Here is a 57671-nt window from a genome sequence, read left to right on the forward strand (position 1 = left end):
GCCACCGTCGCCGGATCTTCCAGGATGAGCCGGGCGACGGTCTGCGCGGCCGGAGTCAGGGACGGAAGCACACCGCGGACCGTCGCCACCAGAGTGTCTGCCCGCAGGCCGTTCGCGCTGTCGTCCACGGTCTCGATTATGACGCTCCTCCAGCGTTTTCCCTATTGCGCGGCCCACCCGGCCCGATCACCACGACTCGCCCCGCCCGCTCAGCACGTTCAGCGGAGCATGCCGTTCGTCATCCCCGCGGGCTCCTCGGGAACGGCGATGAGGCCGAGCTCGGCGCGGGAGGCCGCCAGCGGGTGGTGCGGGACCGCCCGGACCGTGTAGCCGAACGCGCCGGTACGGTCCAGCGGCACCTCACCCACGTAGTGGGCCCGGCCGTCGTCGTCGGCGCCCTCGGTCCGCAGCTCGACGTAGGCCGGGTGGATCAGCTCGTCGTGCGGCCCGACCCGCCCGTAGGCGGCTTCGACCAGGATGTCGCCCGGCTCCAGGTCGCCGAGCGCGACCGTGGCGCGTATTTCGAGCGCCGCGCCGACCTCGGGCGCGTCTCCGACGCCCGACGACTCCACGTGCTCGACCCGGACGCCCGGCCAGGCTCGCGTGACGCGTACGCGCCAGGCCGCGAACGCCTTGGCCCCGGCGGAGGAGTCGGCCTCCAGCGCGCGAGCGGCCCGCGCGGCGGGCAGGTAGAGGCCGACCACGTAGTCGCGCAGCATCCGGCCCGCGAGCACCTTGGGGCCGAGCGAGGTGAGCGTGTGCTTGACCATCTCCAGCCAGCGGCGCGGCAGCCCGTCACCGGCCCGGTCGTAGAAGCGATCGGCCACCTCGTTCTCGATCAGGTCGTAGAGGGCGACGGCCTCCAGTTCGTCGCGCCGGTCGGGATCGGTCACCCCGTCGGCCGTGGGGATGGCCCAGCCGTTGGTGCCGTCGTACCACTCGTCCCACCAGCCGTCACGGATCGACAGGTTGAGCCCGCCGTTGAGCGCCGACTTCATGCCCGAGGTGCCGGAGGCCTCCAGCGGCCGCAGCGGGTTGTTCAGCCACACGTCGCAGCCCTGGACGAGCAGCTGGCCGAGCGCCATGTCGTAGTCGGGCAGGAACACGATGCGGTGCCGCACGTCGGGCCGGTCGGCGAACTTGACGATCTGCTGGATCAGCTTCTTGCCGCCCTCGTCGGCGGGGTGGGCCTTGCCGGCGATCACGATCTGGACCGGCTTGTCGGCGTCGAGCAGCAGGTCCGACAGGCGCTTGGCGTCGCGCAGCATGAGCGTGAGCCGCTTGTAGGACGGCACGCGCCGGGCGAACCCGATCGTCAGCACGTCGGGGTCGAGCACGTCGTCGATCCAGCCGAGCTCGGCGTCGGAGGCGCCGCGGTCGCGCCACGCCTTGCGCAGCCTGACCCTGGCCCCCTCGACGAGCCTCCGCCGGAGCGTGCCCCTGATGTCCCAGAGGTCCGAGTCGGGGACCTTCTGGACGCCCTCCCAGCCGCGCGCCCGCTCGATCAGCGAGGGCAGCTCGCGGCCGGCCAGCTCCATGAGCTCGCGGCCGACCCAGGTGGGCGCGTGGACGCCGTTGGTGATCGAGCCGATCGGCACCTCGTCGACGTCGAAGCCGGGCCACAGGCTCTTGAACATCTCGCGGCTGACCGCGCCGTGCAGCACGGAGACGCCGTTGACGCGCTGGGCCAGCCGCATGCCCATGATCGCCATGTTGAACCGGCCGGGCTGGTCCTCGGCGCCGAGCGCCAGGATGCGTTCGACGGGCACGGTCGGCCAAGCGTTGTCGCCGCCGAACTGGCGCTCGATCATGTCGACGGGGAACCTGTCGATGCCCGCGGGCACCGGCGTGTGCGTGGTGAAGACCGTGCCCGCGCGTACGGCCTCCAGCGCCTCGTCGAAGGACAGGCGGGACTCGGTCAGCTCGCGGATGCGTTCGAGGCCGAGGAAGCCGGCGTGGCCCTCGTTGGTGTGGAACACCTCGGGCTCGGCGTGCCCGGTGATGCGGCAGTAGGCGCGGATCGCCCGTACGCCGCCGACGCCCAGGAGCAACTCCTGCAGCAGCCGGTGGTCGGTGCCGCCGCCGTAGAGGCGGTCGGTGACGTCGCGAGCCGCGGCGTCGTTGTCGGCCACATCGGAGTCGAGCAGCAGCAGCGGCACCCGGCCCACCTGCGCCACCCAGATCTGCGCGTGCAGCACCCGCTCACCGGGCAGGGAGATGCGGATCTTGACGGGGGTGCCGTCCTCCTCCTTCAGGAGGGTCAGCGGCAGACCGCCCGCGTCGAGTGACGGGTAGTGCTCCAGTTGCCAGCCCTCTGGCGAGAGCGACTGGGTGAAGTAGCCGTGGCGATACAGCAGGCCGACCGCGAGGATCGGCACCCCGAGGTCGCTGGCGGTCTTGAGGTGGTCGCCGGCCAGGATGCCCAGGCCGCCGGAGTATTGCGGGAGTGCGGCGGCGATGCCGTACTCGGGGGAGAAGTAGGCGATGGCGCGCGCGGCGTCGGGCAGCGTCTGGTACCAACGCGGCGCGGTGATGTATTCGCGCAGATCGTCGGCGGCATCGGCGAGACGGCGCAGGAATCGGCGGTCGGCGGCCAGCTCGGCCAGCCTGGCGTGGTCGACGGCGCCCAGGAGGGCGACGGGGTCGTGCCCTACCTGCTCCCAGAGACGGGGATCGACCTCGGCGAAGAGGTCGGTCGTCTCCGGGTGCCATGACCAGCGCAAGTTGTGCACGAGCTCGCCGAGGGCGGCCAACTCCGCGGGCAGGACAGTGCGGACGGTGAACCGGCGGATTGCTCTCACGTTTTCGAACCCTATGGGCTAGGAGGGACCTCTCAGTCCCTCACCTTCGGCAAGGCCGTTCAAACCCCTTCCGAGAAGAAGCATGAAGAGGAAATATTGGGGCAACTTCCACCAATGTTGGTTCTCCTGGGGACACTCGGGAGGTCCTCCACTGCTGCCCACAATTTACATGCAAGGATCGTTCCTACCACGGAAGCCTCCGGCGGTACCGAGCGTGCCGTCGCAACCTTGAAATGCGATGATCGGACGAATTCCCATCACGGACATCTCCCCCGTCGTCGACTGCGGGCAGTGGCCCGCCAAGGCGGTCGCCGGCGAGACCTTTCAGGTCTCGGCGACCGTGTTCAGAGAGGGCCACGACGCCGTGGCCGCGGGCGTTGTGCTCACCGCGCCCGATGGGCAGCGAGGCCGCCTGAGACCGATGCGCGAGCTCGCGCCGGGCACCGACAGGTGGGGCCTGGACGTGTGCCTGCCGGCCGAAGGTGACTGGCTGTTCAGGGTGGAGGCGTGGAGCGACCCCATCGCTACCTGGCTGCACGACGCGGAGATCAAGATCCCGCGGGGCATGGACAGCGACCTCATGTGCGAGGAGGGCGCCCGGCTGTTCGAGCGCGCCGCCAAGGCCGTACGGCAGGCGGACTGTCCCGCCCCCGGCAACGGGAACGGGCATCCCGCGGCCCACACCAGGACCGGCCGGACCACCGGCACCAAGCCATCCACCAAGGTCAACGGCAACGGCGACAGCACCTGCGGCCACCGCGCCGCGCTGCTGGCCGTCGCCGCCACGCTCCGCGACGAGCACCTGGACCCCCGGGCTCGGCTGTCCATCGCGCAGCTGCCGGAGACGGCGGCGCTGCTGGCGGCGCACCCGCTGCGCGCCCTGGTGACCAGGGCCCGGCCGCGGACGATCAGGGTGGACCGGCGCCGGGCCCTGTACGGCTCGTGGTATGAGTTCTTCCCCAGGTCAGAGGGCGCGGTCGTCAACGAGTCCGGCGTCTCCAAGTCCGGAAATTTCCAGACTGCGGCCAAGCGTCTGCCCGCGATCGCCAAGATGGGCTTCGACGTCGTCTACTTGCCGCCGATCCATCCCATCGGCCTCACGTTCCGCAAGGGGCGCAACAACACCCTGAGCCCCGAGCCCGACGAGCCGGGATCGCCCTGGGCGATCGGCTCCGACGACGGCGGCCACGACGCGCTCCATCCCGACCTGGGGACGATCGAGGACTTCGCCGAGTTCGTCAACCGCACCCGCGAGCTGGGCATGGAGGTCGCGCTCGACTTCGCGCTGCAGTGCTCCCCCGACCATCCGTGGGTCAAGGAGCACCCGGAGTGGTTCACGATCAGGGCCGACGGCACGATCGCCTACGCCGAGAACCCGCCGAAGAAGTACCAGGACATCTACCCGATCAACTTCGACAAGGATCCCGAGGGCATCTACGTCGAGGTGAGGCGGGTCCTGCGGCACTGGATGGACCACGGCGTACGGATCTTCCGGGTGGACAACCCGCACACCAAGCCGGTGGGGTTCTGGGAGCGGCTGATGGCCGACATCCACGCGACCGACCCGGACGTGATCTTCCTGGCCGAGGCGTTCACCCGGCCGGCGATGCTGCAGACGCTGGCCAAGGTGGGCTTCCACCAGTCCTACACGTACTTCACGTGGAAGAACTCCAAGCACGACGTGGAGACCTACCTCGCCGAGCTGGCCCGGGAGACGTCGTACTTCCTGCGACCGAATGTGTTCGTTAACACACCGGATATTCTTCACGAATACCTGCAACACGGCGGAAATCCTGCTTTCCGGATCCGTGCCGTGCTCGCCGCGCTCGCCTCACCCACCTGGGGCGTCTATTCCGGGTACGAGCTTGGGGAAAATGTCCCTGTCCGCCCGGGTAGTGAGGAATATCTAGATAGTGAGAAATATCAGTACAAACCGCGGGACTGGGTGGAGGCAGAGCGGGCAGGGTGGAGCCTGGCGCCGTTCATCACCCACCTGAATTTGTTCCGAAGAGCACATCCAGCGCTGCAGGAGTTGCGTAATCTACGGTTCCACCGGGTTGACCAACCGGACATGGTGTGCTTCTCCAAGCGCCTGCCGGGCGCCTATGACCCCGCCACACGACGGCACGGGCTGGGCGATGTCGTCCTGGCGGTTGTCAATCTCGACCCACACCACACCCACGAGGCGGCGGTCGAGCTGGACATGCCGGCCCTCGGTCTCGACTGGAATGCCGAGTTCGTCGTCGATGACGAACTGTCAGGCGAGTCGTACCGTTGGCGGCAGAACAACTACGTTCGCCTCGACCCCCACATCCAGCCAGCCCACATCTTCACCGTACGAGCCGCGCCACGGTAGAACACAGAATTCAGCGGGGAGTCTTCAACGTGTGTGAAAGCGCCTCCTTCATGAGCCCAAGGGAGTGCTCATGAGCTCCACACCCATTCCCAACCCCTTCGACGAGGAGAAGCCGCGCGACCCCTACTGGTACAAGCGCGCGGTCTTCTACGAGGTCCTGATCAGGGGCTTCGCCGATTCCAACGGCGACGGCACCGGTGACATCAAGGGCCTGATAAGCAAGCTCGACTATCTCCAGTGGCTCGGCGTGGACTGCCTGTGGCTGCTGCCGCTGTACGAGTCACCGCTGCGCGACGGCGGCTACGACATCGCCGACTTCATGAAGATCCTGCCGGAGTTCGGCGATCTCGGAGACTTCGTGAAGCTCGTCGACGAGGCCCACAAACGCGGCATGCGCGTCATCGCCGACCTGGTGATGAACCACACCAGTGACGCCCACCCCTGGTTCCAGGCCGCGCGCCATGATCCGGAGGGGCCGTTCGGCGACTTCTACGTCTGGTCGGACAACGACAGCAGCTATCCCGACGCCCGGATCATCTTCATCGACACCGAGACGTCCAACTGGACCTATGACCAGGTCCGCGGCCAGTACTACTGGCATCGCTTCTTCCACCACCAGCCGGACCTCAACTACGAGAACCCGGCCGTCCAGGACGCCATGCTGGAAGTGCTGCGCTTCTGGCTCGACCTGGGCATCGACGGGTTCCGCCTCGACGCCGTGCCGTACCTCTTCGAGGAGGAGGGCACCAACTGCGAGAACCTGCCGCGCACGCACGACTACCTCAAGCGGATCCGCAAGGAGGTCGACCGGCTCTACAACGACCGGGTGCTGCTCGCCGAGGCCAACCAGTGGCCCTCCGACGTGGTCGAGTACTTCGGCGACCCGGTGGGCGGGGGCGACGAGTGCCATATGGCGTTCCACTTCCCGCTGATGCCGCGCATCTTCATGGCCGTACGCAGGGAGTCGCGCTACCCCATTTCCGAAATCTTGGCCCAAACCCCGAAGATTCCGGAACATTGCCAGTGGGGGATCTTCCTCCGTAACCACGATGAGCTGACGCTCGAGATGGTCACGGACGAGGAACGCGACTACATGTACACCGAGTACGCCAAGGACCCGCGCATGCGGGCCAACGTCGGCATCCGGCGGCGCCTGGCGCCCCTGCTGGAGAACGACCGCAACCAGATCGAGCTGTTCACCGCGCTGCTCCTGTCGCTGCCCGGCTCGCCGGTGCTCTACTACGGCGACGAGATCGGCATGGGCGACAACATCTGGCTCGGCGACCGCGACGGCGTACGCACGCCCATGCAGTGGGACCCCGACCGCAACGCCGGGTTCTCCGACTGCGACCCGGGGCGGCTCTACCTGCCGGTCATCATGGACCCGATCTACGGCTACCAGGGGCTCAACGTCGAGGCGCACCAGAAGAACGGCGGCTCGCTGCTCCACTGGACCAAGCGCATGATCGAGATCCGCAAGCGGCACCCCGTGTTCGGCCTGGGTGAGTTCACCGAGCTCAACTCCTCCAACCCGAGCGTGCTGGCGTTCGTCCGCGAGCTGGGCGACGACCGGATGTTGTGCGTCAACAACCTCTCGCGCTTCCCCCAGCCGGTCGAGCTTGACCTGCGCAGATTCGTCGGCGTCTCGCCCGTTGAGACGATGGGTGGAGTTCCATTCCCGGCAATTGGCGAACTTCCGTATCTTTTGACGCTTCCCGGGCATGGGTTCTATTGGTTCACACTCCCACCGGCCATCACCCAGGAGGAGTAAGACGTGCTTGACGAGCTCCTTGCCGCATGGATCAGTCGCCAACGATGGTTCGGCGGCAAGGGGCGCGCGATCGACTCCCTGTCGATCGAGTCGGACGTCGTGATCGACGCCGACGACCCCGGCCTCCGCCACCTGATCGTGTCCGTCTGGCAGGGAGCGTCGAGAGACCGCTACCAGATCCTGCTCGGGATGCGGACCGAGCTGCCCGACCGGCTGAAACACGCGCTGATCGGCACGCACGGCCCCTACGCCTTCGAAAACGGCCCCGACCATCCCGAATGGTACGTCTACGACGCCGTCCACGACCAAGCCCTGACCCACTGGGTCCTGGAGTGCATGGCCGAGGGCTGCGGCTGGGACACCGTCCGCTTCCGCCACCTGCCCGGCGTCACCATCGACACCTCACCGCGCAGCCTGGTGCTCGGCGCCGAGCAGTCCAACACCTCCCTGGTGTACGGGGACGCCTACATCTGCAAGTTCTTCCGCCGCCTGATCCCCGGTGTGAACCCGGAGCTGGAGATCGTCACCGCGCTGGACGCCCTGGAGTCCGCGCACATCGCCAAGCCGTACGGCTGGATCGAGACCGACCTCGACGGCACCGCCACGACGCTGGCCATCATGCAGGAATACCTGTCCACCGCCAACGACGGCTGGGACCTGGCCCTGGCCAGCGTGCGGGACCTGTACGGCTCGATGCCCGAGCTGTCGGCGGGCGAGGTCGGGGGCGACTTCGCCGCCGAGGCGCACCGGCTCGGCGTGGCCACCGCGCATGTCCATCACGAGCTGGCCACCGCCTTCCCCACCGACCTGATCGAGGTGCACGAGGTCAAGCGGATGGCCGAGGGCTTCCGACGGCGGCTGGGCCGGGCCGTGGGCGAGGTGCCGGAGCTGCGCGAGCACGTCGACGCGCTGGAGGCCGCCTACCACGCGGTGGAGGACCTGACCGTCGAGGTGCCCGTACAGCGGGTGCACGGCGACTACCACCTGGGCCAGGTGATGCGCATCGCGACCGGCTGGGTGGTGCTCGACTTCGAGGGCGAGCCGGGCCAGCCCCTGGCCGAGCGCCGCGCCCTGTCGTCACCGCTGCGCGACGTGGCCGGGATGCTCCGCTCGTTCGACTACGCGGCCAGGCACCTGCTGGCCGACCACTCGCAGCCCGAGTCCCTGGAGGAGCGGGCCGCCGAGTGGGCCGATCGCAACAGGACCGCCTTCCTGGAGGGCTACACCGAGGGCGGCGGCGTGATCACCCCGGCGGACGCGGCGCTGCTGCGCGCGTTCGAGCTGTCGAAGGCGGTGTACGAGGTGGTCTACGAGGCCCGTAACCGGCCCTCATGGATCGGCATCCCGCTGGCCGCCTTCCGCCGCTGACCTCTCGCTAACGCAGCTCTTCGATCAGGCTCGCCAGGCCCTCGGCGCCATGGCCGGCCGCCACCCGCCGGTCGAGGACGTCCCCCATGGGTAGCAGCAGGTCCGGCTTCACCCCCTGCTCCTCGAAGGCGCGGACCAGGTTGACCATGCCCACCCGGTTGACCTCCAGGTTGGAGACGTCGGTCGCGTACTCGCCCGCCTCGATGGCCGCCGCCAACTCGGGCGTCCGACCGGCCATCGCGTTCATCCACGGCAGCAGCAGCTCCGTGGTGAACTCCGCCACCGGCCGCTTCTCCGAGGCGATCAGCGCCGCCGCCTCCAGGAATCCGGCGAACTGGCCGTACATGCCGGTGAGCATGGCCAGGTCGTACAGCGGCGCCAGCCCCGCGTCCGTCCCCAGGTAGCGGGACCCGGCCAGCGCGCTCAACGCCTCCTCGTAGCGCTCGAAGGCGGCCGGCGAGCCGCTGTAGAGGATCAGCGCGCCGGGCGTGCCGATCATCTGGGGGACGGCCATGATGCCGCCGTCCAGGTAGTCGCCGCCGCGCGCGGCCACCCAATCCGCCATGTCGCGGGCCTCCGCGGGCCTGCCGTTGGTGAGGTTCAGCAGGACCCGGTCGTCCAGCTGTACCAAGCCGAGGAGCTCCCGCACGGCCGCGTAGTCGAGCACGCAGACGATCACCAGCGGGCTGGCCGCGACCGCCTCCGCCGCGGTCGCCACGGCGGTGGCGCCCAGGCCGTCTGCCTTGCCTTCCGTACGGTTCCACACGGTGACGCTATGACCGGCCCCGACGAGGGTCCGGGCCAGAGCCTGGCCCATGAGGCCCAGGCCGAGGATAGAGATACGCATGCTGAGCAGTCCTTTCCGTTGACGGCCTCCACATTGCTGGCCGGGGGTTATGGTCGGGTTTGGAGTTTGTTATGGGGGGCTGATGAGATTCGGGGTGTTGGGCCCCCTGTCGGTGTGGACGCCGGACGGGCAGCCGGTCCAGGTGCCCGAGGCCAAGGTCCGCGCGTTGCTCGCCGATCTGCTGGCGCACCGGGGCCGGCCGGTCTCTACCGACCGGCTCATCGAGGACCTGTGGGGCGACCGCCCGCCCGCCGACGCGCCCGCCGCGCTCCGCGTCAAGGTCTCCCAACTGCGCCGTGCGCTCGGCGACCGCGCGCTGGTGGCCTTCCGGCCGCCGGGGTACCTGCTCGCGGTGGCCGCGGAGGAAGTGGACGCGGGCCTGTTCGAGTCCCTGCTCGCCCGTGCCGGGCGGAGTGACGACGCGCGGGTACGGCAGGCGCTGCTCACCGAGGCACTCGGCCTGTGGCGGGGGGCTCCGTACGCCGAGTTCGGCGACTTCGCCAGGGCGGCCGTCGACCGACTGGAGGAGCAACGGCTGGTGGCGCTGGAGGAGCTGGCCGAGACGCGCCTGGAGCTTGGGGACCACGGGGCGCTGGCGGCCGAACTGGCCGAGCTGGTGACCGCGCACCCGCTGCGGGAGCGGCTGCGGGCCGCACACCTGCGGGCGCTGTACAGGGCGGGGCGGCAGAGCGAGGCGCTGGCCGGTTATGCGCGGCTGCGCGAGCTGCTGGCGGAGGAGCTGGGCATCGACCCGGCGCCCGAGCTGACGGCACTGCACGCCGCGATCCTCCGCCAGGACCCGACCCTCGACCCACCCGCGCGGCCCGTGAACCCCACTCACGCCCATCCGCCCGCACCACCTGTGGACCCGCCACACCCCCATACGCCCGCACCACCACCCCGCTCCGGCTCGCCCGCGTCCCTTGGCGGGCCGCAGGATGCCGGTAGGCCCGGAGCGCTCACCGGGCCGCAGGACTCCGGTCCGGCCGGAGCGCCCACCGGGCCGCCCGCGACGAATCTGCCCGCGCCCCTGACCGAGCTGATCGGCCGGGACGCGGAGGTGGCCGAGGTGCGGGCGCTGCTGCGGGCCGGGCGGCTCGTCACGCTGACCGGGCCGGGCGGGGTCGGTAAGACCCGGCTCGCCCTGGAGGCGGCGGCCGAGCCCGGCAGACCGTTTCCCGGCGGGGTTTGGCTGGTCGAGCTGGCCTCGGCCGCATCCTCCGCATCGCCGACATCGCCCACCTCACCCACCCAGGGCGTGGTGGCCGAGGTGGTGGCGACGGTGCTGGGGGTCAGGGATGATGCGCCCGGGTCCGTGGTCGACCGGCTCGCCGCCGCGCTGCGTACCAGCGCGACCCTGCTCGTCCTCGACAACTGCGAGCACGTGGTCGAACAGGTCGCCGAGCTGGCCGAGCGGCTGCTGCGGGCCGCGCCCGAGCTGCGCGTGCTGGCGACCAGCCAGGAGTCGCTGCGCGTACCCGGCGAGGTCCTGTGGAGCGTGCCGCCACTCGGGCCGGAGGCCGCCGCGCGGCTGCTCGCCGCCAGGGCGGGCATCGGGCCGGACGACGACGGTGTGGCGGAGATCTGCGCGCGGCTCGACGGGATCCCGCTGGCGCTGGAGCTGGCCGCCACCCGGCTGCGGGCGCTCACTCCGCGCCAGCTCACCGCCCGACTCGACGACCGGTTCCGGGTGCTCGCCACGGGGCAGCGGGGCGCTCCCGCTCGGCAGCGGACGCTGCGGGCGATGATCGACTGGAGCTGGGAGCTGCTGACCGACGCCGAGCGGGTCGTGCTGCGCCGCCTGGCCGTACACGCCGACGGCTGCACGCTCGAAGCCGCCGAGGCGATCTGCGCCGAACCGGGCCTGGACGTGCTCGACCTGCTGGCCAGGCTGGTGGACAGGTCGCTGGTCGTACGGACTTCCGGCGGCAGGTACCGGCTGCTGGAGTCGGTGGCCGCGTACTGCCTGGAACGGCTGTCCGAAGCGGGCGAGACGGAGGCGGTCCGGCTGCGGCACGCCCACCACCACGCCGACCTCGCCGAACGCGCCGAGCCGGGCCTGCGCGGACCCGAGCAGCGGCACTGGCTGGCGCTGCTCGACGCCGACGCGGCCAACCTGCGCGCCGCGATCGATACCTCGCTCCGGCGCGGCTCAACGGACATGGCGGTCCGGCTGGTGAACGCGCTGGCCTGGTACTGGGTGCTGCGCGGCAGGCTCGGCGAAGGGCAGCGAACCCTGGAGGCGGTGCTGGCCGTCGCCGACGACGGGCAGGCCCGTGTCTGGCTGGCCGGGCTGCGGATGCTGTCCGGGCAGGGGCGGCCCTCCGGCGTGGAGCGGTTGCCCGCCGGAATCGCGGATCCGGTGCGCCGGGCCAGGGGGCGGTGGTTCCTGGCGTTCACGCTGTACGGCTATGACGACCCGGTGGCCACCGACGCGTTGCTGGACGACGCGCTGGAGTCCTTCCTCGCCCTGGACGACCGATGGGGCACGGCGGCGGCGCTGAGCCTGCGGGCCAGGCGAGCGCTGCTGCACGGCGATCTGGCGGCGCTGCGGAAGGACGGGGAGCGAGGGCTGGAGCTGTTCCGGGAGGTGGGCGACCGGTGGGGTGAGCTGCGGGCCGCCGAGAACCTTGGCACGCTGGCCGAGATCACCGGCGACTACGTGCGGGCCGCCGACCTGCGGCGCGACGGGCTGCGCGGCGCCGAGGAGCTCGGGCTGCAGAGCGAGATGTCCGGCGCGCTGTCCAGGCTGGGCCGGGTGGCGCTGCTGACCGGGGACCTCGACGGGGCGCGGGAGCTGCACGAGCGGGCCCGGCGGCTGGCCGTCGCGCGATCGGATGTGCCGTTGGAGGAGTTCGCCGAGGTCGGGCTGGCGTTGGTCGCCCGGCGGCAGGGGCGGCTCGATGAGGCCGAACGGCTGCTGCGCCGCTGGTTGCGCTGGGTACGTGAGGTGGCCGGCGAGCCGGGAGCGGCGCTGATCCTGGCCGAGCTGGGGTTCGTCGCCGAGCAGCGCGGGGACGCGGTGGCCGCGCTGGAGTGGCAGCGGGAAGGGCTGGCGGTGGCGCGGCGGGTGGGCGATCCGCGCGCGATCGCGCTCGCCCTGGAGGGCCTGGCGGGCGCTCGCGCGCTCGGTGGCCATCACGAAGAGGCGGCCGAGCTGCTGGACACGGCCGGCACGCTCAGGGCGTCGGTGGGCGCCCCGCTGCCCGAGGCGGAACGCGGCGATGTCGACCGAATCGCGGCCTCGGTGCGGATGGCGCTTGACGGGCGGCGGGCCGGCGTGACCGACCGCGCCTGACACCAGCGACGGATCACCGTGCCGACCGCGCCCAACACCGGCGGCCGGTCACCGTGCCGACCGCGCCCAACACCGGCGGCCGGTCACCGCGCCGACCCCTCCTGGCGTCGGCGCCGGTCGGAGATACCACCCCCGCAGATCACCCAGAACCCATCCCAAAGCGGGCATTTGCTCCCGTCGCTGGCTCGCGATAAACCCAAGATTTCGCACTTTCGGTGATTGTCTGCGTGAATGCGGGCAGTGCCTGGGTTGTAGGTCTGACGTAGGGCAGGGTGGGAGCATGCCGATGAGGACAGAGCTCGACCGACTCGCGGGCGGAGCACACCACGATCCGCATTCCGTGCTGGGAGCACATCCCGTCGAGGGCGGTGTCACCTTCCGTACGCTGCGCCCGCTGGCCGAACGGGTCCGCGTGGTGCTGGACGACGGGACGGCCCACGATCTCAAGCACCAGGCCCACGGGGTCTTCGAGGCCACGGTCAAGGGGCTCGACAAGGTGCCCTCCTACTCCTTCAGCGTCCAGTACGCGGGCGCCGAGCCGTACCAGGCCCGTGATCCCTACCGCCACTGGCCCACGCTGGGCGAGGTGGACCTGCACCTCATCGGCGAGGGACGCCACGAGCGGCTCTGGGAGGTGCTCGGCGCGCGGGTGATGCGGCACGAGGACGTCGACGGCACCGCGTTCGCCGTCTGGGCGCCGAACGCGCGTGGCGTCCGGGTCGTCGGCGACTTCAACCACTGGGACGGCACCGCCTACCCGATGCGCTCGCTGGGCCGCTCGGGCGTGTGGGAGCTGTTCATCCCCGAACTCGGGCGGGGCGAGCGGTACAAGTTCCACATTCTGGGCGCCGACGGCGTGTGGCGGGACAAGGCCGACCCGATGGCCAGGCGGACCGAGGTGCCGCCGCAGACCGCCTCCGTGGTCGAGCAGTCCGCCTACACCTGGGAAGACGACTCCTGGATGACCGAGCGCGCCGAGAAGAACGCGCAGCGGGGCCCGGCGAGCGTCTACGAGGTGCACCTGGGGTCGTGGCGGCCCGGTCTGTCCTATCTGGAGCTGGCCGAGCAGCTCGTCGACTACGTCCAGGACATGGGTTTCACGCATGTGGAGCTGCTGCCGGTGGCCGAGCACCCCTTCGGCGGGTCGTGGGGCTACCAGGTGACCTCCTACTACGCGCCGACGGCCCGGTTCGGGACGCCCGACGAGTTCAGGCACGTCGTGGACCGGATGCACCAGGCCGGGATCGGGGTGCTGCTCGACTGGGTGCCCGCGCACTTCCCGATGGACGACTGGGCGCTGGCGCGCTTCGACGGCACGCCGCTGTACGAGCACGCCGACCCCGCCCGTGGCGAGCACCCTGACTGGGGGACCTACGTCTTCGACTTCGGCCGCCGGGAGGTGCGCAACTTCCTGGTCGCCAACGCGCTCTACTGGATGAAGGAGTTCCACATCGACGGGCTCCGGGTCGACGCGGTCGCCTCGATGCTCTATCTCGACTACTCGCGGCGCGAGGGTGAGTGGACGCCGAACATCTACGGCGGCCGGGAGAACCTCGACGCGGTGGAGTTCCTCAAGGAGATGAACTCCGTCTGCTACCGGGAGGCCCCGGGCATCACGACCGTGGCGGAGGAATCGACGGCGTGGCCGGGTGTGTCGCGGCCGGTGCACCTGGGCGGGCTCGGGTTCGGCTTCAAGTGGAACATGGGCTGGATGCACGACACGCTCAGCTATCTACGACATGAGCCGATATTTCGGCAGTACCACCACCATCAGATGACTTTTTCGCTCATGTACGCCTACTCCGAGAACTTCGTGCTGCCGCTCTCCCACGACGAGGTCGTGCACGGGAAGGGCTCGTTGCTGGGGAAGATGCCGGGCGACGAATGGCAGCGGTTCGCCCAGCTCAGGGCCCTGCTGGCGTTCATGTGGGCGCATCCGGGCAAGCAGCTGCTGTTCATGGGCGGCGAGTTCGGCCAGGGCTCGGAGTGGTCGGAGGAGCGCGGGCTCGACTGGTGGGTGCTGGAGTTCGACGGGCACGCCGGCGTACAACGGCTGGTGCGCGACCTCAACCGGCTCTACCGCGAGACCCCGGCCCTGTGGGAGCAGGACGCGACGCCCGAGGGCTTCCGCTGGATCGACGCCGACGACGCCCGGGGTAACACCTTCTCGTTCGTCCGCTACGCGGCCGACGGGTCGGCGGTGGCGTGCGTGGCCAACTTCAGCGGCGGGCCGTACGAGAACTACCGGCTCGGCCTGCCGTACGGCGGGCAGTGGACGGAGATCGTCAACACCGACGCCTATGACTACTGGGGCAGCGGGGTCGGCAACATGGGCGAGGTCCAGGCCGTCGAGGAGCCCTGGCATGGCCTGCCGCACTCCGCCACGCTGCGGGTTCCGCCGCTGGGCGCCGTGTGGCTGCGTCACGACGCGCTGGGAAGTGAGTGAGAGTTCGCTGAGAGGGGCCCTCCACCCCTGTGCGCGCCGGATAAATCCCCTTAAACTCCGGGATCGTGCGACTTCGCTCCTTGATCGTGTGCGCGATCCTGCTGGCCTTAGTGCCGGCCGCTCCGGCCTTCGCCGACGACCCCACGTCTACCCCGACACCCTCGCCGAGCGCGACCCAGGAGAAGCTCGAAGACGGCCTGGCGCTCACCGGCGGTACCGTACGCGCCATCGTCGAGCTGATCGACCCGGCGCAGAACGCGCCCGTGGCCAAGCAGGCGGCGGCCGACAGCGTGGACGTCGTGCTGCGGCCGGAGAGCCAGCCGTTCATGGTGGTCCAGGGCACCGCCGAGGAGCTGGCCGCGCTCGCCGCGGACTCGCGCGTCACCTCGATCCACCGCGATCGCGCCTATCCCCCGACGGCGGCGAACAACCTCACCCAGATCGGCGCCGACCAGGCGCACGCCCAGGGCTTCGTCGGCACCGGCCAGGCGGTGGCCGTGCTCGACACCGGCATCGACGAGGACCACCCGAACTTCGGCAACCGGATCGTGGACGAGGCGTGCTTCTCCGCGGTGGACGAGGGCGTGGAGTCACTGTGCCCGAACGGCCAGACCACGCAGACCGGCAAGGGCGCGGCCAACGCCATGACGGCCAGGTGCCTGGCCGACAACGGAGAGAACCTGTGTGACCACGGCTCCCACGTCGCGGGCATCGCGGCCGGCAACGGCGGCGTCGCGCCCGGCGCGGGGATCGTCGCGGTGCAGGTGTTCAGCCGGGTCAACGACGAGTCGGTATGCGGCGAGGCATCGTGCCTGCTGGCGTACGAGTCGTCGCTGCGGCTGGCCCTGGACTACGTGCTCGCCTCGACGCAGCCGATCGCCGCGGTGAACCTGAGCCTGGGCGGCATGCCGTCCGAGGGCTCCTGCGACGACAGCGAGGAGGGCACGGTCTTCAAGCCGAAGATCGACGCCCTGCTGGCCAAGGGCGTCGCGACCGTGGTCGCCGCCGGTAACGAGTACTTCGAGGGGACCTCGTTCCCCGCCTGCATCACCTCCACGGTGGCCGTGGGCGCCAACGACGACAGCGACGCGATCGCCGACTTCTCCAACCGGGGCGCCGGGGTGGACCTGTTCGCGCCGGGTGTGGACATCGACTCGTCGGTGCCCGACAACCAGAGCGCCGTCTACAGCGGCACCTCGATGGCGACTCCGCACGTGGCGGGCGCGCTGGCGCTGCTGAAGGCGCAGTCCCCGCAGTCCCCGATGACCGAGCTGATCGACAAGCTCAAGTCGACCGGCCGCCCGTACGTCTATCAGGTCACCGACGGCACCCAGGTCACCACGCCGCGCCTGGACGTGCTCGCCGCGCTGACCGGCAGCGCGCCGCAGCCGCCCATCACCCAGACCCCGGCGCCGGCCCCCGACGACCCCGACCCGTCCGACCCGGACCCCGAGCCCGACCCGTCGGACAGCAGCGGCCCCACGCCGACGCCCGAGCCGTCGGAGTCGAGCTCGACGCCGGTCCCGCTGCCGACTCTCACCGTGACCGTGACCGTGACGGTCACCCCCAAGGCCCCCGCCACGGTGTGTACGCGCGGTACGACCGGCACCCGCCTGACGGCCAAGAAATGGGCCGTGGAGCTGCACCGGAGCACCGGCAAGCTGCCCGACGCCACGCTCACCTGCTACCTGAGCCTGGTGCAGAAGGCCAGCACGGTCTTCCCCGAGCTGACCAAGGCGTCATCCCTGGGCACCGCGTACCGCGTACTGAAGGCGAAGAAGACCAACCTGGAGAAACTGGACGCCGCCCTGCTGACGGGCTGGCTGAACTGGGCCCACGGAACCAACGGGACAACAACCTTGAAGTCCGCCGAAAAGGTGCGACTCACCACTAAGGCCACAAATGCCGCGCTGAAGAAGGCGGCGAAGAGCGTACTGCCGAAGTAGCGGCAAAGGTTTCTCTGGCATAGATGCGTCACTTGGGAAACAGCGACATCACCCTTCTCGCGGGTGGGGACTGTGCAGGCAATATGCCTTTCCCCACCACGGAGGAACCAGTGAAGCTACGACCGCTGCTGACCGGCATGGTCGCGCTCGCCACGGTCTCGGCCGCGCTCGTCGCGGCCCCGGCCGGCAGCGCGGACAGCCGCGCCGGCGGCCCGCTCATCAGCCCGGCGCTCATCGCTGAGATGCAGCGGACGCAGCGCGTCCGCTCGATCGTCGAGCTCCATCCGGGCCAGGACGGCGAAGCCGTCGCCAGGGACATCATGGCGGCCTCCTCGGCCGCGCGGATCGTCGAGACGGCGAAGTCGCCGAACTTCTTCGTGGCCGAACTCGACGACGCGTGCCTGGACGCGCTCAGGGACGACCTCCGCGTCAAGTCCGTCTATCAGGACGAGCTGAGCTCGGCCTTCATGGACGACAACTCCAAACTCCTGGACGTGAGCACCAAGGTGATCGGCTCCGATCGGGCCAACGCGGCGGGCTGGACCGGCAAGGGCGCCACGGTCGCCATCCTCGACACCGGCATCGACGAGGACCATCCGTTCTTCGCCGGCCGGATAACGGACGAAGCCTGCTTCTCCTCCGCGTACCCGAGCGTCGAGGCCGTCTCGCTCTGCCCGAACGGGCAGCCCAGCCAGACCGGCCTCGGCGCGGCGAACGCCAAGACCCCGCTGTGCATCGCGAACGGTGTCAACCAATGCCGCCACGGCTCGCACGTGGCGGGCATAGCGGCGGGCGCGATGGTGCGGGGCGCTCCGTCCAACGGCGTGGCCCCGGCCGCGGCCATCCTGCCCATCCAGGTCTTCACCCGCATCAACAGCGCCACGGCCTGCGGCGCGGCGGGAGCCCCGGCGACCCCGTGCTTCCTGAGCTACACCTCCGACCAGAAGCTCGCGCTGGAGTACGTCGCGAAGGCGGCGAAGGCCCGGCACATCGCCGCGGTGAACATGAGCCTCGGCGGCGGCCGCATGTGGACCGAGCCGTGCGACAACGACCCGCGGGCCGGCGCGCACAAGGCGCAGTTCGACGCCCTGCGGTCGCTCGGCGTGGCGCCCGTGGTCGCGGCGGGCAACTCCGGCAACGACGGCGTCGCCTCTCCGGCCTGCGTCTCCAGTGCCATCGCGGTGGGCGCCACGGACGACAGTGACCAGATCGCCTCGTTCTCCAACCGCGGCGCGATGCTGGACGTGTTCGCGCCCGGCGTCAAGATCAACTCGTCGGTGCCCGGTGGCACCTTCGCGGAGCTGAGCGGCACCTCGATGGCCGCGCCGCACGTGACCGGCGGGTTCGCGGTGATGAGGCAGGCCTTTCCCGGCCTGAGCGTCGCCCAGGTCATGGCGAAGCTGCAGAACACCGGCATGGACATCTCCTACAGCAGCGAGTTCACCGAGGTGAGCACCGAACGGATCAACCTCGCCAGGGCGATCCTGCCGAGCCAGTCCGCCCTCTAAACCCTCGCCCGGCCTGCCGTCCGACCCCCGGCAGGAGCTTGGTCAACCCATGACCGACTCCTGCCGTTTAGGGTGGCTTTTATGGACGCAGGCAAGGCGATCTTGGATACCGTTGACAGGTTTCGCCAGCGGCGCACCGCTCCGCTGGTACTCGAGCTCGATCTGACCGAAGGGCTCACCGAAGGGCCACCGGCGGACCCGCTCTCCGCTGTGCTGTCCATGCGCAAGACGCGGCTGGCCGATGTGCTCTCGGGCCTCAAGCGGGCCAGGCAGGACTCCCGGGTCAAGGCACTGATCGTGAAGATGGGCGGCAACCCGCTCGGTCTGGCGATGGTGCAGGAGCTGCGCCAGGCGGTGACCCACTTCCGGGACTCGGGCAAGCTGACGGTCGCCTTCGCCGAGACGTTCGGCGAGTTCGGCAACGCCACCGTGCCCTACTACCTGGCCACCGCGTTCGAGCGGATCTACCTGCAGCCGAGCGGCGACGTGGGGCTGACGGGCGTGGCGCTGGAGCAGCGGTTCGTCAAGGGCACGCTGGCCAAGCTGGGCGTCGACTACGAGATCGGCCAGCGGCACGAGTACAAGACCGCGGCCAACATGTTCACCCAGGACCACATGACCGAGCCGCACCGCGAGTCGATGACCCGCATCGTCGAGTCGGTCATCGAGCAGGTCGGCGCGGGCATCGCCGAGGGCCGCCGGCTCGACCCGGCCAAGGTGCGCGAGCTGATCGACCAGGGGCCCTTCATCGGCGCCGAGGCGCTGGAGGCCGGCCTGGTCGACGGGCTGGCCTATCGCGACGAGGTCTACGACGAGGTCAAGCGGGCCGCGGGCGGTGAACCGCATCTGCAGTACGTCTCCCGCTACGCCAAGGCCGCGGCCGTACGCAAGCTGCCGCACCCGACGGCCGACGGCATCGCGCTCGTCCACGGCAACGGGCAGATCAGGTCCGGCCGCAGCGGACGCAGCCCGCTCGGCGGCGGCGGCGCGATGGGCTCCGACACGGTGAGCGCCGCGCTGCGGGCCGCCCGGCGCGACGAGCACGTCAAGGCGATCGTGTTCCGGGTGGACAGCCCCGGCGGCTCGTACGTCGCCTCGGACACGGTCTGGCGTGAGGTCGTGCTGGCCCGCAAGGTCAAGCCGGTGATCGTGTCGATGGGCGACGTGGCCGCCTCCGGCGGCTACTTCGTCTCGATGGCCGCCGACGTGATCGTCGCCCAGCCCGGCACGCTGACCGGCTCCATCGGCGTGTTCGCCGGCAAGCCGGTGATGCGGGAGCTGCTGGAGAAGGTCGGCGTCAACTCCGAGCTGGTGGCCGGGGGCGCCAACGCGGGCATGTTCTCCGCGACGCGCGCCTTCTCCCCCGAGCAGTGGGAGCGGGTCAACGCCTGGCTCGACCGTATCTACGATGACTTCGTGGGCAAGGTCGCCGAGGGTCGCGGCCTGACCCGGGAGCGCGCCCACGAGCTGGCCCGCGGCCGCGTCTGGACCGGCTCCGACGCCCGATCCTGTGGCCTGGTCGACGAGCTGGGCGGCCTCGAGGACGCGCTCGGCATGGCCAGGAAGCGCGCGGGCCTGGGCACGGAGGCGCCCGTGCGGGTCTATCCGCGGCTCAACCCGCTGGAGCGGCTGCTGGGGCCGGAGTCGAGCGAGGACAAGGCCGCCGCGCTGGCCCGGGTCCGCCTGGAAGCCTGGGGGCCGCTCGCCCGGCTCTCCGCCGAGCTGGGCCTCCCTGCCGCCGGACCGCTGACCCTCCCGAGCTGGTACGCGATCCGCTGAGACCGTCGTACGTGATGTGCGGTTGGCGCTTCCGTACGTAAGCGCCTTCCGTACGTAGGCGCCTTTCGTACGCCCAGCCGTCAGGAGCCGCCCATCGGGCGGTAGCGGGCGCGGAGCCGTACCAGCGGCTGGAGCGAGGGCGTGACATACGGCACCGCGAGCACACGCGCGATGAACAGCGTGTGATCCCCGGCGGGAACCACCTGGGTGGTCTCCGCCTCCAGGGCCGCGACGCCGCCCTCGACGACGAGCGCGTCCGAGTGGGTGCCACGGTGGTGCGCGATGCCCGCGACCAGGTGGCGGGCGCTGGGCCGCCCGGCAGTGGCGAAGCGGCTGGCGATCGCGGCCTGGCCGGCCGACAGGAGCGAGGCCGCCCAGCGGTCCTGGCGCAGCAGCACCTCGCAGAGGTAGCCGCCGCTGCCCAGGCTCACCAGGATCAGCGGCGGCTCCAGCGAGACCGACATCAGCGCGGAGACCGTGGTGCCCAGGTCGTCGCGGCCGTCGCGTACGGTCACCACCGCCACGCCCGCCGCGAGCTGCGCCATCGCCTCGGTGAACTCGCTCACGACGAGAGCCCCCGGAGTGCGGGGACCCTCGCCGGGCGGGTCAGCCGAGACCGTTGGAGGTCAGCCATTCCTTGGCCACCGTGGCGGGCTCGTCCTTGTTGACGGCGATCTTCTGCATCATGTCGAGCAGCGACTGCGTGGTGAGCTTGGCCGAGATCGCGTTGAGCGTGGTCTTGACCGTGTCGTTCACGGCCGCCTTGTTGACCAGCGGCGTCACGTTCTGGGCGGCGAAGAGGTTCTTCGTGTCCTGGAGCGAGACGAGGTTGTTGGCGGCGATCTTCGGGTCGGTGCTGAACACGTTGCCGACCTGGACCGTGCCGTCCTTGATGGCGTCGGCGGTCGTCGCGCCGGTGGCCTTCCAGTCCTTGAACTCGATCCCGTAGACCGACTTGAGCTCCGCCTCCCAGCGCTTCTTGAACTCGGCCGGAGCTCCGATGACCATGGTCTTGGACACCTTGGCCAGGTCGTCCATGGTGTTGAGCGACTGCTTGGCCTGCGTGTCCTTGCTGATCGTCAGGGTGTCCTTGTCCTCGGCGGGAGAGGAGTCGAGGACTTCGAGCTCGGGCGGCAGCTTCTCTTTCAGCCCGGCGTTGACCTCGTCGGTGGTCTTCGCCTTGGTCTCCTTGTCGACGAAGGCCAGCAAGTTGCCGTTGTACTCGGGCACGACGGTCAGCCCGCCGCTCTTGACCTGGTCGTAGATGACCTCGCGGGTGCCGATGTTGGGCTTCTCCTCCACCTGCACGCCCTTGGACTGGAGCGCCTGGGCGTAGATCGAGGCCAGCAGGGTGTTCTCATCGAAGTTGGCGGAGCCGATGATGACCTTGCCACCACCACTCGCGGAGGCCGAGCCGCTGGGCGCGGCGCTCGTGGTGTCGAGCGGGTTACCTCCACCACTGCCGCCACCCCCACAAGCGGCCAACGCGAGCGATGCCGTCAGCAGCACCGCCGCGGTGCCGAACATGCGTTTCATCGTTATTTCCTTCCTTAGCGGCAGGTATTGGAGAGATTAGCGGACCTTGACCCGCTGACTCACCCCTGGGGAGACCGTCACCCTCCGGACGAGGGTGAACAGCACCTGCACGACGAGCGCGAACAACACAATCAGTACTGAACCCCCGACGACACTGGCGTAATCCTGAGTCGAGAAGCCGTCGATGACGAATCGCCCCAGCCCGCCCAATCCGGTGTAGGCCGCGATCGTGGTGGTGGCGACCACCTGAATGGCCGACAGCCGGAGCCCCAGGAGGATCAGCGGCAGCGCCACGGGCACCAGCACCCGCCCGAGCACCTGCCCGCTCCGCAGGCCCATGCCATAGGCGGCGTCACGCAACTCCGGGTCCACGCCCCTGATGCCCTCGAAGGTGTTGACCAGGATCGGCGGTATGGCCAGGAGCACGAGCGGAATGATCACCGGCAGGATGGACGCGGTGCCCAGCAGCAGCACGAACAGCACCAGCAGCCCCAGCGTCGGCAGCGCCCTGGCCAGGTTGGCCGTGACCACCACGCCGATCCCGCCCTTGCCGGTGTGCCCGATGAGCAGGCCGAGCGGGATCGCGATCAGCACGGCCAGGGCCAGCGCCATGACCGAGAACTCCAGGTGTTCGAGCAGCCGCGCGGGGATGCCCGCCGGGCCCGACCAGTTGTCGGCCTTGCCGAAGAACTCCAGCAGCCAGTTCACGCGGACCTCCTAGCCCGGACCCAGGGCGTGAGCAGCCGCTGGGCGAGCACCAGGAGGCCGTCGGCGATGAGGGCCAGCAGCACGATCAGCACGATGCCGACCAGCGCGGGCGGCACGAACGGGTTCTGGTAGGCCCTGGTGAACAGCATGCCCAGACCGCCCTGCCCGATCAGCGCGCCGACGCTCACGAGGCTGATGCTGGAGACGGCGACCACCCGGAGTCCGGCGATCACGACGGGCGTGGCGATCGGCAGCTCCACCTGCACCAGGCGGCGCAGCGGCGTGAACCCCATCGCGACGGCCGACTGCCGCACGTGCTCGGGCACCGCGCCGAGCCCGTCGACGACCGACGGGATGAGCACGGCGCAGGCGTAGAAGGTCAGCGGCACGATCACGGTCGTCTTCGACAGGCCGGTGAACTGGATGAGCAGCATGAAGACCGGCAGCGACGGCAGCGCGTAGATGATGTTGAACACGCCCGTGGTCGGCTGGTACAGCCAGCGCCAGCGCACGCTGGCCAGCCCCAGCGGCAGCGCCACGATCAGCGCGACGACGATCGGCACCAGCGACATGATCAGGTGGTCGCCGAGCAGGTTCTTGATGCTGTCGACCCGTCCGGTGTCCCAGTTGCGCGCGATCCACTCCCATATGGAGGGAGGTCCATCGGCCATCGCCCATAGGGAGGGAGGTCCGTCAGCCATCGCCCACATGGAAGGCGGTCCGTCAGCCATCGGCCGCCTCCGCCAGTGCCTCGTCGAGCGCCTCCCGGGTGGCGGCGCCGACGACCTTGCCGTCCCCGTCGACGGCCACCGCGCAGCCCGACGGCGACAGCAGCGCCGCGTCGAGGGCCGAGCGCATCGAGTCGCGGCCGAGCACGAACGTCCCGTACGGCTCCAGCTCGGCGGGCCGCTCACGCGAGATCCAGCCGACCGGCCGGTCGTCCCCGGTGACGACGAGCAGCCACGGCTCGTCCGTCGGCCCCTCGAAGCCCTCGGGCACGGTCAGGTCGTCGCGCAGGCGCAGGCCCTCCGTCGAGATGAACTGCAGGCGCCTGATGCCCCGGTCATGACCGAGGAACTCGCGGACGAAGTCATCGGCCGGCTCCGACAGCAGCGTCTTGGGGTCGGCCAGCTGCGCCAGCTTGCCGCCCACCCGCAGGACGGCCACCCGGTCGCCGAGCTTGATGGCCTCGTCGATGTCGTGGGTGACGAAGACGATGGTCTTGTTCAGCTCCGCCTGCAGCCTGAGCAGCTCTTCCTGCAGGCTGGTGCGGACGATCGGGTCGACCGCGCTGAACGGCTCGTCCATGAGCAGCACCGGCGGGTCCGCCGCGAGCGCCCTGGCCACACCGACCCGCTGCTGCTGCCCGCCGGACAGCTGGAACGGGTAACGCTCGCCCATGGCCGAGTCGAGCCCCACACGTTCGAGCAGCTCCATGGCGCGGTCACGGGCCTTCTTGCGGTCCCAGCCGAGCAAATAGGGGACGGTGGCGATGTTGTCAACGATCTTCCGGTGCGGGAAGAGCCCGGCCTGCTGGATGACATAGCCAATGCCGCGCCGCAACGTCGGCGGATCGATGCCCTGTACGGGCTCACCGTCAAGGAGGATCCGCCCCTCTGAGGCGTCGATCATCCGGTTGATCATTCGGAGGGACGTCGTCTTCCCGCAACCGGAGGGGCCGACGAACACGGTGATCTCACCTGTCGGCGCCTCAAGGCTCAGGTGATCGACTGCGACCGTGCCGTCCGGATAGCGTTTGGTGACGTCGTCAAATGTGATCACGCGCGACCTCTCGCGTTCGTGGCGGGGGCCGCAGCCCCCCTGCTACGGCCGCCGCATGATCTCTCAGGACGACCAGACTACGGCGATCCAGCGCACTCTGTCCCCTCGGGCCTCTCTGAAACGCTTCAGCTAGCTGCAAGTTTCATACGAAATGCCGTTCTGATAGTGCGCGGCACCTGGGTAAGTTGGCATGATTAACACCACGAACTCAGACGCCGCACCCCCCACCTCAAGCGTCCGTATTTCAGCAAGAGGATCCGGCCCCGTGACAGACTTGCTCACCGATCACCCCTCCCGGGCCGAACTGATCGCGGAGCTCTACGACCGTTACGCCGCCGGGCTGTTCGCGTACTGCGCTGACCAGCTCGGAGACCACGGTTCCGCCGCCGACGCCCTGGTGTCCGTCCTCGGCTCCGCCGCCGACGCCTGGGCGTCCGCCCGCGTCGGCGGGCAGGCGGCGCCGCCTGCCCGCGCCGCCCTGTTCGCGTTCGCCCGCCGCGAGATCCAGCGCCGCGACGTCGTCTACGCGCCGCCGGTGGTCGACCCGCTGATCGACCCGGCGTCCGCGCTGGTGGAGCGGGTCCTGCGGGAGTTGCGCCCGCACCAGCGCGAGGTGCTCGTGCTGTGCGAGGTGTGCGGGCTGGACCGCGCCGAGCTGGCCTGGGTGCTCGACGTGGCGCCGGACACGGCGGACGAGCTGGCCACCAGCGCCACGCACCGCTACCGGCAGGCGCTCGACACCACCCTGGCCTGCACGGAAACCCGCGTGACCAAGCCGGTGGCCGACGTCTACGGGGCGCTTGGTGTGGCGCCGTTGCGTGACGTACTGGGGCGGTTGCCCTGGCCACCGCCGCCCGCGTCTCTCCACTCGCACTTCGCTCCTCAGATCCCGCCCGGTCGTACGGCGGCGCCGATGTTCGTCAAGCCGCTCTGGCCGGGCCCGCCCACGTGGCCGCAGCCGTTGGCTGTGGCGGACGCGGCGACCAGCACCGGGATCTTCCCGACGGAACTGCTGACCCCGCCGTCGCCGTCCCGAGTGCCGGAGCACGAGGCACCCACGGCACCGATGCCCAAACTCCGCGACCCGTTCGGACCCGGCCCGGCCCTTGAGGGCCCCGCTCCCGCTGGCCTGACTTCCGAGGGTCCGGCTCCTGAGGGACAGCGGTTCTTCACGCCTCGGTCACCCAGCACGCGACCGCCCGGGGACCTGCTCTCCGACACGCGGTCATCTGGGGACGCACTCTTCGGCAAGCGGGCGCCCGACGACGCCCTCTTCGGCGCGCGACCGTCCTCCGACGCGCGGCCGGTGCGTGATGGGTTGTTCCGCTTACCGCAGCCCGCTTCCGAGAAGCCCGCGCCTGCCCAGCCGGCCGACGAGCCCTTGCCGAAGCGGCCGTTCACTCTCTCGGCGTCCATTCCGGGCGACGTGCTGGACGACGAGCCGATCACCGAGGAACTGCCCGCCATCGGCGACATCCTCGTACACAAGGGCGAGGCCAGGGAGCCGGGCGCCTTCTTCGTCCCCAGGACCGCCGCCAGGGAGCCCATCTACCGGCTGCCGGCCCCGCTGCCGTTCCCGCCGACCGTGGACGACCTGCCCATCGTGGACGACCTACCTGAGGACCTCCCGGACGTCCCGGACGTACCGCGAGCCCGGGTACGCCCCGGCAAGGACCGGCACCACGACTGGGCGTGGGAACTGGTCGGCTTCCTGGTCTGCGTCGCCATAGCGATGATCGTCTTCTTCGCGGTCCCGCTCATCATCGGCTAGCTGCCAGCACTGACCGCAGATCACTCACCGCCGGTCGCTCCCACTGCTCCACCGGCACCGCCGACAACACCATCCGCCCGGCCTGTTCGACCATCGTCGTCCGGTGGATGGCCGGCAGGCTGTCCACAACCTCAGCAGCCACCCGCAGGCCCTCGTCAACCCCGCCGTTGACCACTGTGCATTGCGCGGTCAGCAGGCGCGCGATAGCCGGGTACTGTTGACCTGCTCCCCGCTCTGAAGGGGCGGGGAGCAGGTCAAATGATGCTGCGGTCGCAGCGTCATTACCCGCCCGAGCATGAATCAACTGCCGGGTCAGGAGCGGCGGCACTATCGCATAGCGCTCGATCCACGAGCGCTCGGTCAGCTGTGCGCGGGCGCGGACCTGGCCATAGCGGCGCTGACCGGGTGCCTGTCACACACCACCACGGGGGCCGACGACACAGGCGAGTATGCCCGGGTGTGGGTCTCCGACCCGGACGATCCTCGCTCGTGGGCAGCGGCCACGTGGCGGCCGGGCGATCTCGACTACGGCGTCCAGCAGGTAGGCGACCGGCCGCTGTGGGATGAGGTCGTCCAGGCGTACGCCCAGTGGGTTGCCTTGGGCGAGCCGCACTGGGAGCGCTTCGGCGTGACGGTCACGCCGGAGGGACAGCGGGTATGGCTCGACGCTCCGGAGGTGGTGTTGAGCAGCGCCTGAGCATGCGAAAAGGCCCCCGTCAGCCGGCCGACAGGATCAGCCCGCTGGTCGGAACACCCGTGCCCGCCGTCACCAGGACGTTGCGGACGCCGCTCACCTGGTTGGCGGAGGTGCCTCTCAGCTGCCGTACGGCCTCGGCGATGCCGTTCATGCCGTGGATGTAGGCCTCCCCCAGTTGGCCGCCGTTCGGGTTGACGGGCAGGCGGCCGCCGAGCTCGATGCCACCGTCCCGGAGGTAGTCGGGGGCCTCCCCCCGGCCGCAGAAGCCCAGCTCCTCCAGCTGGGCCAGGACGAACGGGGTGAAGTGGTCGTACAGGATGGCCGTCTGGATGTCCTGCGGGGTCAAGCCGGACATTTCCCATAAACGTCGGCCGACGACTCCCATCTCCGGCAGGCCGCTCATGTCATCGCGGTAGTAGCTGGTCATCATCATCTGCCCCGCGCCCGCCCCTTGGGCGGCGGCGGTGATCACGGCCGGGGAGCGGCGTAGGTCCCGGGCCCGTTCGGTGGTCGTGACCACCAGGGCCACGGCCCCGTCGCTCTCCTGGCAGCAGTCGAGCAGGTGCAGCGGCTCCACGATCCACTTGGACTCCTGGTGCTCCGCCAGGGTGATGGGACGACCGTGGAACCAGGCGGCGGGGTTCGTGGAGGCGTGCCTGCGCATGGCGACGGCCACCCGGCCGAAGTCCTCTGAGGTGGCGCCGTAGGTGTGCATGTACCGCTGGGCGAACATGGCCACCCACCCGGCGGGCGTCATCAGCCCGAACGGTACGTGCCAGCTCATCTCCAGCCCCTGCGAGGTCGGCTGGCCGCCCAGGCGGGCGTCCGGCTGCCCGAACCTCCGGCCGGACCGCTCGTTGAACGCCCGGTAGCAGACGACGGTGGTGGCCATGCCGGTCGCGACGGCCATGGCGGCCTGCGCCACCGTGCCGCACGCCGCGCCGCCCCCGTACTCGACCCTGGAGAAGTACGTGAGCTCACCGGCGCCGATCTCGCGGGCCACGGCGATCTCCTGGTTGGTGTCCTGGGTGAAGGTCACCATCCCGTCCACGTCACCCGGCGCCACCCCGGCATCGTCGAGCGCGGCGAACACGGCCTCGGCCGCCAGCCGCAGCTCCGACCGGCCGGATCGCTTGCTGAACTCGGTGGCGCCGATGCCGGCGATGGCGGCTCGTGACTTGAGCACTGACGTGCCACTCCTTCGGGTCAGGGGGCTCTGTTCGGGCTGGGGTTGTTCGGGCCGGGGCCGTTCGGGCCGGGGCCGTTCGGGTCAGGGGCCGTTCGGGTCAGGGGCCGTTCGGGTCAGGGGCCGTTCGGGTCAGGGGGCTGGGGGGAGGGTGAGGGTGATCGTGCCGGTGGCGTGGTCGCCGAGGCTGACCTTGCCGCGTACCTCGACTGTGAGCTCCCCCGCCGCCCGCGAGACGACCGTGCCCGTGAAGCTCAGCCGGTCGCCCGCGTACGCCGGGACGCCGAGCTTGACGTTGATGCGCCTGATGATGGCCGCTGGACCCGCCCAGTCCGTGACGTACCGCTCCACCAGCCCCATCGTGGTCAGGATGTTGAGGAAGATGTCCTTGGAGCCCTGCGCGCGGGCGCGCTCGACGTCGTGGTGCACCGGGGTGAAGTCCATGGTGGCCAGGGCGGTGGAGACGACCACCGTGGGCGTGAGGTCGATCGACAGCTCGGGAAGCACCGAACCGAGCTCGACCTGGTCTTCGGTCAGCGTCCGCATCACGACTCCCCTGGCGCCCACATGGGCAGGACTAGTTCGTCGTCCAGCGCGCGGTACGTCACGCGCAACGACATGCCGATGCTGACGGCGTCGGTCGGACAGTCCACGATGTTTCCCACGATCCTCACCCCTTCTGGCAGTTCCACCACTGCCACCACGAAGGGCGTCTCGCGTCCCGGCACCGGCGGGTGGTGGTGGACGACGTAGCTGTAGACGGTTCCGTGGCCGCTCGCCACGGTGTGGGTGCGGTTGGTGGAGCGGCAGACGGGACATATCGGGCCGGGTGGGTGGCGCAGCTCACCGCAGTCGGCGCAGCGCTGGATGCGCAGCTCGCCCTGCTGGACGCCTTCCCAGAAGAAGGCCGTGTCGGCGTTGACGGCGGGGCGCAGCGGGTACGCCTCGCGGGGGCCGGTCTCCGGGGGTTTCGCGGTCTCGGATGATGTGGTGGTGGAGCTGGGGCGCTTGCCGGTGCGTGGGCGAAATTTCAGGATTCGGAACATCATCTCGGCCACTGGTTCGTCCGCCTCGTCGTACCAGGTGACGTTCCAGGTGGCGAAGTAGCCCTCGCCGAGCGCCGTCCGCTTCGGGCCCACGAGGCTCGTGAAGCGGGTCGACGGGGTCAGGCGCTCGCCGAGCCGTACGTACCGGTGATAGGTCTGCTCGCAGTTCGTCGCCACCACGCCCGTGTAGCCGTGCGCCTGCAGCGCGGTGAGCATGTCGTCGACCGGCGAGCGGTCCTTGGCGTCCTGGCGGAGGCCCTGCATGGTCCAGACCTGGATCATCGCGGGCGGGGCGACCCCTTGGTCGAGGTAGGCCGGGTTCGCGTCGCCGAGGGCGGTCAGCCAGTGCCTGATCATGGGCACGTTCACCGGATCGGCCGCGGGGGTGCCGCGCATCTCCCCGAGGGCGACCTGCTTGTCCGCCAGCTCCCGCAGCTCCCTGTCCACGCTCGCGGGGTCAGGAGCGACGGGGGCAGGCGTGGACGGGGCGGGGGTGGCGGGGCCGGGGGTCACAGACTCGGGAGTGGCGGGGTCGAGAGTCGAGGGGTCGGTCATCGGGGCGGCCTCGGGAGGCTCAGGCCGAGCATCGCGATCAGCTCGCGCTGCACCTCGTTCACCCCGCCGCCGAACGTCAGCACCACCGCGCCCTTCACCCCGTGATCGGTGCGCTCCAGGAGCTCGGCCGTCTCCGGGTCCGACGGGTCGCCGTAGCGGGCCAGGATGTCGCCGATGAGCCGGCCGACCTCCTGTACCCGCTCCGAGGCGTAGATCTTGGTGGCCGACGCGTCGGGCGCGCCCAGCCAGCCGAGGTCCATGTTCGCCGCGACCTGCCAGTTGAGCAGCTCGTTCGTCCGGAAGTATGCCCGCACCCTGCCGAGCGCCCGTCGTACGTCCGGATTCTCCACCAGCCCGGTACGCCGCGCCCAGGCCAGGAAGCGGTCGTAGGTCTGGCCGAGGTTCCCGGCGGGACCGAGCGTGACGCGTTCGTGGTTGAGCTGGTTGACGATCAGGTCCCAGCCCTTGTCCACCTCGCCGACGACCATGCTCGCCGGGACGCGGACGTCGGCGTAGTAGGTGGCGTTCGTGTGGTGACGGCCGTCCATGGTGATGATCGGGGTCCAGGAGAAGCCGGGATCGTCGGTCGAGGCGATCATCATCGTGATGCCCTTGTGCTTCTTGGCGTCGGGGTTGGTGCGGGTGGCGAGCCAGATGTACTGGGCGTAGTGGGCGCCGCTGGTGAAGATCTTCTGGCCGTTGACGACGTAGTGGTCGCCGTCGAGCACCGCCGTGGTCCGCAGCGAGGCCAGGTCCGTACCGGCCTCGGGCTCGCTGTAGCCGATCGCGAAGTGGCATTCTCCGGCCAGGATGCTCGGCAGGAACATCTCCTTCTGCTCCTGCGTGCCGTACTGCATCAGGGTGGGCCCGACCGTCTGCAGCGTGATGATCGGGTACGGCACGCCGGCGCGGGCGATCTCGTTGGCGAAGATCTGCTGTTCGAGCGGGCCGTAACCGGCGCCGCCGTACTCCTTCGGCCAGCCGAGGCCGAGCTTGCGGTCGCGGCCGAGCCTGCGGCAGTGCTCCATGTAGGCGGTGCCGAAGGGATCCTGGGAGATCTTGCGGCGGTCCTCGTCGGTGAGGCAGTTCTGGAAGTACTCGCGCAGCTCGTCGCGGAGCCTGCGCTGCTCGGGGGTCAGGTCGATCAGCATCAGACGAGCGCTCCGATCAGGTCGAGCTGGGCGTCGGCGCCGCCGAGCAGGTGCGTCAGGTGCTTGGCGTGGGCGAAGTAGCGGTGCAGCGGGTACGTCACGTCGAGGCCCAGGCCGCCGTGCAGGTGCTGGCAGGTGAAGAGCGCCTTGTACGCCTCACTGACGTGGAAGGCGGCCACGGCCAGGTCCTCCTCCGCCGGGAGGTCGTTGGCGAGCAGCCAGGCGCCCGACCACACGGCCACGTCGAGCGCCCGCGTGGCGATGTAGACGTCGGCGATCTGTACGGTGACCGCCTGGAACTCGGCCAGGGCCCGGCCGAACTGCTTCCTGTTCTTGATGTACTCGGTGGTCAATTTGAGAGCTCCGGCCAGCACGCCGCTCGCCTGGGCCGCGACGGCCGCCGTGAAGATCTGCCGCAGACCGGAGACCGCTTCCGGACCCGCCAGCCGCTCGGCCGGGGTCCGGTTGAACACGATGGTGGCCAGCGACTCGCCGTTGGCGGCGAACTCCGGGCGCGCCGTCCATCCGCCGGTGACCAGGAACACCCCCTCGGCGGCCGTGACCAGCATGTACGCCGCCTCGCTCCCGTACGGGACCCCGATCTTGCGGCCGGTCAGCACCCACTCGTCGCTATCCCTCTCAGCGGCGGTCACGGGCGGGGCCGCCGGCGCCCAGCCCGGCTCCCGCAGCGCCACCGTGCCGACGCCGTCGGCCGGCGGGCGCTGCCGCGCGGGTGTGCCGTAGCGGGCCAGCGCGAGCGTGCTCACCAGCGTCGCCAGCGCGGGCGCCGGTGCGGCCCGCGCGCCGAACTCGCGGAGCACCACGGCCAGCTCGACGGCCCCGAGCCCGGCGCCACCCGCGTCCTCCGGCACGCACACGCTCATCAACTCCGCCTGGCACAGCGCCTGCCAGAGCCGTTCGTCATACGGCCGGCCGCTCTTCTCGTGCGCCTCCAGCCGCTCCGAGGTCGCCTCCTTCGCCAGAAGGTCGGCGGTCAGGGTACGCAGGTCCTGCTGGGTCTCATCCAGGTTGAAATCCACTATTTCTCCAAAAGGTGTTGCCGGCCGTGCCGGGCGAACTCCCGCTCGATCGCCGCGACGTCCGCGCCGCCCAGTAATCGGATCTCCGCGCCCGCAGGACGCCACCAGACGGGGTCGGCCGTCCGCCAGCCCTCCTGCACCAGGACACGCTTGACGACCTTGTGCGAGGGGGTCTGGGGCAGACCATCGGAGATGCGTACGTACCGGGGGAACGACTTGGCACCCAGATCGCGGCGCCCGGCGAGGAACCCGGCGAACGCGACAGGGTCGAACGCCGCCTCCATGACCAGCGCCGCCATGACCTGGTCTCCGGCCGCCGCGTCCGGCACCGGATAGACGGCCGCCTCGATCACGCCCGGGAACTCCCGCAGGACCGCCTCGATGGGCGCCACCGCCAGGTTCTCGCCGTCCACACGGAGCCGCTCGGTGCCCCGCCCGGCGAAGAACACGTAGCCGTCGGCGTCCGCGTACGCCAGATCGCCCGACCAGAACGCGCCCTCCCGCATCCGCTCGGCGTCGGCCTCCGGGTCGTTGTAGTAGCCGTCGAACAGGCCGAGGCCACCGATGTTCACCAGCTCGCCGATCGCCTCGTCGGGGTTGAGCAGCCGCCCGTTCTCGACGCGGCCCGGCGGGCACGGCAGGCCGGTCAGCCAGCTGCGGATCTCGATGCCCGCCGGCAGCCTGCCGAGGCAGCCGGGCGGTCCCATGGGGTCCGGGGTGAGCGAGATGGCCGTCTCCGTCGACCCGAACGCGTCGATCACGTGACAGCCGAACCGCCCCCCGAACCGTCTGGTCGCCGTGGCGCTCCCCTCGTTGCCGAAGGCGAGCTTCAGGGGGTTGTCGGCGTCGTCGGGTTGTCGCGGGGTGGCCAGGACGTAGGAGAGCACTTTGCCGACGTAGTGGAGGTACGTGCAGCCGTACCGCCTGATGTCCGGCAGCAGGCCCGACGCGGAGAACCTCCGCCGCAGCACCAGCGCCGCCCCTGACGCCACGGCGGGGGCGTAGGCGGCCATGACGGCGCCGGAGTGGAAGAGCGGCATCGCGCAGTAGACGGCGTCGGCGGGGGTCAGCATCGCGGCCAGCGAGACGCCGGGGACGGCGATCTTCCGCTGCGTGATCCGCACTGCCCTCGGCCGTCCGGACGTCCCGGAAGTGAAGATCAGCATGACCAACGCGCCCGGATCAGCCGGACCCGTGCCCGGATCAGGGCTCGCGTCCGGTTCGAGGCTCGCGTCCGGCCCCGGAAGAGGCAGGTCAGGCGCGTCCCCCGAGCCCCAGTCCGGGACGGGCGTCGAGGCCGTACCCGAGGCTTCGGCGACGGACCGCGCCACCGTCCCATAAGGCGCGTCCCACAGCAGGAGGCCGACGTCGGTGGCCTGGGCGTCGCGGGTCAGCTCCGCCACTGATCGGGTCGGGTTCAGCGCCACCAGCACCCGCCCGGAGAGCGCGGCCCCGCCCAGCAGGAACACCATCTCCGGAACGTTGTCGCAGAGAACCCCCACGTGCGGCGGCCCGTCGAAGGAGCGAGAGGTCAACCAGTCGGCGGCGGTACGGCAGGCGGCCACGACCGAGCGCCACGACCACACGCGATCCTCGAACACCAGCCCCGGACGGTCATCATCGGCCCGGGCCAGCAGCAGGGCGGCGAGTGTGTCCGCGGCCATCGACCCTCCCAGCAAGCGCTCGGTCAACAGTTCCGCAAACTAGAACAGATTCTAATATCTGTCTAGCCACGACACATCCCAACAAGTCTGGATATATGCCTGTAGCGCCGCAGACATGCGTCTATGCAGGCTCTTTGTGACTCGCGAGTAACAAGCCGAGTTATCGAGAAATCAGATAACGTGTTCTCATGCGTACCCCGCAGGCGACCACCGCCGCGCCCCCCAGCGACACCGAGGGGATCATGGAGAGCCATTCCACGTCCGGCGGTCACAGCGTCCGTACGCGTAGCCAGCACCAGCGCCGCAAGCGCATCGTCCAGGCCGCCGCCGCCCTGGCCTCGCGCGGCGGCGTCGAGGCCATGCAGATGCGCACGGTCGCCGAGCGGGCGGGCGTCGCGCTCGGCACCCTCTACCGCTACTTCCCGTCGAAGATGGACCTGGTCGTGGCGGTCGTCGGCGAGGAGATCGACCTGCTGGAGAGCAGCATCCAGCGCCGTCCGCCGAGCGCCTCCACCCCGGCGGGCCGCGCGGTCGACGTCCTGATGCGCGCCACGCGCGGCCTGATGCGCGAGCCGGAGCTGGCCGACGCGCTGATCCGATCGCTGATCATGGCCGAGGTGGAGACGCCGTTCGGCGACCGGATGACGGGGCTGCTGCTGCGCGTGTCGGCCGACCTCACACGGGATCGGGCCAGCGAGGTGCAGCTCGACCTGGCGGGGTCGCTGTCCAGCGTGTGGGTGCAGGAGCTGCTGGAGATGCTGCGCGGGCGCCGCACCTATGAGCAGATCCAGCGCCGCATCGAGATCGCCGCCGCACGGCTGGTCAACGACCTCTAGTTGGCGTCAGCCGACGGCCCTGAAGGTACGGCGATACGCGTGCGGGGACACCCCCAGTGACGCGTGCAGGTGCTGCCTCATGGAGGCCGCCGTGCCGAAGCCCGACTGCTCCGCCACCCGGTCCACCGGCAGGTCCGTGCTCTCCAGAAGGTGTCTGGCCAGCTCCACGCGTTGCTGGAGCAGCCATTGGCCGGGACTCTGGCCTACCTCGTGGCGGAAGTGCCGGGTGAAGGTGCGTCTGCTCATGCCCGCGTGTTCGGCCAGGTCGGCCAGCTGGAGCGGGGTGGACAGGTGCTGGAGGGCCCACGCCCGGGTGGGGGCGGTGCCGGAGGCCGACGGTTCGGGAACGGGGCGTTCGATGTACTGGGCTTGGCCGCCGTCCCGCCACGGGGGGACGATGCAGTGGCGGGCCACCTGGTTGGCGATCTCGCTGCCGTGGTCGCGCCTCACCAGGTGCAGGCAGAGGTCCACGCCCGCCGACGCGCCCGCCGAGGTGAGCACATCGCCGTCGTCCACGAACAGCACGTCCGAGTCCATCCGCACCTCAGGGAAGAGGCGGGCGAAGCGCTCGGCGTGCCGCCAGTGGGTGGTGGCCGGGCGGCCGTCGAGGAGTCCCGCGGCCGCGAGGACGAAGGTGGCGATGCAGATCGAGACGACGCGGGTGCCCGGCCGTACCAGGGAGAGGGCGTCGAGGAGCCCGGCAGGCAGCGACTCCGGACCGGTGATGTCCGCGAAGCCGGCGGCGGCGGGGATGACGACGGTGTCGGCGCTCGCCAGCGCGCCCGCGTCGTGTTCGACGGCGATCGTGTAGTCGGCGGCCGTGGCGACGGGACCGCCGTCGAGCGTGCAGGTGATCACCTCGTAGAGCGGCTCGCCTCCCGGAGCACGTGCCGTGCAGAAGATCCTTGACGGCACGCTCAGCTCGAACGGGATGACGTTCGGCAGCGCCAGTACGACCACACGATGCATGGCCCGATCTTTACACATCTTGGCCTCCGGGCCACTCGCCGCCCGATACCCGGCGCAGCAAGCTTGACGGCATGAAGATGCGCGCGATCAGCCAGGACGCCCTGGGCGGGCCAGAAGTGCTGAAGATGATCGAGGTGGACAGGCCCACGCCGGGGCCGACCGAGGTGCTCGTGCGGGTGCACGCGGCCGGGGTCAACCCCGCTGACTGGAAGACCCGGGCCGGCGGTGGTCAGCTGGGGGCGCCGCCGTTCGTGCTCGGCTGGGACGTCTCCGGCGTCGTCGAGCAGGTGGGCCTGGGCACGACCATTTACCGGCCCGGTGACGAGGTCTTCGGCATGCTCCGCTTTCCGTACGGCCACGGCGCCTTCGCCGAGTACGTGAGCGCCCCGGCCCGCCATTTCGCCCCCAAACCCGCGAACCTCGACCACACCCACGCGGCCGCGATCCCCCTCGCCGCGCTGACCGCCTGGCAGGCGCTGGTGGACACCGCCAGGCTGGCGGAGGGTCAGCGGGTGCTCGTGCACGCGGCGGCGGGTGGTGTGGGGCACTTCGCCGTGCAGATCGCCAAGGCACGCGGCGCGTACGTCATCGGTACGGCCAGCGCCGCCAAGCACGAGTGGCTCCGCGACCTCGGCGCCGACGAGCTGATCGACTACCGGAGCGAGGACTTCGCCGAGGTCGTCCGCGACGTCGACGTGGTGATCGACACCATGGGCGGCGACTACGGCCCGCGCTCACTGCGTACCCTGCGCGAGGGCGGCACGATCGTCTCGCTGGCCCTCATGCTCCTGGACGAGAGCCTGCACGCGCGGGCCGCCGAACGCGGCATCCGGTCGGCGGCCATGCTCGTCGAGCCCGATCACGCCGCGATGAAGGCGCTGGCCGCGCTGGCGAAGGCCGGGAAACTGCGGGCCGAGCTGGCCGCCGTGCTGCCGCTGGCGGACGCGGCCAAAGCACACGAGCTGGGCGAGTCCGGCCGTACGACGGGGAAGATCGTCCTCTCTGTACGTCCCTGAGACTCGTCGATTTGTCGGTGGCGGGGACTATACAGGGAGGCATGACTGAGCGGCCGTCGAACGAGGAGTTCCTGCGGCAGACCGACCTGATGCGGCGCGAGTTGCTGGCGCACTGCTACCGCATGCTGGGGTCGGTGCACGACGCCGAGGATCTCGTCCAGGAGACCTATCTGCGCGCGTGGCGCGCCTATGACGGGTTCGAGGGGCGTTCGTCCCTGCGCACCTGGCTCTACCGCATCGCCACGACGGCCTGCCTGACGGCGCTCGACAGCCGGAGCCGGCGGCCGCTGCCGACCGGGCTCGGCGCGCCCGCGTCCGAGGCGACCGGCCCTCTGGTCGAGGGCAACGAGGTGCCGTGGCTGGAGCCCGTGCCCACCGGGATGGTCGGCGCCGGGGCCGACGACCCCGCCGCCATCGTCACCTCGCGCGACAGCATCCGGCTCGCGCTCATCGCCGCGCTGCAGCACCTGCCGCCCAAGCAGCGGGCGGTGCTGATCCTGCGCGACGTGCTCAAGTGGCGGGCCGCCGAGGTGGCCGAGGTGCTCGACACCACGACCGTCGCGGTCAACAGCGCGCTGCAGCGCGCCCGTGCCCAGCTCGACGAGGTGGCGCCGAGTCTCGACGACCCGATCGAGCCGCTGACGGCCGAGCAACGGGCGCAGCTCGACCGCTATGTGGCGGCGTTCGAGAATTACGACGTGGCGGGCATCGTGGAGTTGTTCACGAAGGACGCGGTCTGGGAGATGCCGCCGTTCACCGGCTGGTATCAGGGCGCCGAGGAGATCGGCCGGCTCATCGCGACCAACTGTCCCGCGAAGAAGGCCGGCGACCTGCGACTGGTGCCGGTCGAGGCGAACGGGCAGGCGGCGTTCGGGATGTATCTGCGGCACGGCGATGTCTATGACGCGTTCTCGCTGCCGGTGCTCACGTTCACCGGCTCGCGGGTCAGCCATGTCGCGATGTTCTTCGACCTGGGGCTCTTCGATACCTTCGGGCTTCCTCAGACGCTGAGCGGGGCTTCCACCGGAAACTAGAACGCGTTACAGTCACGTCCAGAGCATCATTCTGGAGGCTACTGTGGGCACACCGGTGATCGTCGAGGCCGTCCGCACCCCCATCGGCAAGCGTGGCGGCTGGCTGGCCGAGCTCAAACCGCAGCAGGTGCTGGCCACCGCGCTCAACGGCCTGATCGAGCGTTCCGGGATCGACCCGGCGATCGTCGGCCAGGTCTTCGCCGGGTGCGTGACCCAGGCGGGCGAGCAGGGCGGGCATGTGGGGCGATACTCCTGGCTGTACGCGGGGCTGCCGTACCAAACGGGAGTGACCACGGTCGACGCGCAGTGCGGATCGTCGCAGCAGGCCGTACACCTGGCGGCGGCGATGATCCGGGCCGGCGTGATCGACGTGGGCGTCGGGTGCGGGGTCGAGGTGATGAGCCGCGCGCCGCTCGGCAGCAACGTCCTGCCGGCCAAGCCGAAGCCCGACGACTGGAACATCGACCTGCCCGACCAGTTCACCGCGGCCGAGCGGATCGCGGAGCGGCGCGGGCTGACCCGCGAGCGGCTCGACTGGTTCGGGGCACGGTCGCAGCAGCTGGCCGCCAAGGCGTGGGCCGACGGGCGGTTCGAGCGGGAGATCGTGCCCGTCGGGCAGGTACGCAGGGACCAGGGCTTACGCGAGACCACCGTCGACGGGCTGGCCGGGCTCAAGCCGATGATGGGCGAGGGCGGCCGGCACACCGCGGGCACCTCGTCGCAGATCTCCGACGGCGCCGCCGCGGTGCTGGTGATGAGCGAGGAGACGGCCCTGCGGCACGGCCTGCGGCCCCGGGCGCGGATCCTGGCCCAGGCCCTCGTGGGCGCGGAGCCGTACTACCACCTGGACGGGCCGGTGGACGCGACGGCGAAGGTGCTCGCGATGGCCGGGATGACGATCGGCGACATCGACAGGTTCGAGGTGAACGAGGCGTTCGCGTCGGTCGTGCTGTCATGGGCGAGCGTGCATGAGCCCGACTTCGACCGCGTCAACGTCAACGGCGGCGCGATCGCGCTCGGCCACCCCGTCGGCGCCACGGGGGCGCGGCTGCTCACGACGGCGCTGCACGAGCTGGAGCGCTCCGACTCGGCGACCGCGCTGGTCACGATGTGCGCGGGCGGCGCGCTGGCGACGGCCACGATCATCGAACGCATCACGTGACGCACGTGGGACGGCCGTCCCACGATCACGTCCGACACCACACGGGCCCGCCGCGCGACCGCGTCCGGGAAAATCCCGTACCGATCTCACGTTTCCGTCCCGCACACTCGACCATGTACAAGCACGCTCAACGGGGGCCCCAGGCATGAAGACGACCCGGCGCAGGCCGTACACCGAGCAGCGCCCGCAGGACCTCGGCAGTGGGGTGTGGAGCGTGCCCGTGCCGATCCCCGGCAACCCGCTCGGCTACACGCTCGTCTACGCCGTCGACTCCCCCAAGGGCCCCGTGCTGGTGGACGCCGGCTGGAACCACCCGGATGCCTGGGCCGCCCTCAGCGGCGGCCTGCGGACGCTCGGCCTCGACGTGAGCGCGGTCAGAGGCGTGGTCGTCACCCACTTCCACCCCGACCACGCCGGGCTGGCCGGTCAGGTCAGGGCGGAGTCCGGCGCCTGGATCGCGATGCACGAATCGGACGCCGCGCTGGTCAGGCTCATGCACAGCTTCGCCGAAGGCGAGCACCGCGACTTCCAGGCCGACATGCTGCGGCGGGCGGGGGCCGGGCACGAGGACGTGGCGGTCGCGACCGCCGGCCGCCCGGACACGCCCGCGTTGCCCGACCGCGAGCTGCGCGACGGCGACCTGGTGGACCTGCCGGGCCGCAAACTGCGGGCCGTGCACACGCCGGGTCACACCCCCGGTCACATCTGCCTGCACCTGGAGGACGCCGACCGCCTGTTCACCGGCGACCACGTCCTCCCCGACATCACCCCCCACGTCGGGATTTATCCCTATGACCGGGACGATGTTGATCCGTTGGGGGATTTTCTGGAGTCGCTGGACCGCGTCGGCGAGCTGGGCCCGCTGGACGCGCTCCCCGCCCATGAATGGATATTTCCGGATGTAGCCGCGCGCGCCGCCGAGATCCGCCACCATCACGAGGAGAAGCTCCAGCGACTCGGCGCCCTCCTGGCCGAGCGCGCGCAACCGCTGACCATCTGGGAGACCGCCGCGATGATGACCTGGAACCGGCCCTGGGACGACCTGTCCCCCGTCCTGCGCGGCATGGCCGCGGGAGAGGCGGCCGCGCATCTGCGCACGCTGGAGGCGCGTGGCGTGATTCGCCGCGTCTCCGGAGTCGATATGGTGCGCTTCCAGGCCCTAGAATCCTAGACATCCGATGTCTAGGGAGAAAAGCGTGGCGGTCACCGACGCGGCCATCGACAAAATCAAGCAGATGATCCTCTCGGGCGAGCTCACGCCCGGCGACAGGCTGCCGAAGGAGGCCGACCTGGCCGAGCGCCTCGGCCTGTCGCGCAACTCGCTCCGCGAGGCCGTACGAGCACTGGCGCTGATCAACGTCCTCGACGTACGCCAGGGAGACGGCACCTACGTCACCAGTTTGGAGCCGCGCCTGCTGCTCGACACCATGTCGTTCGTGCTCGACCTGCATCGCGACGACACGGTGATCCAGTTCTTCGAGGTACGCCGCATCCTGGAGCCCGCGGCGACGGCGATGGCGACCGAGCAGATGACCGAAGGGGAGATCGACGAGCTCCGGGTGATCCTGGAGTCGCTGCCCGACTCACCCACGGTGGAGGAGTTGGTGGCCAACGACCTGGACTTCCACCACCGGATCGCGCGGGGTTCGGGCAACAGCGTGCTCTGCTCGTTCATCGAGAGCCTGTCCGGGCCGACGACCCGGGCGCGGATCTGGCGCGGGCTGACCCAGGAGGGCGCGATGGAGAAGACGCGGGAGCAGCACACCGCGATCTACGAGGCCATCGCGACCCGTCAGCCCGACGTGGCCCGCTCCTGGGCCACGGTGCACATCGCGGGAGTGGAATCCTGGCTGCGCAAGGCCCTCGACTGAGGGTAGATACCCCGGCGTGGCCGACAAACTGGAGAAATATCGCAGCAAACGCGACGCCAGCCGTACCCCCGAGCCCGTCCCCGACACGGCCCCCGAGTCGGGCGACGGCGCCGCGTTCGTGATCCAGGAGCATCACGCCCGCGCCCTGCACTGGGACCTGCGGCTGGAGCGCGACGGGGTGCTCGCCTCCTGGGCGATCCCCAAAGGCCTGCCGGCCGACCCACGCGTCAATCACCTGGCCGTACGTACCGAGGACCACCCGATGGAATACCTCGACTTCCACGGCGAGATCCCCAAGGGCGAGTACGGCGGCGGCACGATGACGGTCTGGGACCGCGGCACGTACGAGACCGAGAAGTGGTCCGACCGCGAGGTCAAGGTCGTGCTGCACGGCTCGCGAGCCGCGGGACGGTTCGTGCTGTTCCCGACGAACGGCAAGAACTGGATGATCCACCGCATGGACCCACCCTCCCGCGACCCCCTGCCCCCGCTCGACCCGATGCTTCCGGTCGAACGGACCCGGCTGCCACGTGACGTGGCCGACTACGCGTTCGAGTTCGCGTGGGGCGGGGAGCGCGTGCTGGTGGCGATCGACGGCGGGCGTACGGAGGCGGCGCGGCGCTATCCCTGGCTGCGCCCGCTCGCGGCGTCGTTCGGCAGCCGCACGGCGGTGCTGGACGGCGAGGTGGTCACGATGGCGGGCACGGAGGTTCTGGTCTGCTATGACCTCCTGTACGACGACGGCCACTCCCTGGTCGCGCTGCCGTACACGGCCCGCCGCGCGGCTTTGGAAGCGCTCATGCCGGCCTCCGCCCGCTGGCAGACCGCCCCCGCGTGGCCGGGCCAGGCCAGGCCGGTACGGCAGGCGGCCCGCGAGCAGGGGCTGCCCGGCGTGATCGCCAAGCGCCTCGACTCCCCCTATGAGCCGGGCGTGTCGAAGTCCTGGCTCTTCATCCCCGCCTAGCCCCGACCGACTCCTCGGGTATCGCGTGCAGGGCGGGCACGGCGCCCTGAGTGAAGACGTCGTCCAGGCGCCAGCGCGCGTACTGGTTCTCGCACGGCGGCCCGCTCGCGATGGACAGCACACGCTCATCAAGGTCCATCACGATCGAGTACACCGTCGTGGACAGGTCGGCCTCCGCGACGTCCGGATCGCGGTGGCGGCAGATGCCGTCAGGGAAGGAGAAGTGATCGCGCAGCGCCGCCACGATGTCCTCGACGGTCACCGCCCGTACGCGCGCCGCGTCCTCCAGCAGATGCCGCATCCGCGCGGGCCGCAGCAGCGTCAGAGCCGAGGCCGCCACCTTCTCGTCATGCAGCGGAAGCGGGCACTGGAAGTGGTTGGAGTGGGCCAGCAGGCCGTCCTCCGGCAGCAGGTGCCCGAACACACCGGGCGCCACCTCAAGGTCGATCGCCTCACCTCCGGCGTCGGCGATGAGCACGTTCCCCGAGGAGACGCGGGGCACGTTGAGCGTCCTGCGCAACGCGGTGCTCATCCGGGGCGAGTTCAGCACCCCGCGCAGCAGATAGTGGTACGGCACGCCCTCGCCGCCGGTGTCCAGGTCGGAGACGAGCAGGTTGGCGCAGACCCCGAGGCCCGCGGAGTTCAGGCCGCTCTTGGCCAGCATGCCCGCCTCGGCCAGCGTGAGCACCGAGAAGCCCTCGGTGTCGCGGGTCGCCAGCAGGAACGTGACGGGTCCCTGCTCGGGGTTCCAGTCCCAGTTCTGCGCGAGCAGGGTGTGGCCGTCGCGCGTGTACTGCGGCAACATCGCCACCGAGGTGCAGCCCTCGTCGTGGTAGCCGGTCCCGTAGAGCAGCTCGGTACGCGCGTTGAGCGCCGTGATGTGCTCGACCCGCCGGCCCGCGCCCTCGGCCAGGCCCTCCAGCATCTCCGCGATCGTACGGTCGTAACCCCGGGCCACGGCGAGATAGGTGGCGCCCCAGCGCAGCACGTCGGCGTCCGACAGGCCCACGTCGTCACGGAACCTGCGCAGGTACGTCTCCAGGCTCCGCTCGACGAGTTCGCTGGTCCGGCGGCCGATCTCGGCCCCCATCTCACGAGGCGTCCCCTCGACGGCGACGAGCGGCGGGCCGGCCGCCGGGTTGGGTTGACCGTACTCGATCATGTTTCCTCCAGTCGTCGAAGAACGCTGCGCACCTAGAAGCTGCCCTGGTTGAGCGGCCCCATTACCGGTCGGCCCGTAACGGAGATACGGACGGCAACCGTTTGCGCCTGAGCTGCACGAGCACCGCACCGAAGAGAGCGGAGCCTTGTGCAGCGTCCGTCGAGATCTTGGCGGGGTCAATGAGCGAGCGACCGATGCGTCATGTGCACCTACTCCCGTTCTGCTCGTGCGCCCTGCAGCCTGGCTTTCTACCTGCATCACACGCCGTGGCCGGTGCCGTTACAACGGAAGAGAAACGGAAGAGGAATGGAAGAACGGCGTCGTAGCGTCCTTCTGTCCGGCTGTAGCCATTTCTTCTGCGCAATGATTTGAAGTATGTGAGACATCGGGTCGTCGGCGTGTGCGAACGATATCAGTGCGGCGCTGTACGTGTTTCATGCCGATGTTCCAGGTGGCACATGTATCAAGCGGTACATCAAGCGCCCATGACTTCGTGAAGGAGAAGAGTGTCAGGATTCAGTCGCGGGCCCGTTCGACGACGGGTTACCGGTGTGGTCGCGATGGCCCTCGTGCCGTTGATGGTGGCGGTCGGGGTGGCCTGGGCCGCCGTCACCGACAACATGTTCCCGACCGAAAGCACCGGTAGTAGCTGCGTGATCGGCTTCGGCAGTCATCCACCATGCCAGACCGACAATCGCGAAGTCTATTTCTACATGGACAGCAGCGGCGAATACAAGCTGGAGTCGGAGGACCGGTCGACGGTAAACGCCGCCATTGACGGAGAGTACCGCCCCACGGATTTGGCCTTCCACTACGACTCGTCGCCGGTGTTCGAGGGGAGCGCGGAGACCGACATCATCTACCAGGAGGGCTCGACCGGCCTACCGGACAGTTCGGCCGGTAGGACGTGGTGCAATGGGGGCAGTGGCACGCATTACAAATGCGACCAGCAGTACATTCGCATCCGAGGCAACGGGCGTTACACCTACGCGAGAGTTTGCCATGAGACCGGACACGCCGTCGGCCTGCAACACGGCGACTACTCCACACCCATGCTCAGCAAGACCGATTCCCGCCTCGGCTGTCTGGTGACCCCTTCCACCGGCCATAACGATCTTGGCTCCAATAACCGGGAGAACATCAATGCCACTTATTAGGAGGGCCCCGGTGAAGCGTCTCACGTATATCGCAACCGGTATCGGGCTCGCCGCCGCTCTCGCTGTCGCGGGAGTCGCCACTGTGAATGCCGCCGACGGCGCGCCCGCACCGCGCCGGATCGTGATGGCCGACGGAGACGACCGCCTGCCCAGCATCACGGCCACGGACTGGGTGACGTACGCCGACCATGTGGTCGTCGTCAGCGCCACCTCCGAGGAGACGATCCCGCCCGCCCAGATCGAGATCGAGCGAGGGGAAGGATTGATCGGGCGGAAGGTGAATCTGGAGGTCAAAAAGGTGCTGTGGTCGCGGGAGGACGCGACCCAGCCGGCCCCGAAGGAGTGGCAGTACAACGCGTCCGGTTGGACCTTCGCCGAGGGAAACCTGAACAGTCCGACCGCGACGGCCATATACGATCGGCCGCGCATCGAACCCGGGCACCAGTACATCCTGGCCATCACCTGGGAGGGGCAGCACTGCGCCGAGGGCGACGCCCCGGAGCCCGCGAGGTGGATGGGGCTCGGCGAAGGTTCGGAGCTGCCCTTCGACGGCGACATCATCGGCCAGGGCGAGGAGGAGGGCCACGCGCAGAGCGCCGCCGAGGCACGCACGCTGGCGGCCGACGCCGGTCCGAACGCCGGCCTGGAAGAGGAAATGGCAGGCAACAGCGCGGACGCCCTCGCCGCCAAGCTGAAGGCGACCCAGCCTGGGGAAAGACAGCAGTTCGAACCGCCGCCGACGGCCACCTGCGGCTGAGCATCGGGTTGCCCTCTGCTCGCGGGCTTCTGGAAAGAGGCCTCCCCCAAAACCAGTTGGAACAGGCTACCGGCGAGGCCGATAAAGGCTGACCCAGAGTCGTACGGTGCCGCCCATTGTGCGGCGCCGTACGTGTTTCATGGCTTCCGAAGGAGAAGAGTGTCAGTATTCAGTCGCGGGCCCGTTCGACGACGGGTTACCGGTGTGGTCGCGATGGCTCTCGTGCCGTTGATGGTGGCGGTCGGGGTGGCCTGGGCCGCCGTCACCGACAACATGTTCCCGACCGAAAGCACCGGCAGTAGCTGCCTGACCGGTATGGGAAATTCGCCCTGCCAGACCGACAATCGCGAAGTCTATTTCTACATGGACAGCAGCGGTGAATACAAGCTGGAGTCGGAGGACCGGTCGAGGGTCAACGCCGCCATTGACGGAGAATACCGCCCCACGGATTTGGCCTTCCACTACGACTCGTCGCCGGTGTTCGAGGGGAGCGGGGAGACCGACATCATCTACCAGGAGGGCTCGACCGGCCTCCCGGACAGTGCGGATGGTAGGACGTGGTGCAATGCGCGCGGCGGCGAGCGGTACAACTGCGACCAGCAGTACATTCGCATCCGAGGCAACGGATATTACACCTACGGGCTGGTCTGCCATGAAACCGGACACGCTGTCGGCCTGCAGCACGGCGACTACGCCACACCCATGCTCAGCAAGACCGATTCCCGCCTCGGCTGTCTGACGACTCCTGTCAGGAGCAACGATCTTGGCTCCAATAACCGGGAGAACATCAATGCCACTTATTAGGAGGGCCCCGTTGACGCGTCTTACGTATATCGCAACCGGTATCGAGCTCGCCGCCAGTGCCGAACTTTCTCGGCCGGTGGACGCATGACGCGACTGGGCGGTTGAGAGGCACCCCCGGGTACGAATGACGAACGCGGCCCCCGATGATCGTCGGTTGTCCACACCAGTCGATCAGGAACAGAGGCCGCGTTCGCGTGCCGTCATCCCCGATGACGTGCTCGCCCGGTACATCGCCGCGGCAAGACCACCATCGTCACGACCAGAGCGCCATGAGTTCGGCGGCCAGAACGCCACGATCATGGCGACCACAGCGCCATAGGCTGCTGTAGGTGAGATGCTTAAGCCGTGGTCAGCAACGCATTGAACCGGGTCGTTCCACGTCATGCCGAACGTGCTGTGACCGAGGCTCTGGCGGACACTCGCGTCGTCCTCCTCAACGGAGCTCGTCAGTCTGGCAAGAGCACGTTGGTGCGCGTGGTCGCCAAAGACAGAACCGCCGAATGGCGCGACCTCGACACCGTGATCAACCGGCAGGCGGCCACCACCGACCCCGAGGGATTCGTGGCATTCCCGGACCTGATGGTCATCGACGAGATCCAGCGAGTCCCCGATCTGCTGCTCGCCATCAAGTCCCAAGTCGACCGGGATCCGCGGCCGGGCCGCTATCTCTTGACCGGCTCGTCCCGTGTGCTCGGTCTCCGAGGACTGCCTGACACGCTTCCCGGACGGATGGAGACCATCGAGCTCTGGCCCTTCTCTCAGGGAGAGATCGACGGCACGCCGGACGGTTTCGTGGACGCCATTTTCGCCGAGGGCGCAGGGCTGCATCACACATCGAAGGTCTCGCGAGGCGACTACGCCGAACGACTCGTCAGGGGCGGTTTCCCGGAGGCTGTCGCTCGGCCGACCGCCAAGCGTAGACAACACTTCTTCGACTCATACGTGGGCGACCTGATCGCCCGCGACGTGAGCCAACTGGCCGAGATCGAGCGTACTGACGAAATGCGGGCCCTGATTCGCCTGGTCGCGGCCCGTTCCGGGCAACTCCTCGTCGGCACCGATCTGAGCAATGAGCTCGGCATCTCGGCCAACACGGTCCGCCGCCACCTGGCCCTGTTGGAAGAGGTGTTCCTGATCAAACGCATCCCCGCCTGGTCGAGGAACATCAGCAACCGGGCCGTCGGAACGCCCAAAGTCGGCTGCGTCGACTCCGGCATAGCCGCGAACCTGGTCGGTGCCGACGCGCGCAGCCTGGTCCGACCGGGGAGCCTGTTCGGCCCCTTGTTGGAGGCGTTCGTCCTGATGGAGCTCGCTCGCCAGTTGACGTGGGCGGAGGAGCGAGTGGAGCTGTTCCACTACAGGACCAAGGACAAGATCGAGGTCGACGCGGTGCTCGAGAACCGGCAGGGCCGGGTGGTCGGGATCGAGGTGAAGGCCGCGTCCACCGTACGGAGCGAGGATTTCAAGGGGCTGAGGCATCTGGCCGACCGGCTCGGGGACGACTTCGTCGCGGGTCTCGTGCTCTATACCGGCGACCAGACCTACTCGTTCGGCGACCGGATGCGGGCGATGCCGGTGAGCGCGTTGTGGGAGATCGGCTAGGAGATACTCGGGGAATGCAGATTTCCGAAATATCGCCTGATAGTGAGTCGGTGGGGCCTCGGTTGCTGGCGGTTCAGCATGCCGCGTACGCGGTCGAGGCGAAGATCATCGAGGATGACCGGATTCCCCCGTTGAGTGAGACGCTCGATGAGCTGCGGGCGCAGCCGCTGCGGTGGGTGGGGGCGTTCGACGAGGACGAGCTACTGGTGGGGGCCGTCGCGTGGGAGGAGACGGTGGATGAGGTGGACATCAACCGGCTGGTGGTCGATCCCGCGGCGCATCGGCGAGGGGTGGGGCGGACGCTGGTCGAGGAGGTCATGAGCCGGGCGGGGAGCCGCAGGATCGTGGTGTCCACCGGCCGGGCCAACGCGCCGGCCAGGAAGCTGTACGAGCGGCTGGGGTTCGAGCGGCTCGACGAGGTGGAAGTGATCCCGGGGCTGTGGATCGCCAACTACGCCTACGGCGGCTGAACCGACTACCGCCTACGGGCCGCTAGGCCAGCTACGTCCCAGACGGCTGAACCGGCCACGTCTGCCGCAGTTGCGGGCTACGTGGCCGGGACGTTCAGCCATCCATGCCAGGCCGGTCGCGAGAGCTAGGCCGGTCTCGAGAGCTAGGCCGGTCGGGAGAACTAGGCCGGTCGCGGCAGGAGGCCCTCGGCCTCCAGTTCCGACCACAGGTTGTCGGGCACCGGACGCTCCCAGAGCGCCGCGTTGGTCGCCACCTCCTCCGGTGACCGGGCCCCGATGACGATGGAGGCCACCGCCGGGTGCCGGAACGGAAAGGCCATGGCCGCCTGCGGGAGCGGCACGTCGTACCTCTCGCAGACCTTGGCGATCCGTCTGGCGCGGTCGAGCACCTCGGCGGGGGCGGGCTCGTAGTTGTAGGTGCCTCCAGGGGTGGAGGTGGCCAGCAGGCCGCTGTTGAAGACGCCCGCCGCGAGCACGCGTACGCCCCGCTCGGCGCAGGCGTCGAGCAGTGGGAGCCCCGACTGGTCGATCAGCGTGTAGCGGCCGGCCAGCATGACCACGTCGATGTCGGTCTCCTGGACGAAGCGCAGCGGCACCTGCCACTGGTTCATGCCGACGCCGATCGCGCCGATCACGCCCTGCGAGCGGAGCTCGGCCAGCGCCGGGTACGCCTCACTGATGGCCTGGTCGGCGTGGGCGTCCGGGTCGTGGATCAGGGCGATGTCGACGCGGTCCAGGCCGAGCCGGGCCAGGGACTCCTCCAGAGATCTCCGTACGCCGTCGCCCGAGAAGTCCCAGACGCGCTCGAAGGCGGCCGGTACGTCGAAGCCCTGCTCGTCGCGACCGTCCACGGTGGAGGGGACCAGCAGGCGGCCGACCTTGGTCGAGAGCACGTAGCCCTCGCGGCCGGCGAGCGCGGCGCCGAGGCGGCGTTCGGACAGGCCGACGCCGTAGTGCGGGGCCGTGTCGAACAGCCGGACGCCATGAGACCAGGCGGCGTCCACGGTCGCGCGTGCCTGCTCGTCGCTGACCGCCTCGTAGAGGCCGGCGATCGGCGCCGCTCCGAAGCCGTGGCGGGGCAGTTCGATCATGTCGTTCTCCAGGTCAGCATTCGTCACGTCATTTCCCAGACCAGCGCGAGCCCGCCGGCGCCCTTGTCGAAGTCGCCGTCGAGCAGCCGGTTCATCTGGACCTGCCACGCCTGGTCGGCGGGATCGTCCTTGAGCGCCGCCTGCAGCGCGGCGTAGTCGTCGACCTCGACGAAGTGGAACAGGTCGAGTCCGTCGCGGAAGATGCGCCAGGAGTGCACGCCGTTGGCCCGCATGACCGCCTCCAGTTCGGCGGGGATGCTCGCGTGCTCCCGGTCGTAGGTCTCCTCGAGTCCGGGTTTGAGCCTGGTACGCAGTGCGATGCGTTCCATCAGTCCTGGGCCTTTCCGCCGGCGATCCGGCTGATGATGAGTGCGATCAGGATGATGCACCCATAGACGACCGGCTGCCAGAAACCGGAGACGCCCTTGAGAGTGAGGATGTTCTGGACCAGGCCGATCACCAGCACGCCGGTGAGCGCGCCGAGGATCGTGCCCTTGCCGCCGTCCATGCTGACGCCACCGATGACGGCGGCGGCGAACACCATGAAGATCCAGCCCACGCCCTGGTTGGAGCCGATGGCGCCGAGCCGCCCGGTCTCCAGGACACCGGCGAGTGCCGCCAACGTACCTCCGAGGATGAACACGCCCCACAGCACCCGGTCCACCCGGATGCCCGCCGCCCGCGCCGCGTCGGCGTTGCCGCCGATCGCGTAGAGCGAGCGCCCGAGCCGGAAGTAGCCGAGTCCGACGATGCCCGCCGCGAACAGCACGGCCGCGATCCAGATCGCCGCCGGCAGGCCGAGCCAGGTGGCGCTGCCCAGGTAGAGGATGGAGTCGGGCAGCTCGAACAGCGTCTTGCCCTCGGTCGGGCCCAGCTGCAGGCCGTGCACGATGATCAGCATGGCCAGCGTGACGATGAACGCCGACAGCTGAAACTTGATGATCAAAAACCCGTTGAACACCCCGATCGCCGCCCCGATCAGCAGGCAGAGCGGGATCACCAACGGCCCGGGCAGGCCGAGCCCGAACCCGCCGGCCGACGCCGGGATCACCAGCATCACCGCGATCGCCGGGGCCATGCCGACCGTCGACTCCAGCGACAGGTCGAACTTGCCGGCGATCAGGATCAGCGCCTCGGCCAGCACCAGCAGCGAGATCGACGCCTGCTGCTGGAGTACGTTGGTCAGGTTGCCGACCGATAAGAAGATCGGGTCCAGGAACGCGCCCACGATGAGCAGGATCAGGATCACCGGCACCAGCGTGAGGTCCCGGAACCTGGCGAGCCGCACCCTGGGGGCCGGCGCGGACAGTGTGGTTGTCACTCTTCAATGCCTTCCATCACGGCTACGAGCTCATGGTCGGTCCACCCACGCGGCACGTCCTTCACGACCCTGCCGTGGAACATCACCAGCACCCGGTCGCAGATGCGCAGGTCGTCGAGCTCGTCGGAGACCAGTACGGCCCCCGCTCCCCGCTCGACCGCGTCCTCGACGGCGCCGAGCAGAGCCTGTTTGGCCTTGACGTCGACGCCCGCGGTTGGGTTGATCACCACCAACGCGGACGGGTCGTCGACCAGCGCCCGCGCGAACACCACCTTCTGCGCGTTTCCTCCAGACAGATCACCGACGGGCTGATCGGGCCCTTCGGTCTTGATGTCCAGATCCTCGATCAGTCGCAAGGCCTTGTTCCGGCGTCTCGTCGGTGAGATGAGGCCGTACCTGCCGAGCTTGCGGGCGATCGGGAGCGTGCCGTTCTCCCCCACCGACAGCAGCGGGACGAAGCCCTCGCGGTTGCGGTCCTCCGGCACGAAGCCGAGACCCGCCCCCAGCGCGGCCGGTACGTCGCCCGGCCTGACCTGGGTGCCGTTGACCGTGACCGTGCCCGAGTCGGGTTTGCGCAGGCCGACCAGGGTCTCGGCCAGGCCGACCTTGCCGCTGCTGCCGGATCCGGCCAGGCCGACCACCTCGCCGCTCCTGACCGCCAGGTCGACGGCCTGGAATCGGCCGGCCAGCGACAGCCTCTCGGCCGACAGGACCACGTCGCCGTTCGCGGCGCCGCGGGTCCTGGCCTCGTACGCCGCCGTGGCCTCGCCCGTCATCGCCGCCACCAGCTCGTCGTGCGGCAGCTCGGCGACCGGTCTGGTCATGACATGCCGGGCGTCGCGGAAGACGGTGACGCTCTGGCAGATCTCGTACACCTCATCGAGATGGTGGGAGATGTACATCATCGTCACGCCCTGCTCGCGCAGCGCCCGCATGCGGGCGAACAGCCGCTCGATGGCCGGGCCGTCCAGCCGGGCGGTCGGCTCGTCGAGGATGATGAACCGCGCGCCGAACGACAGCGCGCGGGCGATCTCCACGAGTTGCCGCTGTTCGACGTTCAGGTCGCCGGCGAGTGCCTCCGCGTCCACCTCCACCTCGTACGTGGCCAGCAGTTCGCGGGCCTTCGCCCGGAGGGTCCGCCAGCTGATCATGCCGCCGGTGGTCTGGCGGTTGAGGAACAGGTTCTCGGCGACGGTCAGCGCCGGGATGATCGTCGACTTCTGGTACACGCAGGCGACCCGCTGCCGCCAGGCGTCACGGTCCGCGAGGGCGGGCGCCGTCTCTCCCGAGAACCGCACCTCGCCCTCGTCCGGCCGCTGAAGCCCGGTGAGAATCGACACCAGGGTGGACTTTCCGGCGCCGTTCCTGCCGACGAGCGCGTGGGTCTCCCCCTCGGCGATCGCGATGCCCGCGCCGTTGAGCGCCGTGGTGGGGCCAAAGCGCTTCACGACATTTCGGGCTTCAACATGATTTTTCATTACTTGACCTGGTTGCCCCAGAGGCTCTTGTCGTCCACATTGTCCTTGGTGACGAGCGGGGCGGGAAGCTGGTCCTCCAGGCCGTTCGGCAGCTGGATGATCGTGCTGTCGTGGTCGGTCGGCCCCGGCTTGAAGGTCTTGCCGTCGATCGCCGCCTTGGCGTAGAAGAGGGCGTACTTCGCGTACAGGTCAGCGGGCTGCGACACCGTGGCATCGATGTCACCCTTGCGGATCGCCTCGAACTCCTGCGGGATGCCGTCGTTCGACACCACGAACACGTGCTTGGGATCGGTCGGGGGGACGAGCAGGCCCTTCTGCTTCAGCACCTGCAGCGTCGGGGCCAGGTGCACACCACCGGCATGCATATAGATCCCCTTGATGTCCGGGTTCTGCTCCAGCCTGGTCTGCAGCATGGACGCGGCCTTGCTGCCCTCCCACTCGGTCGGCTCTTCGAAGACCGTGATCCCGGGGAACTTCGCCTTCATGCACTCCCGGAACGCCTCGGCCCGGTCGCGCCCGTTGATCGAGCTCAGGGAGCCCATCAGCTGGACGACCTTGCCCTTGCCGCCCAGCTTCTCGCCCAAGAACTCGCAGGCTTTCGTCCCGTACGCCCGGTTGTCCGCGCGTACGACCATGTAGACCTGACCCTTGTCCGGCCTGGTGTCGACGGTCACGACGGGGATCTTCTTGTTCGCCAGCGTCTGGAGGGTCGTGGCGATCGCGCCGGTGTCCTGGGGCGCCATCACGATCGCCTTGGCCCCTTGGCCAGTCAGCGCCTGAACGTTGTTGACCAGCTTGGTCACGTCGTTCTGCGAGTTCGTCGCGGGCATCAGGTCGACTTTGAGCTCGCCGGCCATCTGCGGGACGTACTTGATGTAGGAGTTCCAGAAGTCGGAGTCGGCGCGCGGGTGGTCGATGCCGACCTTCCCGCCGCCGCCTCCTCCGGCTGCTGTCTGACCTCCGGAACCGCAGGCGGTGATGACCGCCAAGAGGACCGCGCCTGCGGCTAAAGGACCGAACTTCATGGTGGGGGGTTACCTTCCTCGAATGCCTCTGCTTGATCGGCCCTCGACTGGGCTTAGCTGTCCGTCGATTCGTTTAGTTGACCGGCCGGAGCCGCAGCCCCTGCATGCCGCCGTCGACCGCGAGCGAGGTGCCGGTCGTCGCGCCGGCCTCGGGCCCGGCCAGGTAGGCGATCGCCGCGGCCACCTCCTGCGCGCTGACCAGGCGACCCATCGGCTGCCTGGCGTTCAGCGCCTGCCTCTCCGCCACCGGGTCGTCGGCCGCGTCGAGCAGCCTTCCCACCCACGGAGTGTCCGCTGTGCCGGGGTTGACGCAGTTGACCCTGATGCCCTCCCGTACATGATCCGCCGCCATCGCCAGCGTGAGCGACAGGACCGCGCCCTTGGTCGCGCTGTACAGCGCCCGGTTCGGCAGGCCCGCGGTGGCCGCGATCGAGCACGTGTTGACCACCGCCGCGTGCTCCGACTGCCTGAGGTACGGCAACGCCGCCCGGGTCACCCTGACCATGCCGAACACGTTGACGTCGAACGCCTTCTGCCACTCGCTGTCGGGATTGTCGGCGACCGTACCCTGCGCCCCGATGCCCGCGTTGTTGACCACGATGTCGATGCCGCCGAGCCGCTCGGCCGCTTCGGCCACGGCAGCGCGTACGCCGGCGTCGTCCGTGACGTCCACCTTGATCCCGATGAACGGATCACCGGGCGGGTTGATGTCGAAACAGGCGACCTTCATGCCGCGCTCGGCGAGCAACGTGGCCGTGGCCAGGCCGATACCGGCTCCGCCGCCCGTGACAATCGCTTTGAGACTCATGCGTCCCTCCAGACCTCGCCGCCGGGGAAAGTGTGGGCGGCGATCGATTCGGGGTGCATCGCCGCGCTGAAGCCCGGCGCGCTGGGGGCGGCGTAACGGCCGCCTTCGATGACCACGGGGTCGACGAAATGCTCGTGCAGGTGGTCGACGTACTCGATCACCCGGTTTTCCATCGTGCCGGTCACGGCCACGTAGTCGAACATCGACAGGTGCTGTACCAACTCGCACAGCCCCACGCCGCCGGCGTGCGGGCAGACGGGGATGCCGAACTTGGCCGCGAGCAGCAGGATCGCGATGTTCTCGTTAACACCGCCGACCCGAGCAGAGTCCAGTTGCAGGTACGAGATCGCGCCCGCTTGCAGGAGCTGCTTGAACACGATCCGGTTCTGCACATGCTCGCCGGTGGCCACCGGGATGGGCTTGATGCCCGCGGCGATGGCGGCGTGGCCGAGCACGTCGTCGGGGCTGGTCGGCTCCTCCACCCAGTGCGGGTTGAACTGCTGCAGAGCGTTCACCCAGTCGATGGCCGCGCCCACGTCCCAGCGCTGGTTGGCGTCGATCGCGATGGGGAAGTCGGCCCCGCACACCTCGCGGGCCACCCGGAAACGTCGGATGTCGTCGTCGAGGTCGGCGCCCACCTTGAGCTTGATCTGGCGGAAGCCGGCGTCGAGGGCCTCCTTGCACAGCCGGCGCAGCTTGTCGTCGTCGTAGCCGAGCCAGCCGGGAGAGGTGGTGTAGGCGGGATACCCCTCGCGCTTGATGTCCTCGACCCGCTGCGCCTTCCCCTTTTCCGCCTTTTTCAGGATTTCTAGGGCCTGTTCGGGCGTCAGGGCATCGCTCAGGTACCGGAAGTCGATGAGATCGACGATCTCCTCGGGAGTCATCTCGGACAGCAGCAACCAGAGCGGCTTGCCCGCCCGCTTCGCCTTCAGATCCCACAGCGCGTTGACCACGGCGGAGATCGCCATGTGCATGACGCCCTTCTCGGGGCCCAGCCAGCGCAGCTGCGAGTCGTAGACCATCTCCTTGTAGAGAGCGCCCAGGTCCTCGACGTCCCTGCCGATCACGTACGACTCGAGGGCGCTGATCGCCGCGGTCTGTACGTCGTTACCGCGCCCGATGGTGAACGCGAACCCGTGCCCGGCGTAGCCGTCATCGGTTTTGAGAACCACGTAGGCGGCCGAGTAGTCGGGGTCGGGGTTCATGGCGTCGGAGCCGTCCAGCTCCCGGGAGGTGGGGAAACGGATGTCGTGCGTCTCCAACTCCACGATCCGGTAGCTGCTCGTCTGTCCGTCGGGAGTCGTCATGCCTGGCCCACCGTCTGGCGCTGGCGGCCGAGTCCCTCGATCTCCAGCTCCATCACGTCACCCGCACGCAAGTACGGCTGGCCGGGCATCCCCATGGCGACCCCGGCGGGAGTACCGGTGTTGATCACATCACCCGGATCCAGCACCATGAACTGGCTCAGGTACCGGACGATCTCCGCCACGTCGAAGATCATGTTCTTGGTGACGCCGTCCTGGCGCACCTCGCCGTTCACCGACAGCCGCATCGTCAGGTTCTGCGGGTCGGCCACCTCATCGGCGGTCACCAGCCAAGGCCCGAGCGGATTGAACGTCTCGCACGACTTGCCCTTGTCCCACTGGCCACCCCGCTCCAGCTGGAACTCCCGCTCAGAGACATCGTTGGCCACCGCGTACCCCGCGATGACGTCGAGCGCCTCCTCCCGACTGCCCAGGTAGCGGGCCCGCTTACCGATGATGACGGCCAGCTCCACCTCCCAGTCGGTCTTCAGACTGTTGCGCGGTACGAGCACCTCGTCGTACGGGCCCACCATGGTGTTGGCGGCCTTCATGAACACGACCGGCTCCGCCGGAACCTCCGCGCCGGACTCGGCCGCGTGGTCGCTGTAGTTCAGCCCGATACAGACGATCTTGCCTGGTCGCGCGACCGGAGCTCCGATTCGCAGCCCCTCGGCCGCGATCACAGGCAGCGCATCGCGCTCGAGCGCGTCGCGGACGCGCGCCACTCCCCCGGAAGCGAGGAAAGCCCCATCGATCTCGGGCTCTCCGATGTCGCGCAGGTTACCGGCGCCATCCATCACCACCGGGCGCTCCTGGCCGACAGGTCCTACTCGCAGCAGCTTCACACCGCATCCTTAAGTTATACATCGGATGTATCTAGCACGATGCTGGTCGGCCTCGGTAGGGCCTGTCAAGCCTTCACGCGCGATACATCGGATCCATAGAGGCCGAGAGTGGCCGCTGAAGTCGCATTACAAACGGTTGCAGTGACCAGTAAGGCCCATCCTTCTGGCGAAGGTTCGCTATGCAGCGGTCACATACATCGGATGGCACCCTTTCCACATGGCGGACTCCTTTCACCTGCGTAACGGGTGGATCCTCGGAGGTCTAGCATAAATCCCTGGGCAGAACCCGGCTCACCCACCCCGCAGCCTTCCCCATCCGCCCCCACCACAAGCCCCACTTAACGGGTAAACCTCCGCCAGATGGCACCAAACACCCGATGAATCTACTCAACCTTGCACGTACGGGATGGCCCCGCCCCCTCATGGCCACCCCTCACAACCGACCTCAGCCACTTCGACGGAGGTCGGTCCAACCCAACGACGTCACCAACCACACCAACCCCAACAGGAGGACTGTCCGGCAAGCGGTTGGAATGTCAGCTCAGGTTGTAGGCCGTAGGCGGCGAGGGCGAATGGGCGATGTGGTCGCCCGAGACCTTAATGCGGTGCCCACGAACGTTCGCCGGACTTCCGGTCCTCCGCTCCCCCGGCGGCAGCACGTCTCCGTGCAGACCCCGACCACGACGAACCGCCTACTTCCCCTCCCCGGAGAGGACATCCCTCCGGTCTTCTCCCACCTCCCAGAGGGGGATCTCTCCCAAGGCCCCCGACCACCACGGACCGTCGCAGGGGCCGAGACGGTCGCGTGACGAACCATCCGGAAACCGTTGGGGACATCGCCTTAGAGGTTCTGACAGAAAGCTTCCGTCAGCGGGCGACGACGCTGATAAGCGAACGTCCCGTTGATCACCCGCGAGAGGGAAGGGGTTCACCCGTGCGAGGGACCCCCGGCCGAGGTGGCTCGCAGACGCTAGGGACATGGTGAGTGAGCGAAGTGAAGTACCCGTCCCGCGTTGGGCCAAGCGGGCGGCCTACGCGTCCGCGCTTTCGGCGACGATCGGGTTCATACCGCTGCACGCGGTCTGGGCTCTGGGAATTCCTCTCTGGGCCGACGAGGGCAAGTTCCGGGACTGGTACGCGCAAGGCGGCAGCCCCTATCTCCTCATCCTCTGCGCCATGGCGATACTGGCCGGAACCCTGGCGCTGAGCTTTGTGCGACCATGGGGCCTGGTCTTCCCGCGCTGGGTGCCGCTGCTCTCCGGGCGGAGGGTGCCGCGCCGGACGCTTGCCACCACGGCGTTCGCGGTGTCGGCCTTCTTGCTCGGATACACGGCATGGGCCGCATGGCGGTTGGCTACCGACTTCAGCGACGACGGCATTTTCAGTCCGTGGATCGTCGTCTACGGGATTCCACAGTTCTTGGTCTGGGGCATCGGCCTGGTTCTCGCTGCCTGGTCGTACCGCGCCCGTGCCGCAGTGAGCCGTGTGGGGTCCGGCCGCTGACGCGGTCGGCCGACCCGGCCGCTTGCAACGATCAGCATCCCGGACAGAGCCGTGGGGAGAGCACCCGGGAGAGCACCGAAGGAGCTGAGAGAGAGCTGAGAGGGCAGAGGCTGGGCCGCTGGACGGATGGGCGGACCGGTTGGCATGATCATGGACGAGCAGACAAGATGAGTCCGCCTCAGGCATGGCAGAGCCAGCTTGCGGGCGTCGGTGGACCGGGATGATCGGTGGGCCGAGATGGCGGGGATCGGGATGATGGCGGGGCGGGCGGTTGACTGAGGCACCAGCGCGTAATAGAACACGTTTCAATAAGGCGCTTAACCAAGCGCTTGATCACTCGACAGGCCCGAGGTGAGCTCGAATGCATATTAACCTCGTCGACCAGGACCGTTACGCGACCTCCGGCCCGCCACACGAGCAGTTGCGCTGGCTGCGCGACCACGATCCCGTACACCGGCACGAGGGCGAGCCCGACTTCTGGGCCGTCACCCGATATGACGATGTCGTACAGGTGTCTCGGCGCTCGGACTTGTTCTCCTCGTCCAGGAAACTGGCGCTGTTCGACGAAGTCACCGAGGAGCAGCGGGCGCTGCAGCGGCTGATGATGCTCAACCAGGACCCGCCAGAGCACACGCGGCGGCGGTCGCTGGTCAACCGGGGGTTCACGCCGCGCACGATTGGAGCGCTCGAACAGCACATCCGGGATATCTGCGACGACCTTCTCGACAAGTGCTCAGGGGAGGCGGACTTCGTCACCGAGGTGGCGGCTCCGCTGCCGCTCTACGTGATCTGCGAACTGCTCGGCGCCCCGGTCGAGGACCGGGACAAGATCTTCAACTGGTCGAACCGCATGATCGGCGCCCAGGACCCCGACTACGCCACCTCGGAGGACCAGGGCGGCGCGGCGGCCATGGAGGTGTACGCGTACGCCAACCAACTGGCCGCCCAGCGCAAGGCGAACCCACGCGACGACATCGTCACCAAGCTCATCCAACCCGACGAGAAGAGCGGCGAGACGCTCGGGGAGGATGAATTCGACCTCTTCGTCCTCCTGCTGGTGGTCGCCGGCAACGAGACCACCCGCAACGCGGCCTCCGGCGGAATGCTCGCCCTCTTCGAGCACCCCGAACAGTGGCAACGCCTGGTCGCGGACCCCACGCTGGCGGGCACGGCGTCCGACGAGATCGTCCGGTGGGTGTCGCCGGTGAACCTGTTCCGGCGCACGGCCACGGCGGA

Annotated in this window: 48 protein-coding genes (2 of these 48 only partly in view); 24 read left to right on the top strand and 24 right to left on the bottom strand. The window is 69.3% G+C overall.

Going from position 1 to position 57671, the window contains the following annotated elements:
* Positions 1-128, bottom strand: the 5' end (the start) of a protein-coding gene (locus tag ACIBO2_RS15470) for a MurR/RpiR family transcriptional regulator (RefSeq protein WP_225292140.1). 769 nt of this gene lie to the left of the window's left edge; 128 of the gene's 897 nt are visible here — the first part of the coding sequence; its start codon is at positions 126-128; its stop codon lies off the left edge, out of view.
* 90 nt (positions 129-218) lie between these two features.
* Positions 219-2801 (bottom strand): alpha-glucan family phosphorylase, encoded by a 2583-nt coding sequence (glgP, locus tag ACIBO2_RS15475; protein ID WP_397297464.1) that lies wholly within the window; start codon positions 2799-2801, stop codon positions 219-221.
* 238 nt (positions 2802-3039) lie between these two features.
* On the opposite strand from glgP, the gene ACIBO2_RS15480 reads away from it, so the two are divergent.
* The 3 genes from ACIBO2_RS15480 to ACIBO2_RS15490 all read left to right on the top strand — a co-directional run bounded on the left by ACIBO2_RS15480 (position 3040) and on the right by ACIBO2_RS15490 (position 8296).
* Complete coding sequence (locus ACIBO2_RS15480; protein WP_358539209.1) at positions 3040-5157, top strand: alpha-1,4-glucan--maltose-1-phosphate maltosyltransferase; 2118 nt, start codon at positions 3040-3042, stop codon at positions 5155-5157.
* A gap of 70 nt (positions 5158-5227) precedes the next feature.
* Positions 5228-6928, top strand: coding sequence for a maltose alpha-D-glucosyltransferase (treS, locus tag ACIBO2_RS15485; RefSeq protein WP_357643461.1), 1701 nt, complete (start codon positions 5228-5230; stop codon positions 6926-6928).
* Between the two features lie 3 nt (positions 6929-6931).
* Complete coding sequence (locus tag ACIBO2_RS15490; protein WP_397297467.1) at positions 6932-8296, top strand: aminoglycoside phosphotransferase; 1365 nt, start codon at positions 6932-6934, stop codon at positions 8294-8296.
* Between the two features lie 7 nt (positions 8297-8303).
* Here ACIBO2_RS15490 and ACIBO2_RS15495 read toward each other — a convergent pair whose 3' ends face one another.
* Positions 8304-9143, bottom strand: coding sequence for an NAD(P)-dependent oxidoreductase (locus ACIBO2_RS15495; RefSeq protein ID WP_397297469.1), 840 nt, complete (start codon positions 9141-9143; stop codon positions 8304-8306).
* Positions 9144-9225: 82 nt separating this feature from the next.
* On the opposite strand from ACIBO2_RS15495, the gene ACIBO2_RS15500 reads away from it, so the two are divergent.
* The 5 genes from ACIBO2_RS15500 to sppA all read left to right on the top strand — a co-directional run bounded on the left by ACIBO2_RS15500 (position 9226) and on the right by sppA (position 20120).
* The gene (locus ACIBO2_RS15500) at positions 9226-12441 is read left to right on the top strand and encodes an AfsR/SARP family transcriptional regulator (RefSeq protein ID WP_397297471.1); all 3216 of its coding nucleotides are present in this window, start codon (positions 9226-9228) and stop codon (positions 12439-12441) included.
* 286 nt (positions 12442-12727) lie between these two features.
* Positions 12728-14887 (top strand): 1,4-alpha-glucan branching protein GlgB, encoded by a 2160-nt coding sequence (gene glgB / locus ACIBO2_RS15505; RefSeq protein WP_397297666.1) that lies wholly within the window; start codon positions 12728-12730, stop codon positions 14885-14887.
* Between the two features lie 65 nt (positions 14888-14952).
* Entirely contained in the window at positions 14953-16833 is a 1881-nt protein-coding gene (locus tag ACIBO2_RS15510; RefSeq protein ID WP_397297473.1) for a S8 family peptidase, read from the top strand.
* A 110-nt stretch (positions 16834-16943) separates the two neighbouring features.
* Positions 16944-18341 carry a S8 family serine peptidase gene (locus tag ACIBO2_RS15515; protein WP_358539198.1) on the top strand — a complete coding sequence of 466 codons (1398 nt, stop codon included), beginning with the start codon at positions 16944-16946 and terminating at the stop codon, positions 18339-18341.
* Between the two features lie 81 nt (positions 18342-18422).
* The gene (gene sppA / locus ACIBO2_RS15520; RefSeq protein WP_358539195.1) at positions 18423-20120 is read left to right on the top strand and encodes a signal peptide peptidase SppA; all 1698 of its coding nucleotides are present in this window, start codon (positions 18423-18425) and stop codon (positions 20118-20120) included.
* Positions 20121-20200: 80 nt separating this feature from the next.
* On the opposite strand, the gene ACIBO2_RS15525 is transcribed toward sppA, so the two are convergent.
* The 5 genes from ACIBO2_RS15525 to ACIBO2_RS15545 are packed head-to-tail and all read right to left on the bottom strand — an operon-like array spanning position 20201 to position 24146.
* The gene (locus tag ACIBO2_RS15525; RefSeq protein WP_358539192.1) at positions 20201-20686 is read right to left on the bottom strand and encodes a flavin reductase family protein; all 486 of its coding nucleotides are present in this window, start codon (positions 20684-20686) and stop codon (positions 20201-20203) included.
* A 40-nt stretch (positions 20687-20726) separates the two neighbouring features.
* A complete protein-coding gene (locus ACIBO2_RS15530; RefSeq protein ID WP_358539189.1) occupies positions 20727-21656 on the bottom strand; it encodes an ABC transporter substrate-binding protein in 930 nt (309 codons plus the stop codon).
* A 36-nt stretch (positions 21657-21692) separates the two neighbouring features.
* Positions 21693-22364 (bottom strand): ABC transporter permease subunit, encoded by a 672-nt coding sequence (locus tag ACIBO2_RS15535; protein ID WP_357949999.1) that lies wholly within the window; start codon positions 22362-22364, stop codon positions 21693-21695.
* Entirely contained in the window at positions 22361-23035 is a 675-nt protein-coding gene (locus tag ACIBO2_RS15540; protein ID WP_358539186.1) for an ABC transporter permease, read from the bottom strand. The genes ACIBO2_RS15535 and ACIBO2_RS15540 overlap by 4 nt, the downstream gene beginning before the upstream one ends.
* 52 nt (positions 23036-23087) lie before the next feature.
* Entirely contained in the window at positions 23088-24146 is a 1059-nt protein-coding gene (locus tag ACIBO2_RS15545; RefSeq protein WP_358539183.1) for an ATP-binding cassette domain-containing protein, read from the bottom strand.
* Positions 24147-24411: 265 nt separating this feature from the next.
* On the opposite strand from ACIBO2_RS15545, the gene ACIBO2_RS15550 reads away from it, so the two are divergent.
* Positions 24412-25917: a hypothetical protein gene (locus tag ACIBO2_RS15550; protein ID WP_397297477.1), complete on the top strand. Its 1506-nt coding sequence runs from the start codon at positions 24412-24414 to the stop codon at positions 25915-25917.
* A 295-nt stretch (positions 25918-26212) separates the two neighbouring features.
* A complete protein-coding gene (locus ACIBO2_RS15555) occupies positions 26213-26614 on the top strand; it encodes a hypothetical protein (RefSeq protein ID WP_358539178.1) in 402 nt (133 codons plus the stop codon).
* A 19-nt stretch (positions 26615-26633) separates the two neighbouring features.
* Here ACIBO2_RS15555 and ACIBO2_RS15560 read toward each other — a convergent pair whose 3' ends face one another.
* The 6 genes from ACIBO2_RS15560 to ACIBO2_RS15585 form a co-directional block, all read right to left on the bottom strand.
* A complete protein-coding gene (locus ACIBO2_RS15560; protein WP_358539175.1) occupies positions 26634-27800 on the bottom strand; it encodes a lipid-transfer protein in 1167 nt (388 codons plus the stop codon).
* Positions 27801-27932: 132 nt separating this feature from the next.
* Entirely contained in the window at positions 27933-28346 is a 414-nt protein-coding gene (locus ACIBO2_RS15565) for a MaoC/PaaZ C-terminal domain-containing protein (protein WP_397297480.1), read from the bottom strand.
* Positions 28346-29401 carry an OB-fold domain-containing protein gene (locus tag ACIBO2_RS15570; RefSeq protein WP_358539163.1) on the bottom strand — a complete coding sequence of 352 codons (1056 nt, stop codon included), beginning with the start codon at positions 29399-29401 and terminating at the stop codon, positions 28346-28348. Before ACIBO2_RS15570 ends, ACIBO2_RS15565 begins: the two co-directional genes overlap by 1 nt.
* Positions 29398-30552, bottom strand: coding sequence for an acyl-CoA dehydrogenase family protein (locus tag ACIBO2_RS15575; protein WP_358539158.1), 1155 nt, complete (start codon positions 30550-30552; stop codon positions 29398-29400). The genes ACIBO2_RS15570 and ACIBO2_RS15575 overlap by 4 nt, the downstream gene beginning before the upstream one ends.
* Positions 30552-31592: an acyl-CoA dehydrogenase family protein gene (locus tag ACIBO2_RS15580; protein ID WP_397297483.1), complete on the bottom strand. Its 1041-nt coding sequence runs from the start codon at positions 31590-31592 to the stop codon at positions 30552-30554. The genes ACIBO2_RS15575 and ACIBO2_RS15580 overlap by 1 nt, the downstream gene beginning before the upstream one ends.
* Positions 31592-33256, bottom strand: a complete 1665-nt coding sequence (locus ACIBO2_RS15585) for an AMP-binding protein (protein WP_358539152.1) — start codon at positions 33254-33256, stop codon at positions 31592-31594. Before ACIBO2_RS15585 ends, ACIBO2_RS15580 begins: the two co-directional genes overlap by 1 nt.
* A 242-nt stretch (positions 33257-33498) precedes the next feature.
* On the opposite strand from ACIBO2_RS15585, the gene ACIBO2_RS15590 reads away from it, so the two are divergent.
* Positions 33499-34092 (top strand): TetR family transcriptional regulator, encoded by a 594-nt coding sequence (locus ACIBO2_RS15590; protein ID WP_357644750.1) that lies wholly within the window; start codon positions 33499-33501, stop codon positions 34090-34092.
* Between the two features lie 6 nt (positions 34093-34098).
* Here ACIBO2_RS15590 and ACIBO2_RS15595 read toward each other — a convergent pair whose 3' ends face one another.
* A complete protein-coding gene (locus tag ACIBO2_RS15595; protein ID WP_358539150.1) occupies positions 34099-35061 on the bottom strand; it encodes a helix-turn-helix domain-containing protein in 963 nt (320 codons plus the stop codon).
* A 77-nt stretch (positions 35062-35138) separates the two neighbouring features.
* On the opposite strand from ACIBO2_RS15595, the gene ACIBO2_RS15600 reads away from it, so the two are divergent.
* From ACIBO2_RS15600 to ACIBO2_RS15625, 6 genes are all read left to right on the top strand, one after another.
* Complete coding sequence (locus tag ACIBO2_RS15600; RefSeq protein ID WP_397297668.1) at positions 35139-36077, top strand: NADP-dependent oxidoreductase; 939 nt, start codon at positions 35139-35141, stop codon at positions 36075-36077.
* 41 nt (positions 36078-36118) lie between these two features.
* Positions 36119-37111 carry a sigma-70 family RNA polymerase sigma factor gene (locus tag ACIBO2_RS15605; RefSeq protein WP_358539147.1) on the top strand — a complete coding sequence of 331 codons (993 nt, stop codon included), beginning with the start codon at positions 36119-36121 and terminating at the stop codon, positions 37109-37111.
* A gap of 43 nt (positions 37112-37154) precedes the next feature.
* Positions 37155-38273, top strand: a complete 1119-nt coding sequence (locus ACIBO2_RS15610) for a steroid 3-ketoacyl-CoA thiolase (RefSeq protein ID WP_358539145.1) — start codon at positions 37155-37157, stop codon at positions 38271-38273.
* 145 nt (positions 38274-38418) lie between these two features.
* On the top strand, positions 38419-39444 hold the full coding sequence (locus ACIBO2_RS15615) for an MBL fold metallo-hydrolase (protein ID WP_397297484.1): 1026 nt from the start codon (positions 38419-38421) through the stop codon (positions 39442-39444).
* A gap of 25 nt (positions 39445-39469) precedes the next feature.
* The gene (locus tag ACIBO2_RS15620) at positions 39470-40144 is read left to right on the top strand and encodes a FadR/GntR family transcriptional regulator (RefSeq protein ID WP_358539141.1); all 675 of its coding nucleotides are present in this window, start codon (positions 39470-39472) and stop codon (positions 40142-40144) included.
* Between the two features lie 16 nt (positions 40145-40160).
* Positions 40161-41108: a DNA polymerase ligase N-terminal domain-containing protein gene (locus ACIBO2_RS15625; RefSeq protein WP_358539138.1), complete on the top strand. Its 948-nt coding sequence runs from the start codon at positions 40161-40163 to the stop codon at positions 41106-41108.
* On the opposite strand, the gene ACIBO2_RS15630 is transcribed toward ACIBO2_RS15625, so the two are convergent.
* On the bottom strand, positions 41095-42270 hold the full coding sequence (locus tag ACIBO2_RS15630) for a C45 family autoproteolytic acyltransferase/hydolase (RefSeq protein WP_397297486.1): 1176 nt from the start codon (positions 42268-42270) through the stop codon (positions 41095-41097). The two genes, ACIBO2_RS15625 and ACIBO2_RS15630, sit on opposite strands and share 14 nt — an antisense overlap.
* Before the next feature lie 551 nt (positions 42271-42821).
* Between ACIBO2_RS15630 and ACIBO2_RS15635 the strand changes: the two genes are divergently transcribed.
* The 5 genes from ACIBO2_RS15635 (at position 42822) to ACIBO2_RS15655 (ending at position 47060) form a co-directional block, all read left to right on the top strand.
* Complete coding sequence (locus ACIBO2_RS15635) at positions 42822-43427, top strand: hypothetical protein (RefSeq protein WP_358539134.1); 606 nt, start codon at positions 42822-42824, stop codon at positions 43425-43427.
* 10 nt (positions 43428-43437) lie between these two features.
* Positions 43438-44184, top strand: coding sequence for a hypothetical protein (locus ACIBO2_RS15640; protein ID WP_358539131.1), 747 nt, complete (start codon positions 43438-43440; stop codon positions 44182-44184).
* 213 nt (positions 44185-44397) lie between these two features.
* Positions 44398-44988 carry a hypothetical protein gene (locus tag ACIBO2_RS15645; RefSeq protein ID WP_397297488.1) on the top strand — a complete coding sequence of 197 codons (591 nt, stop codon included), beginning with the start codon at positions 44398-44400 and terminating at the stop codon, positions 44986-44988.
* Between the two features lie 345 nt (positions 44989-45333).
* Entirely contained in the window at positions 45334-46590 is a 1257-nt protein-coding gene (locus ACIBO2_RS15650; protein ID WP_358539125.1) for an ATP-binding protein, read from the top strand.
* 50 nt (positions 46591-46640) lie between these two features.
* The gene (locus ACIBO2_RS15655) at positions 46641-47060 is read left to right on the top strand and encodes a GNAT family N-acetyltransferase (RefSeq protein WP_358539122.1); all 420 of its coding nucleotides are present in this window, start codon (positions 46641-46643) and stop codon (positions 47058-47060) included.
* A 161-nt stretch (positions 47061-47221) separates the two neighbouring features.
* On the opposite strand, the gene ACIBO2_RS15660 is transcribed toward ACIBO2_RS15655, so the two are convergent.
* From ACIBO2_RS15660 to ACIBO2_RS15695, 8 genes are all read right to left on the bottom strand, one after another.
* Positions 47222-48178, bottom strand: a complete 957-nt coding sequence (locus ACIBO2_RS15660) for an aldo/keto reductase (RefSeq protein ID WP_358539119.1) — start codon at positions 48176-48178, stop codon at positions 47222-47224.
* Complete coding sequence (locus ACIBO2_RS15665; RefSeq protein ID WP_358539116.1) at positions 48175-48480, bottom strand: L-rhamnose mutarotase; 306 nt, start codon at positions 48478-48480, stop codon at positions 48175-48177. Before ACIBO2_RS15665 ends, ACIBO2_RS15660 begins: the two co-directional genes overlap by 4 nt.
* Complete coding sequence (locus ACIBO2_RS15670; RefSeq protein ID WP_358539114.1) at positions 48480-49472, bottom strand: ABC transporter permease; 993 nt, start codon at positions 49470-49472, stop codon at positions 48480-48482. Before ACIBO2_RS15670 ends, ACIBO2_RS15665 begins: the two co-directional genes overlap by 1 nt.
* Positions 49469-50920: a sugar ABC transporter ATP-binding protein gene (locus tag ACIBO2_RS15675; RefSeq protein WP_397297492.1), complete on the bottom strand. Its 1452-nt coding sequence runs from the start codon at positions 50918-50920 to the stop codon at positions 49469-49471. The genes ACIBO2_RS15670 and ACIBO2_RS15675 overlap by 4 nt, the downstream gene beginning before the upstream one ends.
* Positions 50921-50949: 29 nt before the next feature.
* Entirely contained in the window at positions 50950-51975 is a 1026-nt protein-coding gene (locus ACIBO2_RS15680) for a sugar ABC transporter substrate-binding protein (RefSeq protein WP_358539109.1), read from the bottom strand.
* Positions 51976-52048: 73 nt separating this feature from the next.
* Positions 52049-52783, bottom strand: a complete 735-nt coding sequence (locus ACIBO2_RS15685; protein ID WP_357949902.1) for an SDR family oxidoreductase — start codon at positions 52781-52783, stop codon at positions 52049-52051.
* On the bottom strand, positions 52780-54090 hold the full coding sequence (locus ACIBO2_RS15690; RefSeq protein ID WP_358539107.1) for an L-fuconate dehydratase: 1311 nt from the start codon (positions 54088-54090) through the stop codon (positions 52780-52782). Before ACIBO2_RS15690 ends, ACIBO2_RS15685 begins: the two co-directional genes overlap by 4 nt.
* The gene (locus ACIBO2_RS15695) at positions 54087-54932 is read right to left on the bottom strand and encodes a fumarylacetoacetate hydrolase family protein (RefSeq protein ID WP_358539105.1); all 846 of its coding nucleotides are present in this window, start codon (positions 54930-54932) and stop codon (positions 54087-54089) included. Before ACIBO2_RS15695 ends, ACIBO2_RS15690 begins: the two co-directional genes overlap by 4 nt.
* A gap of 978 nt (positions 54933-55910) precedes the next feature.
* On the opposite strand from ACIBO2_RS15695, the gene ACIBO2_RS15700 reads away from it, so the two are divergent.
* The gene (locus ACIBO2_RS15700) at positions 55911-56435 is read left to right on the top strand and encodes a hypothetical protein (protein ID WP_397297495.1); all 525 of its coding nucleotides are present in this window, start codon (positions 55911-55913) and stop codon (positions 56433-56435) included.
* Positions 56436-56796: 361 nt separating this feature from the next.
* Positions 56797-57671: the 5' portion of a cytochrome P450 gene (locus ACIBO2_RS15705; RefSeq protein ID WP_358539101.1), read on the top strand. 313 nt of this gene lie beyond the right edge of the window; the window shows 875 of its 1188 coding nt (coding positions 1-875); the start codon lies at positions 56797-56799; the stop codon falls past the right edge of the window.

Origin of the sequence: Nonomuraea sp. NPDC050022, assembly GCF_044460705.1 — a bacterium.
Lineage (GTDB): Bacteria > Actinomycetota > Actinomycetes > Streptosporangiales > Streptosporangiaceae > Nonomuraea.

Bases quoted from the DNA above. Each gene is read 5' to 3' on its own strand.
- ACIBO2_RS15480 (WP_358539209.1), top strand. From the start codon at position 3,040: ATGATCGGACGAATTCCCATCACGGACATCTCCCCCGTCGTCGACTGC.
- treS (WP_357643461.1), top strand. From the start codon at position 5,228: ATGAGCTCCACACCCATTCCCAACCCCTTCGACGAGGAGAAGCCGCGC.
- ACIBO2_RS15495 (WP_397297469.1), bottom strand. From the start codon at position 9,143: ATGCGTATCTCTATCCTCGGCCTGGGCCTCATGGGCCAGGCTCTGGCC.
- ACIBO2_RS15500 (WP_397297471.1), top strand. From the start codon at position 9,226: ATGAGATTCGGGGTGTTGGGCCCCCTGTCGGTGTGGACGCCGGACGGG.
- glgB (WP_397297666.1), top strand. From the start codon at position 12,728: ATGAGGACAGAGCTCGACCGACTCGCGGGCGGAGCACACCACGATCCG.
- sppA (WP_358539195.1), top strand. From the start codon at position 18,423: ATGGACGCAGGCAAGGCGATCTTGGATACCGTTGACAGGTTTCGCCAG.
- ACIBO2_RS15530 (WP_358539189.1), bottom strand. From the start codon at position 21,656: ATGAAACGCATGTTCGGCACCGCGGCGGTGCTGCTGACGGCATCGCTC.
- ACIBO2_RS15540 (WP_358539186.1), bottom strand. From the start codon at position 23,035: ATGGCCGATGGACCTCCCTCCATATGGGAGTGGATCGCGCGCAACTGG.
- ACIBO2_RS15555 (WP_358539178.1), top strand. From the start codon at position 26,213: ATGAATCAACTGCCGGGTCAGGAGCGGCGGCACTATCGCATAGCGCTC.
- ACIBO2_RS15565 (WP_397297480.1), bottom strand. From the start codon at position 28,346: ATGCGGACGCTGACCGAAGACCAGGTCGAGCTCGGTTCGGTGCTTCCC.
- ACIBO2_RS15570 (WP_358539163.1), bottom strand. From the start codon at position 29,401: ATGACCGACCCCTCGACTCTCGACCCCGCCACTCCCGAGTCTGTGACC.
- ACIBO2_RS15575 (WP_358539158.1), bottom strand. From the start codon at position 30,552: ATGCTGATCGACCTGACCCCCGAGCAGCGCAGGCTCCGCGACGAGCTG.
- ACIBO2_RS15585 (WP_358539152.1), bottom strand. From the start codon at position 33,256: ATGGCCGCGGACACACTCGCCGCCCTGCTGCTGGCCCGGGCCGATGAT.
- ACIBO2_RS15590 (WP_357644750.1), top strand. From the start codon at position 33,499: ATGGAGAGCCATTCCACGTCCGGCGGTCACAGCGTCCGTACGCGTAGC.
- ACIBO2_RS15595 (WP_358539150.1), bottom strand. From the start codon at position 35,061: ATGCATCGTGTGGTCGTACTGGCGCTGCCGAACGTCATCCCGTTCGAG.
- ACIBO2_RS15600 (WP_397297668.1), top strand. From the start codon at position 35,139: ATGCGCGCGATCAGCCAGGACGCCCTGGGCGGGCCAGAAGTGCTGAAG.
- ACIBO2_RS15605 (WP_358539147.1), top strand. From the start codon at position 36,119: ATGACTGAGCGGCCGTCGAACGAGGAGTTCCTGCGGCAGACCGACCTG.
- ACIBO2_RS15615 (WP_397297484.1), top strand. From the start codon at position 38,419: ATGAAGACGACCCGGCGCAGGCCGTACACCGAGCAGCGCCCGCAGGAC.
- ACIBO2_RS15630 (WP_397297486.1), bottom strand. From the start codon at position 42,270: ATGATCGAGTACGGTCAACCCAACCCGGCGGCCGGCCCGCCGCTCGTC.
- ACIBO2_RS15645 (WP_397297488.1), top strand. From the start codon at position 44,398: ATGGCTCTCGTGCCGTTGATGGTGGCGGTCGGGGTGGCCTGGGCCGCC.
- ACIBO2_RS15665 (WP_358539116.1), bottom strand. From the start codon at position 48,480: ATGGAACGCATCGCACTGCGTACCAGGCTCAAACCCGGACTCGAGGAG.
- ACIBO2_RS15680 (WP_358539109.1), bottom strand. From the start codon at position 51,975: ATGAAGTTCGGTCCTTTAGCCGCAGGCGCGGTCCTCTTGGCGGTCATC.
- ACIBO2_RS15685 (WP_357949902.1), bottom strand. From the start codon at position 52,783: ATGAGTCTCAAAGCGATTGTCACGGGCGGCGGAGCCGGTATCGGCCTG.
- ACIBO2_RS15690 (WP_358539107.1), bottom strand. From the start codon at position 54,090: ATGACGACTCCCGACGGACAGACGAGCAGCTACCGGATCGTGGAGTTG.
- ACIBO2_RS15700 (WP_397297495.1), top strand. From the start codon at position 55,911: ATGGTGAGTGAGCGAAGTGAAGTACCCGTCCCGCGTTGGGCCAAGCGG.